Here is a 55,265-nt window from a genome sequence, read left to right as displayed (position 1 = left end):
AGGAACCAGCCGACCAGCGCATAACTGGCCAGCGCCGCCGGCAGACCGAACAGGCGCGTGTGGAAAAATTCGCGGGTCAGCTGATCCAGCTCCGCCGACGGCTGCATGAAGTGAAGCGCGACCCCGCTCAACGGCACACCCAGTGTTCCCAGGACAATGGCCAGGCCCATGGCCAACAACAAGCCCTGCAGCAAGATCTGCCGCAAGGCCGCGCCGTCCCCACGCCCGGCAGCCTGTGCGGCGAACCCGGTAGTGCCCATGCGCAGAAAACCCATGGCCCAGGCGAGAAAGGTATACAGGCTGGCCCCGACCGCGACCGCGCCCAACTGATGGGCGTGGGGCAAGTGACCGATGACAGTACTGTCGACCAGCGCCACCAGCGGAACGGAAATGTTCGAGAGAATCATCGGCGCGGCGAGCGCCCACACTCGACGATGGGTAGGGCGGTCGCGCCAGTCGGCGATCAGGTTGGGCATGCAGGCTCCTTGGGGGAGCGGGCATTGTAGCGGTAGATGTCGATCAGAGAACCCATGTGGGAGCGAGCCTGCTCGCGAAGACGGCAGCACATCTGACAATGATGTGACTGACAAACCGCTTTCGCGAGCAGGCTCGCTCCCACAGGGGGCAGTGGTGTCAGTGGATTATCCAGCTCAACAACCACAACCCCAGCAGCAACCAGATAATCCCCATGATGATCGACGCATTCATGAACGCCCGAATCGCCGACCACAACAGCATCAATCCCAAAATCAGCGCAATGATGCTGATGATCGACGCGTCCATGCCCAGCGCACGGGAAAGCCCTTCGACAAAGTTGCTGCCGGCGTGGCTCAACAGATTGAACAAGCCGCTGAGGCCGTCAACGATGAAGCGAATTACCGAACCGAGTGCCTGGCCGAGCCATTCGAAAAAACTTTCTACCTGCATGTTGTAAGCGTCCTTGATGAAAGTGGTGGCGTGGTTGCCGGACTTGAGCCTTGGGCTATCGAGCAGGGTGCCGAGTTCCCAAGGAGCTGCCGCAGGCTGCGATCTTTTGATTATGGTGTAAAGATCCGCGTCACACCGCGACGCTTGCCTTCCCCCGTCATCCCCCCGAAGCTATACGCCTTCAGGAGAGCCCGATGAACCTTGTTGAACTGACCGAACGCCTGCACGCCATCCGTGACCGCAATGACTGGCGGCAATTTCACAGCCCGAAAAACCTGGCCATGGCCGCGAGCGTGGAAATGTCCGAGCTGGTGGAGATTTTCCAGTGGCTGACCGAAGACCAGTCGCGCCAGTTGCCGACGGACAAGCTCGCCCATGCCGGGCAGGAAATCGGCGACATCGTGCTCTATCTACTGTTGCTGTGCAGCGAGTTGGGGTTGGACATGAATGAAGTGGTGCGCAGCAAACTCGCGGACAGCGAACGGAGGTTCAGCTGATGAGCGACCGTCATTTCGATCAACTGGCAACCCGCTTCGCCGAAAAAATCTACGGCGGTGCCAAAGGCGCGATCCGTCTGGCGGTGCTTCAGGCCGACCTGGCCGACACCCTGCCGGACCGACCTTTGCGCGTACTGGATATCGGCGCTGGTCTGGGCCACATGTCGTTGTGGCTGGCCCAGCGTGGTCATGAGGTCACGCTGGCCGAGCCCGCCGAGCCCATGCTCGAAGGCGCACGCCAGCGCTTTGCCGACGCCGGGCAAACAGCGACGTTCATTCAGGCGCCGTGGCAGGATCTGCTCGGCCAACTCACCGAACCCTACGACCTGGTGCTGTGCCACGCGGTGCTGGAATGGCTGGCCGAACCTCACGCGATCCTGCCGGTGCTGCATCAATTGACCAAGCCAGATGGCTGGTTGTCCCTGGCCTTCTACAACCGCGATGCGTTGATCTATCGCAACCTGCTCAAAGGCCACTTCCGCAAGATGCGCAAGAACGACATGGCCGGCGAAAAGCAAAGCCTCACTCCGCAGCAGCCGCTTGATCCACGCGAACTGGCGGCGCAACTTGAGGGAATGTGGCAGGTCGAAACCCAGAGTGGGGTGCGGGTTTTTCACGACTACATGCCGGTGGAATTCCACGCCCGCGTCGAACTGGCGGATTTGCTGGAAATGGAACTGGCCCACCGTCGTCACCCAAGCTTTGCCGGGCTTGGGCGCTACTTGCACTGGATCTGTCGGCCGGTCTGATCGGAGCGCGAAATGAACAGTCGTTCGGGGTTATTGGTGATCTGTCTCGGGTTGGCGGCCTGTCAGGGCAGCAACCCTTATGTGGCGTCATCCAATCCCTTGCCACCCGCGCCGCCCCAGGCGGCCAACACTTTTGACCGCAGCGCCTACCCGGCCGCGCCGCGCGACTACGGGCGTTACCGCAGCTGGGCCTGGCTCAACGGGCAACTGCCGCCGGGCAGCGCCTGGGCGGATTCGGCGCAGGTCGCCGAAGCCGTCAGCAATGCGCTCGATCAACGTGGCTTGCGCCCGCTGCACGATAACCGCCCGGCCGACCTGTTTGTCAGCGCCGACCTGCACCTGGAAACCCGCCTGCGTCAGGTTCGGGACGACTATGGTTATTACGGCGGCGGCTATGGCGGCTACAACCGCTACGGCAGCAGTTACGGCATGTACAACACCGTGCCGATCGTGCGGACTTATCAGGAACAGGTCGTGGTAGTGCGGGTTGAATTGTTTGACGCTCAGAGCGGTCAACCGGTATGGAGTGCCAGCGCCGAAACCAGCAGTCGCGGCAGCCAGAGCGAGCGCGCCGATGCGATACGGGAGGCTGTAGAAAAGGCGATGTCGGCGTATCCTCCTAATTAGCTTCTGTAGGTAAGAAGCATTGCGCAGGTTCATGTCTTCAACCGGAGAAATATCATGTTCCGCCGTCTCGCTTTACTGGCTGTGGCCGTGCTGCTCACTGCCTGCGCCGGCAGCCAGGTCAATCATGACTTCGATGCCAGCCGCGACTTCGCCGCCTATCGCAGTTGGAACTGGAAAGAACCCGCCCTGCAATATCGGCCCGATGATCCACGGATCAAGAGCGACCTGACTGAGCAACGCATCCGCCAATCGGTGAGCGATCAACTGGATCAGCGTGGCCTGCGCCCGGTTGCGGGTGGTCAAAAGGGCGATTTGAGCGTGCAGACCTATCTGATCGTCGAACAGCGCCAGCAACAAGTGACCACCAACTACGGCGGCGCTTGGGGCAATCCATGGAACGGCTACTGGGGCGGGCCGATGTACAACGAAACCCGTAACGTCAGCTACAAAGTGGCGATCATCCAGATCGACCTGCTCGACGGCAAGGACGGCAAACTGGTGTGGCGCGGCAGTGACGAGCAGATACTCAGCCGCACAACGAACCCGTCGGATCGCAGCACGGCGATACGCGAAACGGTCGGGCGAATTCTCGCCAATTACCCACCGCGCTAAACACCACCCAACCCTGTAGGAGCACGGCTTGCCGGCGATGGCGTCCTTGAGATCGCCAACGCCGGCAAGCCGTGCTCCTACAGGGTTTTTTGTTGTCTTGGCTGGCATGTTGCCAGCAGTCCAGCCAAGTCTTGACTACACTGCTGTTCACCCAAGGAGGTAGCCCTCAGCTGTGCACCGGCAAAGGAGTGTGCGATGTCTCCCCGTTTGCAGTTTCGCAGCCCGTCCCGGCAACGGGGGGCGATCGGTTTGATGGCGGCGCTGACATTGGGCATGGCCCTGATGTTCTTGCTGGTCGTGGTCGACAGCGGTCGTTTGTACCTGAAAAAACGTGACCTGCAGCGCGTAGCGGACATGGCCGCACTTGAAGCGTCCACCCGAGGGGGTGATTGCGCCGCTGGCAACACTGCCACCGTTTATGCCACCGCCAGCGCAAACCGTAACGGCTTCACCCTTCCTGACCCCACTCACACTCTGCTGGTCGCTTGCGGCGCCTTGACCCTGGATGCCAATAACCTTCGGGTATTTGGCGCCGACCCGAGCAAGAGCGAAGCCATTCGGGTGATCGCCAGCCATTCGGTCCCGCAGAGTGTCGCCGGCGGTGTTGGCGCCCTGTTCGGTGGGGCTCCTCGTGGGGCAACCATCAATCTGACGGCCAGCGCTGTCGCCGCATTACCGCCACCGCAGGCTTCGCTGACCATCCGAAGTACGACGCTGAGCGTCGACACCAGCAAATCGGCCACGCTCAACGCGCTGTTCGGTGGTTTGCTCGGGGGCAACCTGAACATCAGCGTTGCGGGCTGGAACGGACTGGTGAACACCAACATCAGCCTGCTCGGCTACCTCAATCGATTGAAGGTCGACCTTAACCTCAGCGCGGCCGGGTATGACCAGGTATTGGGCAATACGATTGCCGTCAGCCAACTGATCCAGACCGCCGTCAATGTGCTGGACCCCGGCGGCACACTCGGCGCGACCGCAACCATTGTGAGTCTTCAAGCGCTGAAGGTCGCGGCAGGCTCAACCACCGTCGTACTCGGCAACGTGCTGCACGTCGAGGCTGGCAGCACCGTGACGGCGCTGGGGACCAACCTGAAAGTGTTCGACCTGATGGAAGCGGTCGTGCAACTGGCCAACAAAAAAAACGGCCTGGTGGCGACCCTGCCAATCAACCTTGCGGGGCTGGCGCAAATCACCGCTCGGGTGCAGATACTGGAGCCGCCACAGCTCTCGGCCATCGGCAATCCGAAAAATGCCGCGCTGGCGCCTTTGGGGCCCAACCGGATCTATGTGAAAACCGCTCAGGTGCGTACATTGCTGTCGCTCGACTTGCCGGTGCTCAATTCCATCGTGGCGCTGATCAATGCGGCGGCTGATCTGGCAGGCCCGTTGACCAACACACTCAACGCCTTGCTCAATCTCAATCTGGTGGGAGTGCTCAATTCACTGACCTGTGCCTTGCTCGTGCCCTGTCAGACTCCTGACATCATCGTGCTACCGCCACCAATACGTATCGACGTGGCGCTGGACGTTGCCAGCGCCAACAGCTATGTCACTGCCTACAGTTGCGTCAGTACCACCAACAAAACCCTGACCACCAACACCAGCACTTCGCTGGTAAACCTGAAGATCGGCAAGATCGATCCAGCCACCGCTTTCGGCAGCAACACCACGCCACCGGCGGTAGTGGTGCAGCCGTTGAAGGTGATCGATATCGGGGTGAAAACCTGTATGAGGATTCTGTTCCTGCCCATCTCCTGCGACCCACGGATTCCGGGCGTCGGCGGCGGCATCAGTATCATGGCCGACACCACCGTGGCACAGAGCGCCAACATGCCGCACGTCTATTCCGCACCGCCGGCCACCAGCCTGCCGGAGATCAACCAGCCACCGTTCTACTATTCCTATTCCACCAGCAATATCGTCAGCAGCCTTACCGACACGGCGACCAATATCAAGGTCGACATGTACGGCCCGACGGGCAGTCTGGTCGGTGGTCTGGGGGCGATCCTAAACACGGTCACAACATTGTTGGTCAACACGATCAACAGCGTGCTCAGCCCGTTACTCGACACCTTGATCAACACACTATTGCTTAGCCTGGGGATCGACCTGAACAAGGTCGATGTCGGCGCCAACCTCAGTTGTCACTCAGGACGAGCCACGCTGGTGATCTGATCGTCGGTGGCAATCGGCAGCTCGATACAAAACCGTGCGCCCTCGACCGAGTTTCTGACGCTCAGTTTTCCGCCCATGTTCTCAACGATGCCGTAACTCACCGACAACCCGAGCCCGGTGCCGACACCCACGGGTTTGGTGGTGAAGAACGGCTCGAAAATCCGCTCCAGCAACCGCGGATCGATACCGCCGCCGTTGTCCTCGACCCACAGTCGCACCGAATACTCATCACGTTCGGCGTACACCGAGATCCACGGTTTGAACTCACGGTCGGCCTCGCGTTTGCCGAGCAACGCATCCCGCGCGTTGACCATCAGATTGATCAACACCTGTTCGAGCTGATCGACGTAACCGCGCACTTGCACTTCAAACCCGGTCTCGTTGACCCGCAGATCGACCCCTTTGCCGCGCATCCCTTCGGCCAGCAGCGACAGCGTGCCTTCGATAGCTTGTGCCGGGTTAAACGGATGTTGCTCTATCTCCGAGCGGCGGCCAAACACCCGCATGTGATCCACCACCCGCGCGGCGCGCTGGACCTGTGCATCGATGCGGTTGAGCTTGTCGGTCAGGTAGTCGATCTGCGCATCGCCGTTGCTCAGACGCTTGAGCACGTTGACGATGGCCATGCGCATCACATTCAACGGCTGATTGATTTCGTGGGCCAGCCCTGTGGCCATTTCACCGAGAGTAGCCATTTTTGCACTTTGGGTGAGCTGCTGCTGGGCGCGGCGGACCTCGGTGTTGTCGCGACCCACGGCCTGAATCTCCAGCAAATGGCCGTGCTCATCGAACACCCCGCGATCCGACCACACCCACCAGGCATGTTCCCGCCCCGGCAGTTGCAAGTTGATTTCCGCGGTGCTGACCGGGAATTCCGGGCTGAGTCGGCTGAGCCGCTGGAGAAACGCTTCGCGCTGTTCCTGCGACATCCAGCTGCCCAGATTCACCCCGGGCAGTTGCTCGGGCTGGCATTCCAGGTAAGTCGCCAGCGGGCGGTTGCCGAAGGTCAGGGTCAGGTCGGGGCGGTAGCGGCAGATCATCGCCGGAGAGTCTTCCACCAGGATCCTGTAGCGTTCTTCACTCTGTTTCACCTGTTCGGCGGCCAGGGTTGCTTCGGTGACGTCCAGCCACAGGCCGACGGCTTCCACCGGCAAGCCAAGGTCGTCGCGCAGTAGCTTGGCTTCATCGAGTAGCCAGTGGTATTCGCCGCGACTGTCGCGCAGCCGATAGCGGGCGCGCACCGAACCTTCACGCAGCAAATGTCGGGTACGTTCGAAGTACCGATCGCGGTCCTCCGGGTGCACCCTTTCAACCAAGGTCCCCGTCGCGCAATCAGCCAGTGTCCAGCCGAGCAGCGGCAGTAGGCTGTCACTGAAAAACGTCGGTTGCAGCGCACCTTCTACATAACGTTGCACGTAGATCACCGCCGGTGAGCTGGCGATCAGATTGTCCAGTCGGGCATGGGCCGCCGCGGCGTTTTGCTCCTGGTTTTTGATGTCGCTGATGTCGAGCATGAAGCCCACCAACCGCCGGTTTTTACCGATCCCCAGGACCTGGCCTTGCAGGCGATACCAGTTCGGCGTTTGTGCCAGACGCACGCACAGCAGCAGCGGGGTGCCGTCGTCTTGCAAGGCTTGCAGACGACTGCTCAGCTCTTCACGGTCGGCGGGGTGCACCCGATCAAGCCAGTCGTGCAGCGGCAAACGATCGATCGCAAGGTCCAGATTACTGGCCAGCGACGGCGCCAATTGCACCTCGCGACTGTCGCTGAACACCTCCCACCATCCGGTGCCGAGCAAGGCTTGCAGCGACTCCAGCCGTTCCAGTTGCAGCTGGTGCCGGTGCTCGCGCAAGCGTTCAAGCAACGGGCCTGCCAGCGCGGCGGTCAGTTGTAACCAATCGCGATCAATCAGGTCGGGTGCCTGTTGCTGCACCGGATAAAGGCCACACAGCAACCAGGCGACCACACCCTGAGCATCGTGATAGGGCACCGCGAACCCTTCGGCATTACCGAAGATGCCTTGCAAACGGGGATGTTCAGCGGGCGTCAGGCATTGCGGCGCAGAGCCGTTCAGGCTGTCGAGCACCTTGCCCAGGCGCTGAGCGTTTTGCCACAGGTGGGGCGCATCGAAGGCCGTGTAATGCTGGTGAATCTGCCAGCCTTCTTCCTGTTCATCGATTAACGCCACCGCAATGCATGGCATGTGGAAACGTTGGGCCAGGCCTTGCAGCTGTTCCGCCAACACCTCGGGCAGGCGCGTCAGGTTGCACCGGCGCAACTGTTCGCCGATCTGAGCTGCGAGTAATTGGCATTGCTCGCGGCTGCGTGATTGCCGGTGTTCGAGCAACAAGTCGCCGATGTCCAGCAACTGCAACAGCCAGGCATCAGCCAATGGCTGGACCCAGCCTCGCAGGTGCAGGGGTTGTCCGTTGAGGCGGTAAAAGTCCAGGTCCAGAGACTGTCCCTGCCAGTCAACGGGCGAGCCTTCAACGGCGAGGCAGCTGTGAGGCATGAGGAAATCGAGCAGGTGCGGTGCTTGCGCAGCGGGCGTCTGCTGGGCCAGCACATGCCGCAGTGGGCCGGTCAGGTGAATCACTCGACCTTCGGCATCCAGATGCATCTGTAAACCGACGCTTTGCACGCTCCGGGTGTCTGGCGTGTCCACTGGCTGAGGCGGATGGCGGTTAAGCAGGCGCCCGAAGAGTTTGTCTGCGGAACTCAAAATTGCAGGCTCGAACTGGCGGTGAGGTTTACCGGCAGATTGGGCACTTGGCCAATACCCGGCAAGGTCAGAAACGGGATGACCTGCTGCAGTTTGCTGGTGGGGTAGCTGATGCTGACTTTCAACACCCCGCCCACATAGGTGGCGCTGGCGTCGGTGGCGACATTGAAATTCAGTGCGGCAGGAATCCAGGCCAACTGTCGGCTCAATTCTGTCGTGGCAATGGTTTTTACCGCGGTGTCGTACCCAGGGGTGCTCGGATCCAGCGCCACGCTTCGGCGCACCGCTTCGGCGGTCGACTGGGTGAACGATTGCATCAGCAACAGCGGCAAGCTGTAAGTGACGATTCCATAAAACACGGCGAAAAAGATGAGAAACACCAAAGCGAACTCAATCGCTACAGCGCCTTTTTGCTTGCGGGGGAGGCCTATTTTCATGACTGCGTCTACCCTGATATTCACGACGTGATATCAGCATAGAATCATTCAGCCAAAACGGACGTTTTTTACCGGATGCAGAGCTTTGTATTACTGATCTGGCTGACGCTATGCGCAGCACAGGATGCTCGAGAACGACACATCGCCAATGGCCTGACCCTTGGCGCCGCGGTGTTGGCGCTGGCGTATCTCCTGTGGACGGGCACTACCTGGCTGGGGGCCGAGGCGGTGCAGGGCGGCTGGGCTTTTTTGCTGGCGCTGGCTTTTACCTTGCCCGGTTATGCGCTGAGACGCTTGGGCGCAGGCGATGTGAAACTGATGACCGGCCTGGGCCTGGCGACGGACGGCATGCACCTGCTCGGGGTGTTCATCGGTGCCGGATTGGCCAGCGTGCTGTGGCTGCTGCTGGCGCCAAGAGTCTGGCTTCATATGGGCCAAGGGCTTAGAAATCATCTTCGATATCTGGAGCCTGGAATGTCAAAGAAACAGCCCTTTGCCCCCTTCGTATTGGTGGGCCTGTTACTCACACTCGCCTGGTTTCACTAGTCGCCCGTTCTATGTACAGAGTCGGAAAGTACGTCTACTTTCAACTCAGTAGTTGTACAGCCTCTGGCTGGTAGAGGAATGGTCAACATTGACCTTGCAGGGAGTTGCATGTGAACAAGCTTTCTTCGGCAGTAAAAATCCTTGTGGTCGACGACCAGCCGTTGATTGCCGCTCAACTCTGTGAGTTTCTTGAAGGCAGCGGTTACCGTTGTGTTTCTTGCGAAACTGGCCAACAGGCCGTCGAGCGTTTCAATGAAGACGATGCGATCGGCCTGGTGCTTTGCGATTTGCACATGCCCGGTCTGGACGGGATCCAACTGGTTCAGGAGCTGCAACGGCTATCCGGCAAGCACCGTGTGTTTGAAGCGATCATGCTCACTGGGCGCGCGGACAAGCAGGATGTGATCAAGGCTTTGCGGGCCGGGTTTGCCGATTACTACCAAAAGCCGATCATTCCGGGTGAGTTGCTCGAAGGGATTGCGCGTCAGGCAGTGGTTTTGCAGGAACGACAGAAGAGTCTGCAGCTAGGGCATCTGGATCAGAAGCTGCAGTATCTTGCCGAGTCGATCGATGATCTGTATCAGGATCTGGATAAGGTTCGGCGTGGGCCGCGGTTATCGGTTTCCACTGATGAGGAAGCCATCGCTATGGATCGGGTTGAGATTCCGGCGGGCTTCAGTCAGCTGTCGCCAAGGCAGTTGGAGGTGGCGCGGTTGGTGGGGAAAGGACAGACGAATTATCAGATTGCCTGTGAGTTGGGGATTACCGAGAACACGGTGAAGCTGTATGTGTCGCAGGTTTTGCGGTTGACGCATATGCATAATCGGACGCAGTTGGCGCTGGCTTTGTTACCCCGTCATTCTGGATCGCGTCAGGGGGTGACTGCGCATTAGGTTTTTGTTGGTGTGCTTTCATAACGATCCCTCTAAGAACCAAAGGCATGAGACAGGGCGGTGAAGCCCGGGCCGGCCAGTACGATCAATAACGCCGGGAAGAGAAACAGCATCATCACGATGGACATTTTGGCGGACATCTTGGAGATGTATTCCTGCAAGCGTGTCAGGCGCCGGTCATCGAGCAATTGCTTGAGGGTCTGCAGGGATTTCATCGCACCACCCCCCTGATGGATCAACTGCTCAAGGATGACGCAAGTGTCGGTAAACTCGTCGACGGCCAGCAATCGGGTGGCTTTGTTCAGTTCTTCGCCCAGTTCCAGGCCGGAATCGACCCGGGCCAATACCAGACGCAATTCATGGGTCAGGGCCGGCAATAATTGTTTACCTTCATTGCTCAACACGCGCAACGACTGCTCCACCGCCATGCCCGATTCGAACAGGATGCGCAGCAGCGGAATGAAGGTGGAAATCTCGCTCGCCAGTTGTTTTTGCCGACGCTGCGCGGCAGCGGCCAGCAACCTTTTGGGCAATAGATAGCCGATGCAGGTGGCGAACACCGGGGCCATCCAGTGGTTGTCTGCATGAGGGAAGAACACGCCCTGGATCAGCAAGGTCAGGGCCAGTGCCAGCACCGGAACGCCTACCTGGAACGCCGCGAACAGTGAACGTCGTCGGGCGCTGCGCCAGCCGAGGCGGTTAAGTAATGCCTGGGTTTCGTTATCCAGGTTGACCGAGCGCTGACCGATCCGGCTGCTGCCCAGCAGCTGTAGCCACTGATTTACCCGGTTGTCGCTCGTCAGTTTTCCATCGAGTCGTTGCGCCACCTGGCGAGCCCGTCGACGCTGTTCCAGCAAACCGCTGAGCAGCAACAACGTTGCCCCCAGAAACAGCAATGCGCAGATCAGCAATGGCACTTTCATACGCTGCGCAACATGTGCCAGAGCGCCAGGCTGCCAACCACCTGCAAGCCGAACGCGGATGCAAGCATGATTTGCCCCGAATCGTCGTGCCACATGGCGAGCAAGTATTGAGGGTTGGTCGCGAGGAAATAGCCGGCCAGGCCAATCGGCAAACAGCCCAGGACCCACGCGGTCACTCGGGTTTCACCGGTCATGGCCCTGAGCTGGCGCGCAGCCTGCTCGCGCTCCCGGATCATCTTGATCAGGTTTTCCAGCAATTCGCTGGCATTACCGCCATAGCGGTGATTGACCTTCAAGCCGAGTGCGAACAGGCGAAGTTCGTCTTTCTCATACAGCTCGGCGAGGTCAGCCGCGGCATCCGGCAGACTGACCCCCAGCTGTACGTTGCGCTGAACCCGCCCCATGGCGTTTTTCAACGGGTCTTCAGCGACGTCGATGGCGCCCAGCACCGCATCGGCCAGGGTGCGCCCGGACTTCAGACTGCGCACGGTGTGATCAAGCATTTGTGGCAGTTGTTCGATCATGCGCTGGAGTCGGCGCTGATAACGCCAAGTGACATACAGGCGCAGCATCAGCGGCGGTAGCAGTAACAGAACCAGCAAGCCGACCCAGCCAGCGCTAGCAAATCCGAGCAAGATGCCAAAGGCCCAGAGCAGCAGCCATAGCCCCAGACGCTCGGTGGGACGCCCAAGGCCGGCTCGCAGAAAGGTCCGATCCAGACTGACCCAGGAGGTTTTCGCCAGCACCGGATGCGGTTGCCCCTGGGTCAGGCGTCCGAGTACCCGTTCGGTGCCGGTCTGGCGTAAGCCGCGATAAAACAGGCGGATCGACAGTCCGAGCAAGACCAGGCAAACGAGGATGAGCAGCACCGGTTTGAGCATGCCGTGGCCTTCAGTACGCTGAGGGAGAGAGCGCCAACTCACGGCGCAGTTTGTCGCCGGCGGGGTTGACCGCCTCGCGCATGAATCCGAAACCGTTGCGTCGGTCGAGCCGGAACAACGTGTTGGTGACATACACGTCATCACGCAAGCCGATCACCTCCACCACTTCGCTGACGCAGCGGCGGCCGTCGGGCATGCGCGTCAGCTGGATCACGACGTCCAGTGCGGCGCAGATCATTTGCCGCAAGGTACGTTCGGCGATGGTACGGCCCGTCAGCCCCACCAATGTCTCCAGGCGCAACAGCGCATCCTGGGCGTTGTTGGCGTGCACGGTGCTCATGGAACCGTCGTGGCCGGTGTTCATTGCGGTGAGTACGTCCACCACTTCGACGCCACGAATCTCGCCGAGGATGATTCGGTCCGGGCGCATCCGCAGGGCGTTGCGAATCAGGTCACTGGCCTTCACTTCGCCGTGGCCTTCGGCATTCGGCGGTCGGGTTTCCAGGCGCACCACGTGAGGGTGGCCCAGTTGCAGTTCGGCGACGTCTTCGATGGTGACGATTCGCTCGTGAGGGTTGATCAACTGGCTGAGAATGTTCAGCAGCGTGGTCTTGCCGGTGCCGGTGCCGCCGCTGATCAGGATGTTGCAGCGCTTGCTCACGGCCTCCTGAATAAAGTCGAAGATCGCCTGATCGATGGTTTGCATTGCCATCAGGTCCGAGCTTTTGAGCATGTCCTTGCGAAATTTACGTATCGACAGGCAGGGGCCATCAAGCGCAATCGGTGGAATGATCGCGTTGACCCGGCTACCGTCGGGCAGTCGTGCGTCGACCATTGGCGACGACTCATCGAGCCGTCGGCCGAGGGGCGCGAGGATCCGTTGCATGACCCGTTCGACGTGATGCGCATCGATGAAACGCAGGTCGCTTTGATGCAGTACGCCGTCGCGCTCAATGAACACCCGGTGCGGGCCGTTGACCAGGATCTCCGTCACCGCCGGGTCCCGCAACAGCACTTCCAAGGGGCCGAAACCCGTGAGTTCGTCGACGATTTCTTCGGCCAGACGCTCCATTTCATATCGGGAAATCGCCAGGTGCAGCCGGGCGATGTACTCGGCAACCTTGTCGATGACGAACTGCGAGAGCACCTGCCGTGAACCCTCCAGCAGGTTTGTGCCGGACTCCTCGATGGCGTCGATGATGTAGCGGTGCAGCACCAGTTTCAGACCTTCGTGGTCGGTGTTGCCAGTGGTGGTGCGCACAGGGGCACCGAAGAGTTTTTCACCGCTCATTGCGCACCCCTCAACCGGTTGAACCAGCCAGACTTGGGCTTGGCAATGCCCTCGGAGCGCTTGGCCAACCGCTCGCCGAGCGCGCGCAGGCTTTGAGTCAGGCCTTCGCGAGGGGCCAGATCAAACAGCGTCAAACCTTGGTTCTTGGCGTTAAGCCGAACTTCCGGGCTGTAGACCAAGGTCGCGATAATCTCCATGCCGAAGCTTTTGCTCAGGGTGTCGGAGTCCGGTGCGACGTTGCCCAGGTAGCGGTCCACCAGCAGCTTGGCGTGATCGAGCTTCATGCCTTTTTCACGCCACAGGTTGAGTACCGCCAGGTTGCGACGGCAGTCGAGTACGTTCTGATCGGTGTACCACAGCAACTTGTCGCAATGGGTGACGAAGGTGCGTAGCGCTTCGCTGTCCGGCTGACCCGTCAGGTTCACCACGATGTGCTGGAAGTGTTGGCGCAGGGCGCTGAGCAGCATGTACAACTCGGCGGTGCTGGTGTGTTCCAGCGGCTCATCGTGATGGGCGTAGGCGAGGATCCGCAACCCGGCGGCGCAGGTGGTGAACGCGCTGTCGATCAGCGTCGCGTCGAGGCGCCGCAAGTGCCGGAGTGCATCGCCGAAGTGGAACGAACTCTCCAGCCCGAGCAAGGCCAGGCTGTCACCGCGCGGCAGGCCCAGGTCCAGCAACAGCGTTTGCTGTCCGCTCTTTTGCACCACTTGCGCCATGTGCATGGCGAGCAGCGCGCCGTCGGCGTTGATTTGCACACCGTAGAGCACCGTCAGTCCACCCAGCTGGGTGTTCGGGGCCACGGGTGGCAGGCGTTTGCTCAGCCGTCGCACCAACCCCGCGACTTCACTGGAGCGCGATCCATAGGCCACGAAATCCCGTGCGCCGGCGCGCATGGCATTGAGCACGAGTTGGTTGTCCATGCCATCGCCCAACGCGACGATCGCCAGCATCGGTTTGGCTTCCAGGGCACCTTCGATCAATGCGCTTTGGGCCACCACGTGTTCGCGGTCCAGACCAATGAACACCAGGCTGGCGAAGGTCACGTCCACCAGCGCGAGCAATTCGTCGAGGCTGCCACCGCCGGCGCTGACCACCTGGCCCAACGGGGCGAGGGCGCCTTGCAGCCACTCGAGGTCGGTGCTGTTGCGAGTGATTGCGAGGAAGGTCTGGCTCAGGTTCTGGCTCTGGCTCATTGCGATAATCCGCTACGTTTATCGAAGTTGCAGTTTTCGAGGAAGTTCAGGTGATACCGGTTCGGGTCATAGTTACGCTTGAAACAGGGCATGGAACGACTGCGCATTTTGAGGCGTCCTTGCTCGGCTCAGGGGGTTTGTTGGGTGACTTCGTTGCCGCGGATGACTTCCACGCTCGACTTGCGCGGTGCTGTGTTGCTGTGGGTGACGACAGGTTTGGGTGGGGGCGTCATGGCCAGTTGGTTGAACTGGATCAACTCGCGTTTGGCACTGGCAAGGTTGGCCGATGAATCGCTTTCGCCGGCCCAGTAACGAGCCAGACGTTTTTCATCGGCGCTGCGCACGGCCAGACGCAACACGCCGGCCTGGGCCGCCAACATCAGGCGACTCAACAGTTGTTCGGGGACGGCAAGCAAGACGCTGCGGGCGCTGGCGCGCAATTGTTCCTGCCTGAGCTTTTCTTCGTTGCTGCGGACCGGGCTTGCGGGTTGACCGTCGTTGGTCAACCCCATCTGTTCACCCACCCCGAGCACCCGCAAGGCCGGTACCACCAGTTGCGCCGACGGCTGAAGGTTGTTGTTGTCCATGCGCAGAAACAGCAGCACATCGACATAGTCCCCCGGTGTCAGTTGCCCACCGGCATTGATCACTTCATCCACCGCGACAGCGAGGGCGCGTTCATCGGGACGAATCATCCGCGCCAGTCTGCCGCCGGCTTCAAAGCTTTCATCATTGAGCCAGGTACCGGCGCTGAGGGCGCGCCAGGGCGTTCGGCCAATGGCTTGATCGAGGCGGCTCAGGCTGCCGGCCGGGACGGTACGGAGTTGTTCCAGGGTCACGTCGGCGGCGCTGATCGGCACGAACGGTGGCACATCATGCAGCAGCACCACCACCGGATGGCGGGTGGGGTCGTCCACGGGGGGCGGTGTCTGGGCGATAGGCGCAGGCGTGACGATCCCGGGTTGCACGACAGGCTCGGGAGCGGGTTGGCGGCTTAGCGTGAGGCCCCAGTAACCGGCAATAATGGCGCCCACCAGAAACAAACCGGCCAGGCCCAGAGTGATACGACTGTTCATGACGGCTCTCCCTTTCCTGCTGCTTGAGACCTCGTCGCATCCAACGAGACAACTTCGCAATCAGGCAGCTATGAACATGGAACTATTTCGCTATTTGACGGTAGCTCAGCTAGAGCAAAAAGCCATTAAGGGCCTGAAAATAACTAACTAAAGTAAGTCGCCAGGGCGAAAACGTGACTTTTTTGGCGTCAACGAAGCGACTAATACTTTAGTGATAATTCGTTCTTACAGTTGTGGGTATGGGGAATGCCGACAATGCTGATGCTGGCAAAGGGGAACCATGTTGCGACCGTGCAACACCCGTCGTTGTCCAGGAGTACCGCCATGTCCTTCACGAAAATTGCTCAGAAGATCAAATCCGAAATCGCTTTTTACAAAGGCCTGGCCAAAGATACCGAAGGTGCTTCGGGTATCGAATACGCCATTATTGCGGGCATGGTGGCAGTCGCTTTAGCGGCGTTTGTGACGCCGATCTCCACGGCTGTTACCGCCATGTTTACCACTATCCGAGACGCGCTTTGACCTGCCTGCTATCAATGGTCAGCTACTTGCCAATCCCGCCAAGGGCTTCTAACGTCAGCGCTTAGTCCATTGCAGGTGTTGCCCATGAACGCTCCCTCGTTTCCACGCCAACAGCTACTTCTGGTCGATGATGAGGAGGATGCGTTGCTGGAGTTGGCGGAATTGCTGGAGGGCGAGGGCTTCAATTGCTTTACCGCCACCTCGGTCAAACTCGCGCTGCAACATCTGACGCGCCACCCTGATATTGCGTTGGTAATCACTGATCTGCGGATGCCGGAGGAGAGTGGCATGTCGTTGATCAAGCGGTTGCGCGAGCATACGTCCCGCCAGCATTTGCCGGTGATTGTGACGTCGGGGCATGCGGACATGGAGGATGTCAGTGACATGTTGCGGTTGCAGGTGCTCGACCTGTTTCGCAAGCCGATTTATCACGTGCGGTTGTTGGAGACGTTGAATAATTTGTTTCCGCAGCCTCAGGTTGGGTTGGCAAACTATCCACCGCACTGAGTCTCGAAGCCAACGGCTCTGCGTACTGTTTAAAATTGACGCCATCTATATGACATTTCGGTAGTGTCTAAATGATGGCTCATGTACATTCCCCGCGCCCGATTTCAGCAGCTCGCTGACGGGCCGGTAGGGATGCCTGGATGAATGCGCGTTTCCCGACCGAATGTGAATTCAGACGTTTGGAAGGGAATCTCAATTGAACACCTATTGCTTGCGCCGTTCATTGTTGGCGCTGTCTGTGACTGCTGCCGTTTTTAACACCCCGACGAGTTTTGCTGCCGATCTCAATTACGATTTGAGCGGTGGCCCACTCAGCAGCGCTCAACAGAACTGGCAAAGGGTCACGCTGACCGGCACTGCGAACATTGCTCCCGTTTCGGCACCAGGGCTTACGTATGCCGCGCAATTCAAGAGCCTGACGGCGCAGCTGGAACTGGTCAACACGGGTTCCATCACGATGGACGACGCTACCCACGGCATCGGAATCGATATCGGGCCCGGCCTCTCCGGCCCCTCAACATTTGGCTACAACATTCGCAACACCGGCTCGATCAAGATCGATGGTCTCGCCAGCATCGGTGACTCCAGAGGTATCGTGGACACCGGCAGCACGCTGGGCGGCTCCTTCATCAACACCGGTGACATTGAAGTCAGCGGCATGAATTCCAGTGGCGTCATTCTGCTGCACACGACGATGCAAGGCATTTCCAACGACGGCACGATCAGTGCGAGCGGTACCGACGCACTCGGTATGTTGCTTGATGGCGCGACGTTGACCGGCACTGTCTCGAACAACGGAACCCTGCGAGCATCGGGCACCGACGCCGAGGCGCTGACGTTCGAGGCTGTAACGTTCAACCATCCGACCGGGACTGGCAGGTATATGCTGATCAACGACGGCACGATTTCCGGCGAGTCTATTGGCGTCCATGTCAGTGACCAGCCAACCAACAGCCGACCGTTTACTATTTACCAGCTGTCCGGCTTGATCGAGGGCGGTAGCGCTGCAATTCAAGTCGATGACGGCGAAAGCTATTTCGATTGGTTTGGCGGGACGGTCAGGGGCGATATCCTGGGGATGTCTGGTGTACTCATCGACGGCGACGTGGTCTTCGATGGTTCGAACATCAACTCGGATTACGTCACGATCCAAAGCGGCAAGCTGACCCTGATGAAACCGCACACCACCCTCATCGGCGACTTCGACATGGAAGAATCCGACTCGGTGCTGGAGATGTATTTAGGTAATGACACCAACCCCAATCTCCCCGTCCTGAGAGTTACCGGCACCACCGATATCGCCCCGGGCGGACGCATTCACTTGCAGGCCCGCTCCAGCGATTTCCGCATCAATGCCGGTGGCACTCGCTACACCTTGATCAGCTCGGGCCAGTTGACCGGGGGTGAAAACCTTACGGTGACCTCGTCCTCCGCCTTGCTGGATGTCAAAAGCTTCGGCATCGAAGGTAATGACGTGAAGGCATTGGTCGCAGCGAAGTCGGAGGAAGTGCTCACACAAAACACCCTCCAGGCTGGAGGCACGCGCAACGCTGCCGGAGCACTAGGCCGTTTCTCTTCGTTTGTCATGCCTCAACTCAACGAACAGGATTCTGTGTTCCAGGCGTTCGCTAATGCCGATACCGATACCGAGCTTGCGAAGCTGGCCGAGAAGCTCAGCCCGGATGTGAGCCGTGGCGTCATTCACGCCGCCACCAACAGTCAGACCCTGGTCTCGAATGTGATCAGCGACCGTTCGAGCCGTAACCGAACGACTGGCTCGTCGACAGACAAAGGCGTGTGGCTGCAATCGTTGACCAGCGACGCCGATCAGGATGCCCGCAAAGGTATGGATGGCTTTGATGCCAACAGCCACGGCATCGCCGTAGGTGCTGACGGTCAATTGAACGTCGACACGGTCGTGGGTCTGGCCTACAGCTATATCAACACCGATGTGAAATCCGACGAAGGCAGCAAAACCGAAGTGACGGGTCATGCGCTGACGCTGTACGGCAACTGGACCCACGACAGCTGGTTCGTGGACTCATCGCTGATGTACGGCTGGAACGACAACGAGTCCAGACGTTACATCGTCGGCACGCGTGCCAAGGGTGACTACGACAGCGAAATCTTTGGCGTGAATGCGCTGGCCGGTTACAGCTTCCATCTCAATCCGGACGTCGTACTTGAGCCACAGGTCGGAGCCCGTTATGCCAACGTCGGAATGGACGCTTATCGCGAGAAAGGCAGTTCAGCGTCGTTGAATGTCGGCAGCCAGCGTTATGAAGTGGGCGAGATGGGCATCGGTGCTCGACTGGCCGCCGCGTTCGATGTCGGTCAGGGTAGTCTCGAACCTGAAGCCAAGGTCATGGCCTGGCACGATTTCATCGGTGACAAGACTGCTACCACGTCGTCTTTCGTGTTGGGTGGCGATTCGTTCACCACGCGTGGTATGACACCGGTGCGCGACAGCTATGAAGTGGGCCTGGGTGCAAACTATCGACTGGGCTCATGGAGCGTGGGCGGCTCCTACAACTACTTCACCAGCACCGACTTCAATGCCGATACGTTTACAGCGAAGGTGCGGTACGCGTTCTGATCGTGTTCATGACACCAAAGAGACAGTGTGGCGCAAGGAGGCAGGCTCCCTCGCCACAAGATGGGGCAATTGGCAGGTCAGGCAATCGGCCGCCAATGCCCCACCATATGCTCCAAATCCCCTTCGCCCACCAATCTCAAATCCCCACTGGATCCCGCCGCACTGGCCAGCAATGTCACCTCGCTGGGCAACCGCACCGGTTTCCTGAACTGCACCGCAATCTCGACATTCGCCGCCGGCAGATGCTCACTTAACGCTGCCAGCGTACGCGCCTTGTTCCACAACCCGTGGGCGATGGCCGTCGGGAAACCGAAGAGTTTGGCGCTGACGGTACTCAGGTGAATCGGGTTGTAGTCGCCGGACACTTTGGCGTACTGCCGCCCAATGTCCGACGACGCTTTCCAGCGGGCGACTTCCGACATTTCCAGTGTCGACGCCAACACGTCCTCGACGGGCTCGCCTGCGAGTTTGACCCCACGGCACAACATCTGGCTTTCAGCTTCCCACAACGCCCCCAACTGATCGTCGAGCGTGGTCACCAGATCGAACGTCGCGCCCTTTTCATGGGGCTGAAGGTTTTGCACCTGAACGCTGACCCGCACACGATTCACGCCGCCCATTGGGCGAAAGATGCGAACGCGGTTGCTCAGGTGAATCAACCCCAGCAGCGGGAACGGAAACTCTTTGGCCGTCAGCAATTGCATCTGCAAGGCGAACGCCAGGATGTGTGGGTAGGTGGGCGGCAACAAACCGTTCTCGGCAAAACCGCAGACCTTGCGATAGTCCGCCAGGCGCTTCGGATCGACATTGATCCAGCAGCGCAAACCCGACTCGGGCAGGGTGGTGCCGGTGATTTTGCGTCGCGTCGCGGCCCGCACGTACAGTCCTGACAGGCTTGGTTCGCGGTTGAGTATGTGCCAATCGATGATCATGCCTAAGCCCCCAAAACACTTTGTCCGCACACTCGCAGCGCTTGGCCGGTGAACGCGCCGGTGCCCGGTTGGGCCAGCCATGCCACCGCTTCGGCGACGTCTTGCGGCAGGCCGCCCTGGCCCAGCGAACTCATGCGCCGCCCGGCCTCACGCACGCCGAACGGCAGGTGCGCGGTCATCTGGGTTTCGATGAAACCGGGTGCTACCGCATTGATGCTGATGCCGCGCTCGTTCAGCAGTGGCGCCCAGGCTTGGGCCAGGCCAATCAACCCGGCCTTGCTCGCTGCGTAATTGGTTTGCCCGCGATTGCCAGCGATGCCGCTGATCGACGCCAGCAGGATCACCCGGCCGTTGTCGTGCAGGGTGCCGCTGTCGAGCAGCGCCTTGGTCAGCACTTGCGGCGCATTGAGGTTGACCGCCAGTACCGAGTCCCAGAATTCCGGGGTCATGTTGGCCAGGGTTTTATCCCGCGTGATGCCGGCGTTGTGGACCACGATGTCGATGCCGTCGGGCAGTTGCTCGACTAACTGCGCGGCGGCGTCTTCGGCGCAAATATCCAGGGTGATGCTGCGCCCGCCGAGGCGTGCGGCGAGGGCTTCGAGATCAGTCTTGGCCGGTGCTACATCGAGCAGGATCACGTCGGCTCCGTCACGGGCCAGGGTTTCGGCGATGGAGGCACCGATGCCGCGTGCAGCACCCGTGACCAGTGCCGTGCGGCCTGACAATGGGCGAGTCCAGTCCGTCACTTGCGTGTCGCAGGCATTCAAGCGAATCACCTGTCCGGAAACGAAAGCACTTTTGGGCGAGAGGAAAAACCTCAGCGGGCCTTCCAGTTGATCCTCCGCCCCTTCGCCGACATAAATCAGCTGCAAGGTGCCGCCGCTGCGCAGTTCCTTGGCCAGCGCACGGCTGAAGCCTTCCAGTGCTCGCTGGGCACTGGCGGCGAACGGATCGCTCAAGGTCTCCGGCGCGCGACCCAGAATCACCAGGTGCGCGCTGTGGTCGAGGTTTTTAATCAATGGCTGGAAGAACTCGCGCAGCTGTTTGAGTTGATCGGTCTGCACCAGGTCACTGGCGTCGAACACCACGGCTTTGAGTTTGGGGCCGTGGCCGGGAATCCACGCGGTGGCCAGCGAAGGCTCGGTGCCGTAGCTGTAAATCGCGTCGGTCAGGCGGTTGGCAAAGGTGCCGATTTTCTCCGTCAACGGGCCACCGCCTAACAACAGCGCCCCCTCGACAGGCCGCAGCCGGCCAGCTTGCCAGCGCTCCAGCCGAACCGGCGATGGCAGACCCAGAGCCCCGACCAAACGGTGGCCGACGGACGAATTGGCGAAGTCGATATAACGGTCAGACATGGAACGCGCTCCAGCAGCTGGGGTTCAAAGTGTGGACCATGATTGGCAATCAGTCGTTCGATCCACGAGATAAGGCCTACGCTTGGCTATTGTAGGAGCTGAGCTTGCTAGCGATGGCGGTGTATCTGTCGACATCAATGTAGCTGACACACCGCTATCGTCGGAACGCCGCCCGGACCAAGCTCGGCTCCTACAAGGGGGGTGGTTTTCAAATTGGATATTCATCAGGAGCTTTTCATGACTCAACTGCGCCGCGTTGCGATTATTGGTGGTAACCGTATCCCCTTCGCCCGTTCCAACGGGCCGTACACCACCGCCAGTAATCAGGCGATGCTCACCGCCGCGCTCGAAGGCCTGATCGAACGCTACAACCTGCACGGTTTGCGTCTGGGAGAAGTGGTGGCGGGGGCGGTGGCCAAGCACTCCCGGGATACGAGCCTGACCCGCGAATGTGTGCTCGGCTCGCGGCTGTCGCCAACCACCCCGGCCTACGACATTCAGCAGGCGTGCGGCACCGGTCTGGAAGCGACGCTGCTGGTGGCGAATAAAATCGCGCTGGGCCAGATCGAATGCGGAGTCGCCGGCGGCGTCGACACCGCCTCCGACGTGCCGATCGGCGTCAACGAAGGCCTGCGCAAAATCCTCCTGCAAGCCAACCGCGCCAAAACCACCGCCGACAAACTGAAAGCCTTCCTGCAATTGCGCCCCCGTCACCTGATCCCGGATCTGCCGCGCATCAACGAGCCACGCACTGGCCTGTCGATGGGTGACCACTGCGAGTCGATGGCCCAGGCCTGGAACATTCCGCGCGACGAACAGGATCAACTGGCCTTTGAAAGTCACCAGAAAATGGCTGCGTCCTACACCGAAGGCTGGCACAACGACTTGATGACGCCGTTCCTCGGCTTGACCCGCGACGACAACCTGCGCCCGGAGCTGACCCTGGAAAAACTCGCCTCACTGAAACCGGCCTTCGAGAAAAGCGCCAAGGGCACCCTGACAGCGGGCAACTCGACACCGCTCACCGATGGCGCATCGCTGGTGCTGATGGGCAGTGAAGAATGGGCCAAGGAGCGTGGCCTGCCGATCCTTGCCTATTTGCGCGATGGCGAGACGGCGGCGGTGGACTTCGTCAACGGTGCGGAAGGATTGTTGATGGCGCCGGTGTATGCGGTGCCGCGTTTGCTCGCGCGCAACGGCCTGACCTTGCAGGACTTCGATTACTACGAGATCCACGAAGCCTTCGCCGCGCAGGTGCTCTGCACGCTGAAGGCCTGGGAGGATCCGGAGTATTGCAAAACCCGCCTCGGTCTCGATGCGCCACTGGGCTCCATCGACCGCAGCCGCCTCAACGTCAAAGGCAGTTCACTGGCGGCGGGGCATCCGTTTGCCGCGACCGGCGCACGCATCGTCGCGAGCCTGGCGAAGTTGCTGGATGCGGCGGGCAAGGGCCGAGGGTTGATCTCGATCTGCGCCGCCGGTGGCCAGGGGATTACGGTGATTATCGAGCGCTGAGGGCTGGGGTGCTTTGTTGGGCCAACTGCCGGTTGCGGTTAGCGTAACGCTCGGCCATGACCGAGCAGACGATCAACTGCAACGGGTGGTAGATCATGATCGGCAGCAGGATCAGCCCAAGTCCTGGGTTGGCGCCGAAGATCAGCGTCGCCATCGGCGCAGGCCGAGTACAGCCAGGAATCGCGGCTGGTGAGTGTGCTGCTGGATCAGTTGGCGCATCTGCCGGAGGTTGGCTTCTCGCTGCCGTTACCGCGCCATGAAAGGTTGCTCGGGTTGTGCAACGAGCTGATCGAAAGCCCTGAGCGCAATGTGACCTTGCAGGCGTGGGCCGAGCGGTTGGGCACCTCGGAGAAGACCTTGATGCGGCTTTTTCAGCGTGAAACCGGGTTGAGTTTTCGAGGGCGGCGACAGCGGATGCAGTTGCTGTCGTCGTTGAGTTTGCTGGAGGAGGGGGGCAGCGTGACGAATGCCGCGCTGTCTTGCGGGCATGACTCGACTTCGGCGTTTATTGCGGCGTTCAAAAGCCTGTTCGGGTTTACTCCCGGAGAACTCTTCAAACAGTGACGGCCTCATCGCGGGCAAGCCTTGCTCCTACGGATTTGTGTGACACCGATATGGGGTACGACACAAATCCGTAGGAGCAAGGCTTGCCCGCGATTGGCCGCGCAGCGGCCACCGGAGTTCTGAATCAGGTTCTGAAGCGGCGCACCAACCCATCCAGCTCATTCGACAACCCCGCCAGACTCTGCGAATCCAGCCGCGCCGAGTTCGCCAGTTCCGCCACCAACTGCGCATCACCATGAATCTGGCTGATGTGCCGATTGATGTCTTCAGCCACCTGATGCTGTTCTTCCGCCGCGGTAGCGATCTGGGTGTTCATGTCGCGGATCACGTCCACCGATTCCCGAATCAGCCCGAAGCTGCTGCGTGCTTCACCGATCCGCGTCACCGATTGCTGGGACACTTCCAGGCTGGCGTGCATTTGCTGAGTCACCTGACTGGTACGTTTGGCGAGGTTGCCCAGCAAACCGTCGATTTCCGCCGTGGAATCGGCAGTCCGCTTGGCCAGTGCCCGAACTTCATCGGCGACCACTGCAAACCCACGACCCTGTTCACCGGCCCGCGCCGCTTCGATAGCGGCGTTCAGCGCCAGCAGGTTGGTCTGTTCGGCAATTGAGCGAATGGTCCCGAGAATTGACTGAATGTCGTTGCTGTCGCGCTCAAGTTGTTGCATCGACTGGGCCGACTGTTCGATTTCCTGGCTCAAGCGATCAACGCTGGTCACGGCCGCATCAATTTGCTGCTGACCTTCACGTGCCTGGCGCTGGCCGCTGTCGGCCGATTCTGCCGCCTGGCTGCAAGAGCGCGCGACTTCGTTGGCGGTGGCGACCATTTCGTGGAACGCCGTGGAAACCATGTCCACCGCTTCGCGCTGACGCCCGGCGGCTTCGGCCATGTCGCTGGAGACCTGGGTCGAACTCTTGGAGGTGGCGAGAATCTTGGTCGCGGCGCCGCCGATGCTCTGGATCAGGTTGCGAATCGCCGCCAAGAACTGGTTGAACCAGTTGGCCAGTTGCGCGGTTTCGTCGCTGCCACGGATTTGCAGGTTCTTGGTCAGGTCGCCTTCACCTTGGGCGATGCCTTCCAAACCGCTGGCCACGCTGCGGATCGGTCGCACGATGAGGCTGGCGAAACTGGCGCCGACGATGGCGAAGAACACGGCCAGCACGGCGGCGATGATCGCGATCAGCCAGGTCAGCTGAGTGGCCGAACTCATCACGTCGGTCCGCTTGATCAGGCCGATAAAGGTCCAGCCCAGCTGTTCCGACGGCCAGACGTTGGCCATGTAGCGTTCGCCGTTCAGTTCAACTTCCACCAGCCCTTTGCCGGCCTTGGCCAGTTGCGCGTAGCCGTCGCCGAGGCTGCTCAGCGCTTTAAAGTTGTGTTCCGGTCGCTTCGGATCGACCAGCACAGTGCCGTTGTTTTCCAGCAGCATCAGGTAGCCGGTTTCACCGAGCTTGATCTGTTTGACGATTTCGGTGAGCTGCTTGAGCGTCACGTCGATGCTGACCACGCCGCCATTGCTGCCCAATTTGTTGTCGATGGTGCGCACGGTACTGACGTAAGTCGCGTCGTCCTGGGCCCAGTAATAGGCCTCGGTGCGGAACGGTTTGCCCGGTTTGGCCTGGGCAGCCTTGTACCAGGGGCGTTGGCGCGGGTCGTAATTGTTCAGCTTGGCATCGTCCGGCCAGGACACATAACCGCCCGCCGCGGTGCCGAGGATGGCATAAGCGTAGGACGGATGACTGTTGCCCAGGTCCTGAAGGAGGCCGAAGACCTTCTTGTCCATCTCGCCTTGGGGAATGCTTTCGGCGTTGGCGCTCATGTACGTCTTGAGGCTGTCGTCGGAATTCTTGATCAGCGGTTGGGTCGCCAGGTAATCCACGTTCTGACTGATGCCGTCAAAGAACAGTTGCATGGCGTTGCTGACCTGACGAATCTCGCGACCACTGCCGTCGACGAAACTGTCCTTGGCATCACTGCGCAAGTTCAGCACCACCAGGGTAGCGACCAGCACCACCGGCAAGCAGGCGATGATTGCAAACGCCCAGGTCAACTTCTGTTTGATGTTCATCCGCGCTCCAGATTTTTCTTGTAGGCCCACGCAGTGCAGATGACTCGCGGATTATTGGCAGAACGATTGTCGGACAAATCACTTTGTCTCTGATGACTTCGGCTGGCCGAGGCGGAAATTGAGGCCTATAAAGAAAAATCCTACGAAGGGTATGAATCGAGATGTCAGCTTCTGTCGCAAATACCCGCTTAACCCTTCAGCAACAAGTGGTGCAGGGTCAGCTATGATCTGTGGCGGCCGATGACGACCGGCGGTTGCGGCCTGATTAAACCGGCACATTGTGTGCTTCTTGACGGTCACAGGAACGTTCATAGGTCGGCAACCCCTCCCCCGAATGAGTGGATTGCCGTATAACGAATGACTTTCGCGTGTTTGGTAATAAAGGACCCCCAATAAAAGCTGATGAAGACTCCAAAACGCATTGAACCCCTGATCGAGGACGGTCTGGTCGACGAGGTGCTGCGCCCACTCATGAGTGGTAAAGAAGCAGCTGTTTATGTGGTGCGCTGCGGCAACGAGTTACGTTGCGCGAAGGTCTACAAGGAGGCGAATAAACGCAGTTTCCGTCAGGCGGCCGAGTATCAGGAAGGCCGCAAGGTGCGCAACAGCCGTCAGGCTCGAGCGATGGCCAAGGGCTCCAAGTTCGGCAAGAAAGAAACCGAAGACGCCTGGCAGAATGCCGAAGTGGCGGCATTGTTCCGTCTGGCCGGTGCTGGCGTGCGGGTTCCTCAGCCTTACGACTTCCTTGAAGGCGTGCTGCTGATGGAGCTGGTGGCCGATGAGTACGGTGATGCCGCGCCGCGTCTGAATGACGTGGTGCTGGAACCGGATCAGGCGCGCGAGTATCACGCGTTCCTGATTTCGCAGATCGTGCTGATGTTGTGTACCGGTCTGGTGCATGGTGACCTGTCGGAGTTCAACGTACTGCTGACCCCGACCGGCCCGGTGATCATCGACCTGCCGCAAGCGGTCGACGCGGCGGGCAACAACCACGCGTTCAGCATGCTGGAACGGGATGTCGGCAACATGGCGTCCTACTTCGGGCGGTTTGCGCCGGAGTTGAAAAAGACCAAGTACGCCAAGGAAATGTGGGCCCTGTTCGAAGCCGGCACTTTGCACCCGGCCAGCGTCTTGACCGGCGAGTTCGATGAGCCGGAAGAGTTGGCCGATGTTGGCGGGATCATGCGCGAGATCGAGGCGGCACGCCTTGATGAAGAGCGCAAGCAAGCGGTGCGCGCGGCAGATGACGCGCCACCGGGCAAAACCGAAGAGCCGCCTCCGCCTTGGATGCAGTGATCGGTTAACGAAAAACCCGGCTGTTGGCCGGGTTTTTTGTGTTTGCTGGACTTTGGTGGTGTGTCATTTGGATCGACCCCTCACCCCAGCCCTCCCGAAACGTCGGACCGCCCCACAGGGGAGAGGGGGAAAGGGGGCAGATCTTCATGTTTTTCAAAGCCTGAGTTCGACTCGGAATCTCAGGTCGATGTAGCTCCAAGAGCACCTCGGTCAGTCCCCCGCCCCTCGGGGGAGAGGGCTGGTGTGAGGGGGCAGATCTTCATGTTTTTCAAAGCCTGAGTTCGACTCGGAATCTCAGGTCGATGTAGCTCCAAGAGCACCTCGGTCAGTCCCCCGCCACTCGGGGGAGAGGGCTGGTGTGAGGGGGCAGATCTTCATGTTTTTCAAAGCCTGAGTTCGACTCGGAATCTCAGGTCGATGTAGCTCCAAGAGCACCTCGGTCAGTCCCCTCGCCCCTCGGGGAGAGGGTTAGGGTGAGGGGGCGCTTTCAGATCCACCCAAATCCGTCTACCGTCCACCGCTCAAAACCACACTCAAGGACTGAATGTGAACACCACTCGCAACGCCCAACTGATCATCGCCGCCCGTCTGGTCTCGGACTTTGGCGCCTTCCTCAACATGGTCGCCCTGGCCACCTACGTCTACTTGCTCAGCAACAGCGCCATGAGCGTCGGCATCTTCCTCGCCAGCCGCGTGGCCGGTGGAATATTCGCCAGTCTGATGGGTACGACGTTTTATCGCCGTTGGGCCGGGCGCCTGCCGCTGATTGCCTTCGACCTGTTGCGCGCCGGGCTGCTGGGCCTGCTGCTTGTGCTACCTGTAACCCAGCAGATGCAGCTGTTACCGATGATCGCTTTCGGTCTGGGATTCGGTAACTCGATGTTCGCCATCGGCCTCAACAGCCAATTGCCACACTTGATCGAAAGCGAACACCTGCTCAAGACCAACGCCTGGATCACCTCGGCGTCGTCGGCCGCCATGGTCGGTGGAAGTCTGGTGTCGGGGCTTTTAGTGGCGGCATTCGGCTTTGAAACAGTGTTTGCATTAAACGTGGTCACTTATCTGCTGGCTGCGTTGTTCATCTTGCCGCTGCGCTTCTCAAAACCTGCGCCCGGTGACGAACCCAGCCACGAGCGTGGTGAGTGGGCGGCCCTGCTCCAGGGACTGCGCAGCACACCGGTGGTGGCGGCGATGCTCGCGGTGGCGATGGCTGACACCCTTGGCAGTGCCGCGCACAACGTGGGTTTTCCGATTATTTCCAGACTGCTGACACCCGAGTCGGCCAGCACCACGCTGGGCCTGATGCTGGCCGTCTGGGCCAGCGGCAAACTGATCGGCGCGCGCATCGCCAGCCGGCTGAAAGGCTCGGACAACGTGAACCTGGAGCGGCGATTCTTCTTTGGTGTGTTGCTGATGTCCTGCGGCTTCATCCTGATGTTTCAGCAACAGACCCTTTATGGGTTGCTGTTGTTTTCGCTGCCGGCGGGATTGGGCGACGGTTTCTCGGAAGTCGGCCTGATGTCGCGCCTGCAGCGTGAACCGGACAGCCTGCGCCTGCCGATTTTCAGCTTCCTGACGCTGTTGCAAATGACCGGGTTCGGCGTCGGCATGCTGATCGCCGCGCCGTTCTATTCGTGGTGGACGCCGGGTGCCGTGGTGCTGTTGTTCCACGGCATTCCTCTCGCCACCTTACTGGTGGTGAGGGGGCTGGCAATCAGGGGCGAGCGGGTTGTGCGCAACAGCCCGACTCCAGGTTCTTGAGGATCGGACAGTCGGGACGGTGATCACCGTGACAGTGTTCGACCAGATCCTCCAGCGTGTCGCGCAGTTGCCCGAGTTCGAGGATTTTCTGGTTCAGCTCGTCGATGTGCTGACGGGCCAGGGCCTTCACGTCGGCGCTGGCTCTTTGGCGGTCCTGCCAAAGGGTCAGCAGTTTGCCGACCTCGTCCAGTGAGAACCCCAGGTCCCGGGAGCGCTTGATGAATGCCAGGGTGTGCAGGTCGTCGTCGCCGTAAACCCGGTAACCGCTGTCGGTACGATGGGCGGCCTTGAGCAAGCCGATGGATTCGTAATAACGGATCATCTTCGCGCTCAGGCCGCTTTGGCGGGCTGCTTGGCCGATGTTCATCGGTTGTCCTCCAGGTCCTTGGGTTTCCAGGTTTTCAACAGTAACGCATTGCTCACCACGCTGACGCTCGACAACGCCATGGCCGCACCGGCCAGCACCGGATTGAGGAAACCGAAGGCTGCCAGCGGAATGCCGATCAGGTTGTAGACGAAGGCCCAGAACAGGTTCTGACGAATCTTCGCGTAGGTCTTGCGACTGATCTCCAGCGCCGCCGGCACCAGCCGTGGGTCGCCGCGCATCAGGGTAATCCCCGCCGCGTGCATCGCAACGTCTGTGCCGCCGCCCATGGCGATGCCGATGTCTGCGGCGGCCAGGGCGGGTGCGTCGTTGATGCCGTCGCCGACCATGGCCACGACGCCGGTTTTTTTCAGTTCGGCGACGGTGGCGGCTTTGTCCGCCGGCAGTACTTCGGCGTGGACATCCTTGATGCCCAGCGCCTCGGCAACCACTTTGGCGCTGCCGCGATTGTCGCCGGTCAGCAGGTGGCTGCTGATGTTGCGTGCGTTGAGTTGTTGCACGGCTTGCAGCGCGCCGGGTTTGAGGGTGTCGCCGAAAGCGAACAAGCCCATTACTCGTTGCTCGGGACTTTGCTCGATCAGCCAGGACAGGGTCCGGCCTTCGGTTTCCCACGCGGTGGCGGAGTCGGCCCATGCACCGGCGCTCAAGCCGCTTTCTTCCAACAAACGACGATTGCCCAGCGCCAATCGACGACCGTCGAGAGTGCCCGCGATGCCTCGGCCAGTCAGGGACTGGCTGTCGGTGACATCGGCCACGGTCAAACCGCGTTCGGCGCAAGCGTCCAAAACCGCCTTGGCCAGTGGATGTTCACTGCCGCGTTGCAGGGCGCCGGCCATTTGCAGCATCGCCGCTTCGTCATGGTTGATTGCGCTCAAATGAGCGATTCGTGGAGTACCCGAAGTCAGCGTGCCAGTCTTGTCGAACACCACCGCACTGACTTCATGGGCTCGCTCCAACGCTTCGGCGTCCTTGATCAGAATCCCGTGGCGCGCCGCCACGCCGGTGCCGGCCATGATTGCCGTTGGCGTGGCCAGCCCGAGCGCGCATGGGCAAGCGATCACCAATACCGCCACGGCATTGATCAGCGCCGTTTCCATCGGCGCGCCGTACAACCACCAGCCGATCAAGGTGGCCAACGCAATCAGCAGGACCGTTGGCACGAACACCTGACTGACTTTATCCACCAGTTTCTGGATCGGCGCTTTCGCCGCTTGAGCGTCTTCGACCAGGCGGATGATGCGCGCCAGCACCGTTTCCGCGCCCAAGGCCAGGGTGCGAACGAGCAACCGGCCTTCGCCATTGATCGCGCCGCCGGTGACCTTGTCGCCGGGTTGTTTGGGCACCGGCAGGCTTTCGCCGCTGATCAGCGCTTCGTCGGCGTGGCTCTGACCTTCAACCACTTCACCGTCCACCGGAAAGCGTTCGCCGGGTTTGACCATCACCAGATCATTCAGACGCAAGGCGCTGATGGCGACGTCCTGCTCGCGGCCGTCGATCACCTGAATCGCCCGTTCCGGGCGCAAGGCTTCGAGGGCGCGAATGGCGCTGGCGGTCTGGCGTTTGGCGCGGCTTTCCAGGTATTTGCCCAGCAGCACCAAGGCAATCACCACCGCCGAGGCTTCGAAATACAGGTGCGGCATGCGCCCGGCGGCGGTGGCCCATTCATAAAGACTCAAGCCATAACCGGCGCTGGTGCCCAACGCGACCAGTAAATCCATATTGCCGGCACCGGCGCGCACGGCTTTCCAGGCCGCGACGTAAAAGCGCGCACCGAAGATGAATTGCACCGGCGTGGCCAACGCGAATTGCACCCAGGCCGGGAGCATCCAGTGCACGCCGAACGGTTGCAGCAACATCGGTAGCACCAGCGGCGCGGCGAGGATGATCGCCATGATCAAGGCCCAACGCTCGCGGTGCAGGCGCTGTTGTTGATGATCGGTTTGTGGGTGTTCGACTTCCCAGACACTGGCGCTGTAGCCAGCCTTGGTGACTGCGTCGATCAGGGTTTGCGGATCGATCTGACCGAGCAACTCGAGGTGAGCGCGCTCATTGGCCAGGTTGACGCTGACGCTCCTGACCCCCTGCACCTTGGCCAGCGCTCGTTCGACCCGGCCGACGCAGGAGGCGCAGGTCATGCCGTCAATGCTCAATTCCAGACTCTGCTGCGGCACGCTGTAACCGGCCTGCTGCACCGCGTTCATCAAGGCCGGCAGGCTGTCGCTGGGCGCTTGAACCCGAGCCTGTTCGGTGGCCAGGTTGACACTGACGGCAGAGGCGCCGATGACTTTGCTCAAGGCACGCTCGACACGCCCGGCGCAACTGGCACAGGTCATGCCGGCAATCGGCAGATCGAAAGTGGTGGATTCGGACATCGGTCACGCTCCCTGTAGAAGATGACTACAGGATCAACCTTGCCATGCGGGCAAGGTCAAGCGCCATGTCTCAGATCAAAAGATCGCCTCAATACTCGAGAGCGGCAGGTTTCAGGTACATCCCTTCCTGCGTCATCGCAATCCGGAATTTCAGCACGTCACCGGCCTTGAGCGTGATGTTCTGCGAACCCGGTGCGAGCATGCCCGGGTTGCAACCCGGCGCCTGGCCCGGCAGCAACTTCAGGCGCAAGGACACATTGCCCGGTGGCAGATTGAACGAGGTGCTTTGTTCCTGGAACAACCGCGCCGATAGCTGATCGTGAATGTACACGCCAATCTCGCAGGAGGTCGCGACTTCCAGGCGCTCGCGGGAAATGATCAGTACGCCATAGTCCTCCCCGGCAGCTTGGACTGAAGGTGTCGCGGCAAATAGGCTGAGAAAGCCAAACAGGCTGAGAGCTGACCAGCGCATGGCTGAATCTCCTGAGGTCGAGTCATTGATGGACGCAGCTTGGCCGAGCGAGACGCTGATTGCCAGCCCGGCAGCTCACTTCAGAACTTGACCTTGCCATGATGGCAAGCTCGAGACTGCTCGCAACCTCACTCAAGGAGTCATCCCATGCAAGTGTTCAACGTTCAAGGCATGTCCTGCGGTCACTGCGTCAAAGCCATCACCCAAGCGCTGCAAGCCAAGGATCCTGCGGCCAGCGTGCGTATCGATCTGGCCGCGAAAGAAGTCGGCGTCGAGAGTGCCTTGTCGGCGGATCAGGTGATCGCGGTGATCACCGAAGAAGGCTACGAGGCCAAGGTTGCCTGAGTCCATCTTTGTAGGAGCCGAGCTTGCTCGCGATAGCGAACTGACAGACAACACAAGACGTAAAGCCGCCATCGTCGGAACGCCGCCCGGAGCAAGCTCAGCTCCTACAGGGTTTTTAATAGTTAGCGACCTAACGGAATGTTCAAGGCGTTCATGCGCGGCTAGACTGTGGGGCTGCCGACCCTGTCCAACTGGATGCCTGATGAATTTCCGTAGCATTTTGATTCTTGGCGCCTTGAGCGCCTTCGGTCCACTGGCGATCGATTTCTATCTGCCGGCCTTCCCGGCGATGGCGCTCGCTTTCGCCACCGATGAAAAACACGTCCAGTTGACCCTGGCGGCGTATTTCCTTGGTTTGTCCATCGGTCAACTGGCTTACGGCCCGGTGGCGGATCGTTTTGGGCGGCGCATTCCCTTGCTGACCGGTGTCGGGCTGTTCACCGCAGCCTCCCTGGCCTGCGCCTATGCGCCGAACCTCGAATGGCTGATCGGCGCACGTTTCGTTCAGGCATTGGGCGGGTGCGCGGGGATGGTGATCGCGCGGGCAATTGTCAGCGATAAATGCGATGCGGTGGGTTCGGCGAAAGTCTTTTCGCAGCTGATGCTGGTGATGGGCCTGGCGCCAATTCTTGCGCCGATGCTGGGTGGGCTGCTGGTCAACACCACCGGCTGGCAGTCGATCTTTCTCGTGCTGACCGGTTTCAGTGCGCTGGCAGGGTTGGCCGTGGCGCTGGGGCTGCCGGAAAGTCTGCCGGCCCATGTGCCGCGTCAACCGTTGTCCGGGGCGTTGCGTCAGTACGGTCGACTGTTGTCGGACCGGGTGTTCCTCGGCCACGCCTTGACCGGTGGCATCGCCATCGCCGGGATGTTTGCCTACATCGCCGGTTCACCGTTCGTCTTCATCAAGCTGTATGGCGTGCCGCCCGAGCATTTCGGCTGGCTGTTCGGCACCAACGCGGCGGGCTTCATTCTGGTCGCGCAGCTCAACGCGCGACTGCTGGCCAAGCGTGGCCCGGCGTTTCTGCTGTCGCGCACTGTGTGGATCTACGTCGGCGCGGGCCTGGCGCTGCTGGCCGTCAGTTCGCTGCACACCGCGCAGCTATGGCCGTTGCTGATTCCGCTGTTTGTCTGCATCGCCAGCCTCGGTTGCATCCTCCCCAACGCCTCGGCCTGCGCCATGAACGGGCAGGGCGCTCGCGCAGGCAGTGCGTCGGCGATGCTCGGTTGCCTGCAATTCAGCGTCGCCGCCGGGGCAGCAGCACTGGTAGGCGTTTTACACGACGGCAGCGCCATGCCGATGGCCATGGTCATCAGCCTGTGCGGAATTCTGGTGGTGAGCGTGGCGATGCTCACCCGGCGTTTGCAAAAAGCCCGGGCGCTGGCGCAAGCCCAGGTCTGAGGACGGACTCAGCCAGCGGCACGTTGCTGCTGGTCGGGAAATTGATGAGGGGCGTGCAGGCGCGCTTCAAGGGTTCGGGTGAAGGCGCGGGCTTCGGCTTCGCTACGGAACGTCACAGCATGTTGGTCCAGGCGGACCTGCCACTGGGATTTAGCCACTTCTTTTATCAGGATCTTCATTGCTGACCTCCTTATGTAAAAGATTGCATCGCAGAGGTCTCGATTGTAGACCCGAATACGATCGCAATTATGACAACGGTCAACTCTCTGACTGACGGTGTCGTCCTTTACCGGACGACACGTCTGCCAATGTGTTTCAGAATCCTTCAAGCACAATCTTGCCCTTGGACTTGCCACTTTCCAGCAACTCATGGGCACGGCGCAGGTTCGCCGCGTTGATGGTCCCGAAGTGCTCGCCGACCGTGGTCTTCAGCGTCCCGGCGTCGATCAGCTCAGCCACGCGGTTGAGCAATTTGTGTTGCTCAATCATGTCCGCGGTTTCAAACAGCGAGCGGGTGTACATGAACTCCCAGTGCAGCGACAGGCTCTTGCGCTTGAGCTTGGTCACGTCCAGCGCTTTCGGATCATCGATCAGGGCCAGTTTGCCTTGCGGCGCCAAAGCTTCGACCAACTGATCCAGGTGGTGATCGGTCTGGGTCAGGCTGGCGACGTGAGTCACCTGATCGACACCTGCGCGTTTGAGTTCTTCGCTCAACGGCTGGCTGTGATCGATCACCAGGTCGGCACCCAGCTCACGAACCCAGCTCTGGGTTTGCGGGCGGGAAGCCGTGCCGATCACTTTCAGCCCGGTGAGCTGACTGGCCAGTTGCGTGAGGATCGACCCCACACCGCCAGCGGCACCGACGATCAACAGGCTCTGGCCTTCATCGGTTTTGCCTTCACGCACTTGCAGACGCTCGAAGAGCAATTCCCACGCGGTGATTGCGGTCAGCGGCAGCGCGGCGGCTTCGGCAAAACCGAGGGTTTTCGGCATATGTCCGACGATCCGTTCGTCGACCACGTGCAGTTCACTGTTACCTCCCGCGCGGGCGATGGAGCCGGCGTAGAACACGTTGTCGCCGGCCTTGAACAGCGTGACTTCACTGCCGACAGCCTTGACCACCCCCGCCACGTCCCAGCCCAGCACTTTCGGCGTGCCCGCTTCAGGCTGGACGTTCTGGCGGACCTTGGTGTCCACCGGGTTGACCGAGATGGCTTTGACTTCCACCAACAGGTCGCGCGGGCCGGCAACCGGCTCTGGCAGTTCAATGTCTTGCAGAGAATTTCCGTCGCTGATTGGCAACGAGGCGTAGTAGGCAATGGCTTTCATGCGGGCCCCTGAGACGTAATAAAGAAGGAAGAAATCAGACGATGGAACGCAGGCGCTTGAGCTCGAAATGTTCAAGAAAGTCGCCAGCCTTGGCGCGAAAGTTCTGGATATGCGCGCTGGCGTCATGGGCTTGCAGGGCTTCGTCACTGCTCCATTTTTCGATCATGTAGAAGGCATGAGGATTGGCGAGGTCCTGGTGCAAGTCGTATTGACCGCAACCGGCCTCGGCGCGAGTCGGTTCCAGCAGCGCTCGCAGATGCTGTTCGAGGGCGTCTTGCTGCCCGGTTTTGGCGATGAGGGTGGCGATAGCGGTAAAAGGCTGGGACATGGTCGGCTCCGGGAACGGGATGAATTCGATGGGACGGATGATTGGCTATTTCTCTGCAAGATAAAACCCGCTAAAAGAGCAGTCTCTTTCAATATTTTTTTGATAATCAAGGCTGAACAATGTTGCGTTTCGATGACTTGCAGTTGTTTGTCCGGGCGGCGGACCTGGGCAGTCTGTCAGCAGCGGCACGCGGGATGGACATGTCGGCCGCGGTGGCCAGTGCGGCATTGAAGCGCATCGAACAGCAGCTCGGCGCCCGGTTGCTCGCCCGTTCTACCCGTAGCCTGCGGCTGACCGCTGAAGGTGAGGGATTTCTCGAATACGCTCGGGCCGCCTTGAGCAATCTCGATGAGGGCCGCCGTTTATTGGCCAGCGGCCAGGACCAGGTCAGCGGGATTTTGCAGCTGTCGGCGCCTTCGGACTTTGGCCGCAACCTGCTGCTGCCCTGGCTGGACGAGTTTCAGCGAGAGCATCCGAAGCTTACGGTGCGTTTGCTGTTGGGCGACCGCATCGCCGACCTGTTCCGCCAACCGGTGGACATCGCCTTGCGGTACGGCGAGCCGGAAGACTCAAGCCTGGTGGCGCTGCCCATCGCCCCGCAGAACCGCCGCGTGCTCTGCGCTGCCCCGAGTTACCTGGCCCGGCATGGCGAGCCACGGCAACTGGAGCAACTGGCTCAGCACAACTGCCTGCTGTTCATGCTCGGCAGCCGGGTCCACGATCATTGGAGTTTCCACGACGGCAAACGCGAGGTCAGCCTGACCGTCAGCGGCGATCGTTTCAGCGATGATGCCGATGTCGTGCGGCTGTGGGCCGTGGCGGGTGCCGGGATCGCCTACAAATCCTGGCTCGATGTCGCGGCCGATGTGCTGGCCGGTCGATTGAAAGTGCTCATGCCGGAACTGCTCTGTGAGCGCGCACCGCTGAATTTGCTGTGCGCCCATCGCGCACAATTGAGTAAGCCGGTGAACCTTTTGCGGGAAATGCTCGCCAGCCGATGCGCCCGGTTGAGTAGTCAATTTCCGACGTTATCGGGCGCCGATCATTAGTCGCAGGCAAATAGCGAAATTTCACTCAGGAACTATCACCACCAACGGTTTCCCAAGGGCAGGAACCGGCGGTTAACCCGCATATACTAGCGCTCGCCTCATGTACGCACCGTCGATCTCGCAATGGCGAGTCCACGTCCGAGTCAGCCAGGCCCCATGGTCAATCGCCGCGGCTTTGCGAAACCTGCGAAGCAATGGCCTGTGCGATTGACGGCTTTGCCCGGGTTATGGCGGTTTCCACGCCTTGGCCGACGACACATTACTGGTCAAGATGTCTCTGAGCAGTAGACGAAACGATTCAACAGGGAGTGAATACATGGAACATGCACCTTGCATCAGCCAGATCGCCACGTTGCTGGCTGACCCAAAGCGCAGCGCAATGATGTGGGCCTTGATGGACGGCTCGGCGCGGCAAACCGAAGAGCTGGCCTTGTTGGCCGGCCTGTCACCGTCTTCGGCCAGTGCGCATCTGGGGCGTTTGTCCGCCGGAGGTCTGTTGAAAGTCGAATTTCGCGGCCGCAAGCGGTTCTTTCGTCTTGCCGCGCCTGAAGTGGGGGCCGCGATAGAGGCACTGGCCAGCGCCACCCTGGCCAGCACGCCTCGGGAAGTCCCGGACGTTTTCAAGCGCACGCCCCCCCTCGCCAAACCTCAGGCGGCGCCTTCGTCACTCTTGCGCGCCAGGCTTTGCGACGACCATTTGGGCGGCACCCTTGCCGCCGATCTTTACCAGCGTTTGCTGGATGCGGGCTGGATCGAACAGTTCGATCAGCGGGTCATGATCACCCACAAGGGCGCCACGCAGTTGGCGACACGGGGTGTGTTCATCCAGGCGCTGGCTCATCGCAACAGCCGAGTCGCCTGCGCTTGCCCGGACTGGAGCGAAAGACGCCCGCACATGGGCGGATCACTGGGGGCGGCGTTGCTGCAATTGTTCATGCAGTCCGGTTGGTTGAGCCTGCCCAACGATTCGCGAGCCTTGCAGATCACCGCTGCGGGGCAGCGTGAAATCCATCGATTCGCCAAGGAGACCGAGCTGGAAATGGCGTTGTAGACGCATCGAGATCGACGTCCGAAGCTTCGGGCGTCGCTCAGAGCTGCGAACAGGTCGCATCCAGCAGTAACCCCCAGCCGCTATCGCGCACACTCGTCCGGGGACTTTCGGATTGGGGGAATGTGACATGGAAACACGAGGCTTCAGCGCGGCAGAACGACTGGAACGGCTGCCCATCAGCGGCTATCACCGAATCATTTTCATCATCATTGCCCTGGCGTTTTTCTTCGACTCCATGGACCTGGCGATGATGACGTTCCTGCTCGGCTCGATCAAAGCCGAGTTCGGCCTGAGTACGGCGCAGGCCGGTTTGCTGGCCAGTTCGAGCTTTTTCGGCATGGTCGTGGGGGCGTCGCTGTCCGGCATGCTGGCCGACCGTTTCGGGCGCAAACCGGTGTTTCAGTGGAGCATCGTGTTGTGGGGGATCGCCAGCTACCTGTGCTCCACGGCGCAGAACGTCGAAACGCTGACGTTGTTCCGTATCCTGTTGGGGATCGGCATGGGCATGGAATTTCCCATCGCTCAGTCGATGCTCTCGGAGCTGATTCCTGCCAAACGGCGCGGGCGCTACATCGCCTTGATGGACGGTTTCTGGCCATTGGGCTTCGTCGCCGCCGGCGTACTGTCGTACTTCCTGCTGCCGATAATTGGCTGGCGGGACATCTTCCTGGTGTTGGCGGTGCCGGCGGTGTTTGTCCTGGCGATTCGCTTTTTCATTCCTGAATCACCGCGCTGGCTGGAACAGGCCGGGCACCATGACGTGGCAGACAAGGTCTTGCTGCGCATCGAAGATCGGGTCCGGGCATCTCTGGGACGTTCGGATCTGCCTGAGCCGATCCGCCTGCCGAGAGTGGTGAGTACGCCGGGCCATTTCTTTTCCGCGTTGCGGAAGATCTGGTCGCCGCTGTATCGCCAGCGCACGATGATGATCTGGAGCGTCTGGTTCTTCGCCTTGCTGGGGTTCTATGGCCTGACGTCCTGGCTCAGTGCCTTGCTGCAGCAGTCGGGTTTTGCCGTGACCCAGTCGGTGTATTACACGGTGTTGATTTCCCTTGGCGGGATTCCCGGTTTCCTGATGGCCGCCTGGCTGGTGGAGCGTTGGGGGCGTAAACTGGTGTGCGTGGTGACATTGCTCGGCGGCGGGGTGATGGCGTTTCTGTATGGTCAGAGCGCAGTGTTTGGCGGCAATGTCAGCCTGTTGATTGCGTCGGGGCTGTTGATGCAATTTTTCCTGTTCGGCATGTGGGCGGTGCTTTACACCTACACGCCGGAGTTGTACCCGACATCGGCGCGGGCCACGGGCTCGGGTTTTGCGTCGGCGATTGGCCGCGTGGGTTCATTGCTCGGGCCAATGGTGACCGGGCTGGTGTTCCCGATGACCGGGCAGGGCGGGGTGTTTGCGCTGGGGGCGATGTGTTTTGCGATTGCGGCGGGGGTGGTGTGGGTGTTCGGGATGGAGACCCGGGGCAAGACGTTGGAGGAGTTGAGCGAGCCGGTGATCGTTAATTAATCACCGAATCTGTGGGAGTGAGCCGGCTCCGGGCGGCGTTCCGACGATAGCGGACTGACATTCAACATCGATGTTGAATGTGATGGCCTCATCGCGAGCAGGCTCGCTCCCACATTGGTTAAGCGGTGTTACTTATGGCTTGATCAACCGTGCATCCAGGCTGTTCTGCGCCAATCGCTTGGCCTGGTCCTGGGTCATGCCCAAATGGGTGTACAACGCGTGGAAGTTCTCGGTGACATAACCGCCGAAGTACGCCGGGTCATCCGAGTTCACGGTCACTTTCACGCCACGCTCGAGCATGTCGAGAATGTTGTGCTGAGACATGTGATCGAACACACAGAGTTTGGTGTTCGACAACGGGCACACGGTCAACGGGATTTGCTCGTCGATGATCCGCTGCATCAAGCGCTCATCTTCGATGGCGCGCACGCCATGGTCGATGCGCTGGACTTTCAGCAAGTCGAGGGCTTCCCAGATGTACTCGGGCGGACCTTCTTCACCGGCGTGGGCGACGGTCAGGAAGCCTTCGTGACGGGCACGATCAAACACGCGCTGGAACTTGCTTGGCGGGTGACCCATTTCCGAACTGTCCAGGCCTACGGCGACAAACGCGTCACGGAACGGCAGCGCCTGAGTAAGGGTTTTCTCGGCTTCTTCTTCGCTCAAGTGACGCAGGAAGCTCAGGATCAAACCGCTGGTGATGCCCAGTTGTTGCTCGCCATCCTTCAACGCGGCGGCGATGCCGTTGAGCACCACTTCGAACGGCACGCCACGGTCGGTGTGGGTCTGCGGGTCGAAGAACGGTTCGGTGTGAATCACGTTCTGTGCCTTGCAACGCAACAGGTAGGCCCAGGTCAGGTCGTAGAAATCCTGAGAGGTGCGCAACACGTCGGCGCCCTGGTAATACAGGTCAAGAAACTCTTGCAGGTTGTTGAAGGCGTAGGCCTTGCGCAGGGTTTCGACGTCGCTCCACGGCAGGGCGATCTTGTTGCGTTCGGCCAGGGCGAACAGCAGCTCAGGCTCCAGCGAACCCTCAAGGTGCAGGTGCAGTTCTGCCTTGGGCAGGGCGTTCAGCCAGTCGTACATAGTCTTTTCTCATCAGGTGCAGATGGCGAGCATTCTACAGATGCCCGTGGAAACAATTAGCAAAACCTGACCAGGCGGTTCATCACAGCGCTTCCTGTTCCCGTCGATAAGCGTAGGTATCGGCGAAGCGCGAGAGCAGGAATTCGGCGCAGGTGGTGGCCGGATACTGTGCCGGGTGCCGTTCATCCCGACAGCCGGGCAGGCATTCGATCACCGTGTCGGGGTGCGGCTCGGCAAAGAACGGCATCGAGTAACGGTCCACGCCCAGCGGGCTGATCACCCGGTGCGGCGTCGACAGATAACGGTCGTTGCTCCAGCGCGCCATCATATCGCCGAGGTTGACCACAAACGTGCCGTCGATTGGTGGTGCGTCGATCCATTCGCCTTTGACGTTTCGCACTTGCAGGCCGCCGGCGGCATCTTGATACAGCAGGGTGATGCAGCCGTAATCGGTGTGGGCACCGGCGCCTTGCTGCTCTTCGGAGCTGGCGGTGTGGCGCGGTGGGTAATGAATCATCCGCAGCACGCTGACCGGCTCAACGAAACGGGTGTCGAAAAAGTCGCGCTCGATGCCCAGCGCCATGGTCATGGCCCGTAACAGGGTTTGTGCCAAGGCCTGCATGTCGGCGTAGTGCTGCTCCATCAGCGATTGCCAGCCCGGCATCGACGGATGACGGTTGGGGCCGCGCAGCGGTTTTTCCGGCAACACTTCAGGGTGATCGGCCGGCAGGTGCAGGCCCATGTCGAAGGTTTCTTTCAGGTCGCTGGGTTTGTCCGGGTCGAGTTGTTCGGTGGCGATGGCGCCGTAACCGCGGTGGTGGCGGGTTTGGGTGATGTCGATCTTGAGTTTTTCGGCGACGGGCAGGGCGAAGAAACGTTGGGCGCTGTCGAGTAGAGCGTCGATGCGCGCAGCAGGGATTGGGTGACCCTTGATATAGAAGAAGCCCCACTCGCGGCAGGCGTGGTCGATTTGCGTGGCGATGGATTGCCAGGCCAATTGGTCATCGTTGTAGAGCGGGCTGATGTCGATGATGGGAAGTTGGTTCATGCGCCATTCTCAAGAGCGTTGAAAATTCATTGTGGGAGTGAGCCTGCTCGCGATAGCGGACTATCAGTCAACATAGTTGTTGCATGTTATGCCCTCATCGCGAGCAGGCTCGCTCCCACAGGGGATTTGTGTTCGCCTTGGGAGTTACTTCGGAATGTCGGCCTTCATGCCTTCAACGTAGTAGTTCATTGATGCCAGCTCTGCATTGCTCGCCGTCGCGCCTGCCGCAATTTTCTCGACGCCTGCCTGATCCTTGATCGGTCCGGTGTACGGGTGGAATGCCCCGCTCTTGATGTCGGCAATGATCTGCTCTGCCTCGGCTTTCACCGGCGCTGGCACCAGGTCGCTGATCGGCAACTCAACCGTGCCTTCCTTCAATCCACCCCAGTAATCCTGCGACTTCCACATGTGGTCGAGCACGCTTTGGGTCGCCTGAATGTAGTGCGGACCCCAGTCGTTGACGATGGACGTCAGCACCGCTTTCGGCCCGAAGTGCGCCATGTCCGAAGCGTAGCCCACGGCATACACGCCGCGCCGTTCAGCCGCCTGGATCGGCGCCGGGCTGTCGGTGTGCTGGAACACCACGTCCACGCCCTGATCGATCAACGCGTTGGCGGCATCGGCCTCTTTGCCCGGATCGAACCACGAGTTGACCCACACAACCTTGATCTCGGTGCCGGGGTTGTACTTGTTCAGGGCCAGTTGAATGGCGTTGATGTCGCGGATCACTTCCGGGATCGGGAAGGACGCGACGTAACCGATCTTCTTGGTCCTGGTCATCTTCGCCGCGAGAAAACCGCCGACGTAGCGACCTTCATAGGTGCGCGCCAGGTAGGTGCCGAGGTTCTTGTCCTGCTTGTAGCCGGTGGCGTGTTCGAAGGTCACCTTGGAAAATTGTCTGGCGACTTTCAGGGTCGGGTTCATGTAGCCGAAGGACGTGGTGAAGATCAGGTCGTACTTGTCCTTGGCCATGTTGCGGATCACCCGCTCGGCATCGGCGCCTTCAGCAACGTTTTCTACATAGTTGGTGGTGATCTGGTTACCGAGTTTTTCCGCCAGCGCCTTGCGCCCTTGTTCATGCTGATACGTCCAGCCGTGGTCGCCAATCGGACCGATGTAGACGAAGCCGACTTTCAGCGGGTCGGCGGCACTGGCGGTCAGGCTGGCGCTCAGACCGATGGCTGCGGCGACGACGCAAAGCAGCTTCTTCAACGGACGTTTGTGCATGAATTCGAACTCCATGTTGTTGTGAGGTTGGCAAGGCCAATGCAAATGACTGACCAACAGGACAACAAATGGCTCGAGATCGCGTAACGGCCTTCGCGAGCAGGCTCGCTCCCACAGGGGAACGCATTCCAATGTGGGAGTGAGCCTGCTCGCGATGAGGCCCTTGAGGCCGATAAAAGTGCATGGCCTGACACGGCTGCCATTCACTGGTGCGCTAAGGTGTAACGAAACATTAGCGCCGCCCCACAGTCAGTAGCTCATCACCCTGGTTTCGCTTCACACGGCAAAAAGGCCCGCAATGCTCACACTCCTCAAGCAAGAAAAGTTTCTGCTGCTGGCCGTGATTGCCGCCGCCGTCGCCTATCCGCTGGAACACTGGATGCTGCACAGCGGCCAACCCATTGCGCTCACTGCCGGCCTGGTGTTGATCGCGTTCATCGTCGTTGCCTCCATGCGCGTCGCCCATCACGCCGAACTGCTCGCGGAAAAAGTCGGCGACCCTTACGGCACGATGATCCTGACCCTGGCCGCCGTGCTGGTGGAAGTGGTGATCCTGGCGATCATGATGAGCAACGAAGCCTCGCCGACCCTGGTACGCGACACGATTTATTCGGCGGTGATGCTCGACATCAACGGCATCCTCGGCCTCGCTGCGTTGATGGGCGGGCTCAAGCATGGCGAACAGTCCTACAACGATGACTCGGCCCGTAGCTACAGCGTGATGATTCTCACCGCCATGGGCGTGTCCATGGTGGTGCCGGAGTTCATTCCCGAGGCCAGCTGGAAACTCTATTCGGCGTTCACCATTGGTGCGATGGTCGTGCTTTACACCCTGTTCCTGCGCATGCAGGTCGGGCCGCACAGTTATTTCTTCAGCTACAGCTACCCGGAAAAACGCCGCAAGAAAGTCACGGAGGAAGAACCGGAACCGGTCAATCTGGTGCTGAGTATCGGCACGTTGGTGTTTGGCGTGGTGGTGATCGGCGCATTGGCCGAAGTGATGTCCAAGACCCTCGACCTGGGCCTGGAAGGGACGGGCGCACCGCCGGTGATCACGGCGATCCTGGTGGCGGCAATCTCGGCGGCGCCGGAAATTCTGACCGCGTTGCGGGCGGCATTGGCCAACCGCATGCAGTCGGTGGTCAACATCGCCATGGGCGCGTCGTTGTCGACGGTCATCCTGACGGTACCGGTGATGGAAGCGATGGCGCTCTACACCGGCCAGCCGTTTCAAATGGCGATGACCCCGGTGCAGACCGTGATGATCTTCCTCACGCTGATCGTCAGCGCGATCAACCTCAACGATGGCGAAACCAATGCCATCGAAGGCATGACCCACTTTGTGCTGTTTGCGACGTTCATCATGTTGTCGTTGTTGGGCCTTTAAAAGCATCGCGGGCAAGCCATGCTCCTACAGGTTTTTCGTCAGTCATGAGAATGACACCGTACCTGTAGGAGCAAGGCTTGCCCGCGATGGCGTCCTATCAGACGCCCGCGATCAGCTGCCGAGCCGCCTGGCTGTGATCCGCAATCAACCCTTTCAGATCCAGCCCTTCAACCTGCCCATCGATCACTCGCCACTTGCCGCCGACCATCACCCGATCCGCCCGATCCGCGCCGCACAGCAACAACGCCGACACCGGATCATGACTGCCGGAGAACCGCAGCTCATCGAGCTTGAACAGCGCTAGATCCGCCTGCTTGCCCACCGCCAGCTCGCCGATATCGGTACGCCCGAGCAAACTCGCCGATCCCTTGGTCGCCCACCCCAGAACCAGTTCCGGGGTGATCTTCTCGGCGCCATAACGCAGCCGCTGAATGTACAGCGCCTGACGGGTTTCCAGCATCATGTTCGACGCATCGTTGGACGCCGAACCATCCACGCCCAAGCCCAGCAACGCGCCCGCAGCGGTCAGGTCCAGGGTCGGACATATGCCGGAAGCCAGGCGCATGTTCGAACTCGGGCAATGGCAAATCCCGGTGCCGGCGGCGCCGAGGCGAGCGATTTCATCCGGGTTGAAGTGAATGCCGTGAGCCAGCCAGGTGCGCGGGCCGAGCCAGCCGACGCTGTCCAGGTAATCCACAGTGCGCAAGCCGAAGCGTTGCAGACAGAAGTCTTCTTCGTCGAGGGTTTCGGCCAGATGGGTGTGCAGGCGCACGTCGAGTTTGTTCGCCAGTTCGGCGCTGGCGGACATGATTTCAGGGGTCACCGAGAACGGCGAGCAGGGCGCCAGGGCGATCTGGATTTGCGCACCGTCGCCACGCTCGTGGTACTCGGCGATCAAGCGTTGGCTGTCGGCGAGGATGACTTCGCCTTCCTGCACGGTCTGCTGCGGCGGCAGGCCGCCGTCCTTCTCGCCGAGGCTCATGGAGCCGCGCGTCAGCATGGCGCGCATGCCCAGTTCGCGAACACTTTCGACTTGCACGTCGATCGCATTTTCCAGGCCTTGCGGAAACAGGTAATGGTGATCGGCCGCGGTGGTGCAGCCAGACAGCAGCAATTCGGCCAACGCGACTTTGCTGGCGAGGGCGAGTTTTTCAGGGGTGAGGCGGGCCCAGACCGGGTAAAGGGTTTTCAGCCACGGGAACAACGGCTGATTGACCACCGGTGCCCAGGCGCGGGTCAGCGTTTGATAGAAGTGGTGATGGGTGTTGATCAGTCCCGGCAGGATCACATGCTCGCGGGCATCGAACACTTGTCCACAAGGCGCGGACGGTTGCTGGCCGGCGGCGAGCACTTCGACGATCAAACCGTCTTGCAGCACCAGGCCGCCACGGGCATCGAGGCCATTGGCAGTGAAGATCGCGAGGGGATTTTTTAACCAGGTACGGGTCGCAGGCATGTTGGCCGGCTCCTCTGAAAGTTGGGTTCAGGTTAGCCAGCTCAGTGATTACCCTGTCTGCTGATCCAGGGTCGTCGCGGGGACGAGGTGCGGAGTTTCAAACAAAACCGCTCGGCAGGCAAGCCTCGCCCGACAGGACAACACAAATCCCTGTAGGAGCCGAGCTTGCTCGCGATAGCGGATTGACATTCAACATCGATGCTGAATGTTATGGCCCCATCGCGAGCAAGCTCAGCTCCTACAAACGCAGGGCCGCGGAGGTGTTACCAGGGAATGGTTTCACCCCGGTAATTCACAAAATGATGCCCGCCCTTGCCGGTATACGCATTCACCTGATCGACCAACCCACGTGTGCTGGTTTCCACATCAATGTCAGCGCCTTCACCGCCCATGTCGGTCTTCACCCAGCCCGGATGCAGCGACAGCACGGTGAGTTTCTGCTCGCCCAACTGAGTGACGAAGCTGCTGGTCATCGAGTTCAGCGCCGCTTTACTGGCCTTGTACAACGCCAGCTCGGGCGCATCCGGCATGGTCACGCTGCCCAGCACCGAACTCATGAACGCCAGCACGCCGCTGTCCGGACGGATCTGCCCGACGAAACGCTGGGCCAGATTGATCGGCGCCACGGCATTGGTGAAAAACAGTTGCCCGACTTCGGCCAGGGTCGCGCCGCCCGGCGTTTGAACTTCCGGGCCTTTGACCCCGGCGTTCACGAACAACAGGTCGAACACTTCGTCCTTAAGCTGCTGACTCAGAGCGATGACCGCTTGCTGATCGTCCATGTCGAGTTTTTCGATCCGCACTTTTCCCAAGGCCTGCAAGGCTTCGGCGTTCTGCGGGTTGCGCACGGTGGCGGTGACTTGCCAGCCGTCCGCCAGCAGGGTTTTCACCAGGCCGAGGCCCAAGCCTCGGGAGGCGCCGATGATGAGTGCGGTTTTTGCCGTAGACATAAGTGGCTTCCTTGATAAATGAGGATCACGGATTTAATGGACAACGTTGACCGAGTCGTTGCTGCAACTCCTGACGCAGCGCGCCGAGTTCTTCCATTCGGGTTTCGATCAGTTTGAGTTTGTCTTGCAGCAATTGCGTGACGGCGCTGTCCGGATCGGGCGACTGCCATATCGCGGCGACGCTGTTGCCGATCTCGCCGAGGGTAAAGCCCAATCGCTGAGCGGTCTTGATGTACTGCACCAGTTGCACCATGTCCGCCGGATAGTCGCGATAACCGTTGGCGCTGCGTTGCGCCGCAATCAACCCGCGTTGCTCGTAGAAACGCAGGGTGTCGCGGCTGACGGCGCTGGCCTGGGCTAATTCACCGATGCGCATCATGACGTCTCGAGAGGGCTTGACCCTGGAGCATACTCCAGGCTTTAGCCTTGTTGCTCCCTGAATTTATGGAGCAATGCCGATGTGGACTTCAACGCAATATCGCCAGTTGGTGAAGGGTAGCGCCTGGTATGACTTGATCGTCATGGTGGCGTTTGTCACGCCGTGGAGTTTTGCGGCGTTGCATGGAGTTTTGTTGAGTGTGAGTCAGGCGTTCAACTTGCCTGGCGAGTTGCCGCCGTTTGAGGCGATGCACATGCTGATGGCTAATTTGCTGGGGTCGATTGTCTGCGTGTGGGCGGTGCTGCGGATTCGTGATCCGCAGCAGGTGTATGGGCGGTATGACGCGGTCGGTAGATTTCTGTTTTCGGCTTGGCAGCTGTATGCCTTGCTCCATGGCGGGAGTTCGCTATTGGTGATTTTCCTGTTCTTTGAATTGGCGTGGGGCGTAGCTCAGATGTTGCCTGTACGGACGCCATCGCGAGCAAGCTCGCTCCCACAGTGACCGAGTTGCCCGCAGGATTATTGGTCGCCGCAGAACCCTGTGGGAGCGAGCTTGCTCGCGATGGGGCCCGCCCGGCCAGCCTCTAATGCCCGGCCTGCCACGGTTTCCCCAACGACACCGGCGCATATAACCGCGTACGCAGCGCATCCCGCGACAACAGCACCAACACCACAATGGTCGCGACATACGGCAGCATCGCGAGCAGACTCGACGGAATCGCCAGCCCCAACCCCTGCGCCACCAAATGCAGGATGCTGGCGAGCCCGAACAGATACGCCCCCAGCAGCAATCGCCATACCCTCCAACTGGCAAATACCACCAGTGCCAGGGCTATCCAGCCACGCCCGGCGCTCATGTTCTCCGCCCACATTGGCGTGTAAGCCAGCGACAAATAAGCCCCGGCCAATCCAGCCATCGCCCCACCAAACAGCACCGCCCACGTGCGCACGCCCAACACCGGTAAACCCATGGCGCTGGCTGCATCCGGGTTTTCCCCGACTGCCTGAATGATCAGCCCGACGCGACTTTTCACAATCACCCAGGCCACCAGCGCAAACAGCGCGAACGACAGGTACACCAACAGATCCTGCGCAAACAGCATCCGCCCGATCAGCGGGATTTCACTCAAATAAGGAATCGCCACCGGCTCGAAACCTGCCAGCGGTTTACCGACCCACGTCGCGCCGACAAAGGTCGACAGGCCCACGCCGAAGATTGTCAGCGCCAACCCGGTGGCCACCTGATTGGCGTTGAACACCAGCGCCACCAGCGCAAATAACGACGACAACAGCATCCCGGCGAGCATCGCCAGCAACACGCCGAGCCACAGGTTGCCGCTGCTCAACGCGACGATAAAACCGATCACCGCACCAAACAGCATCATGCCTTCCTGGCCGAGGTTAAGGACGCCGCTCTTCTCGCAGACCAATTCACCCAAAGCCACCAACAACAGCGGCGTACCGCAGCGGACCATGGCGTAGAAAATATTGCTCAGCAGATCGATATCCATCACAGCGCTCCTGCTTGTACAGCGGTGGCTTGTGCACGACGGGACCAGCGCAGGTTCAAGCGCGGTCGGTAGAGAATCAGCACGTCACTGGCCAGCAGGAAAAACAGCATCATTCCCTGGAACAATTGGGTGATTGCCTGGGGCAGATTCATGCTCATCTGCGCGCTCTCGCCGCCGATGTACAACAGCGCCATCAGCAGACTGGAAAACAGAATGCCGATGGGATTGAGTCGCCCGAGAAACGCCACGGTGATTGCCGCATAGCCGTAACCCGGCGAGACCTGCGGCACCAATTGGCCGATCGGCCCGGTGACTTCACACACCCCGGCCAGCCCCGCCAATCCTCCGCTGATCAATAGCGCCAGCCAGATCAGCCGCTTCTCGCGAAAGCCGACGAACCCCGCTGCACGCTTATCCAGCCCGAGCACTTTGATCTGGAACCCGATAAAGCTTTTCTGCAGTAGCACCCACACCGCCACCAACGCGAGCAAGGCGAAATACACGCCTGCGTGAACCCGACCGTCCTCCATCAACAAAGGCAAACGACTGGCATCACCGAACATCGCTGACTCCGGAAAGTTGAACCCCGCCGGATCCTTCAGCGGCCCATGCACGCAGAACAGCAGCAGGTTCAGGGCGATGTAATTGAGCATGATGCTGGTGAGGATTTCATTGGCATTGAAACGCGTACGCAACCACGCCGTCAGCCCGGCCCACGCGGCACCGGCCAGGGTGCCGACGAGCAGGATCAACACCAGCGCCCAGCGACTCTGCATGCCGATAATGTTCACAGCGAGCGCACTGCCGGCCAGCGCGCCAAGCAGCAACTGACCTTCGGCACCGATGTTCCAGATTCGTGCTTGGTACGCCACTGCCAGACCGAGCGCGCAGAGCAAAATCGGCAGCGCTTTGACCAGCAGTTCGGAGACGCCATACAGGTCGCTGACCGGGGCGATCAGCAAGGTGTACAACGTCAGCAATGGGTCATGGCCCAGTGCGATAAACAGCAGCGAGCCACAGCCCAACGTCAGGACAGCCGCCAGCAATGGCGAGCACCACAACATCAGGCGCGATTGCTGGCCACGGGGTTCGAGAGAAAGCAGCATGTGAAACTCCGTTAAAGCGTTGCGAGTGCGGGTGATTGCGGGGCGTCGAATTGGCCGGCCATCCAGCCGCCCACATCGATCAGGCGGGTGTCGACCGTGGGCTTGAGCGGTGACAACCGACCACTGCACAAAGCGCCGAGGCGGTCGCTGATCTGGAACAGTTCGTCGAGGTCTTCGCAGATCACCAGGATCGCCGCGCCAGCGTCGCGCAAGGCAATCAGCGCCCGGTGAATGGTCGCGGCAGCGCCGACGTCCACGCCCGAGGTCGGGTGTGCGGCCACCAGCAGCTTCGGTTGCTGCAGGATTTCCCGGCCGAGGATGAATTTCTGCAAGTTGCCGCCGGACAGGCTGCGGGCCGGTGTCTGGGTGTCGGGCGTCTTCACCCCGAAGCGACGGATGATTTCTTCGGCCAGCGCTTCGACCTTGCCGCGCTGGATCAGGCCGTTGCTGACCAGCCCTTGCTGAAAGGCGGTGAGCAGAGCGTTGTCCGCCAGGCTCAACTCCGGCACCGCGCCATGGCCCAAACGTTCAGCGGGGACGAAGGCCAGGCCCAGTTTGCGCCGTGCATCCGGCCGCAAGTGCGCCACCGGTTGCCCGGCGAAACTGATCGTTGCGCCGTTGTTGCGGCTGAGCGGTTCTTCGCCACTGAGCAGGGCCAGCAACTCATCCTGACCATTGCCCGCGACCCCGGCGATGCCGACGATTTCACCGCTGCGCACTTGCAGGTAAATATCATTCAGCGAGCAGCCGAACGGGTCCGGGTTGTGCCAGGACAATCCGCGCACACTCAAGAAGACATCACTGCCGATCACCTTCGGATAATCGGTAATCAACTCGGCGACTTCGCCGACCATCAACTGCGCCAGTTGCCGATCCGAACACTCGGCCGGCACGCAATGCCCGGCCACCCGACCGCCGCGCAACACCGTGGCGCTGTGACACAACGCGCGAACTTCACCGAGTTTGTGGCTGATAAACAGAATGCTGCAGCCCTCGGCTGCCAGTCGGCGCAAGGTGATGAACAATTCGTCGGCCTCTTGCGGAGTCAGCACCGAGGTCGGCTCATCGAGAATCAGCAGACGAATGTCCTGCATCAGGCAACGAATGATTTCCACCCGCTGGCGTTCGCCGATCGACAGGCTGTGGACAAGTCGTTCCGGCTCCAGCGCCATGCCGTAGCGACGGGAGACTTCACGAATCTTTGGCTCAAGCTGCTTCGGTGTGCCAGCCGCCGCGCCCATCGCCAAGGCAATGTTCTGCGCCACGCTCAGCGTCTCGAACAGCGAGAAATGCTGGAACACCATGCCGATCCCGAGGCTACGAGCCTGGGCCGGGTTGCGCAGGGTCACGCGTTGTCCTTGCCAGATCATCTCTCCCGAGTCCGCGTGGGTGACGCCGTAGATGATCTTCATCAGCGTACTTTTTCCCGCGCCGTTTTCGCCAAGCAGGGCATGGATTTCGCCAGGTGCAATGCTCAGGTCGATAGCATCGTTGGCCAGGCAACCGGGGTAGCGCTTGCTTATTCTGCGCAGTTGCAGGCGAGGTGTTGGATCGGGGATCGGCACGGGGTTGGGCATGACAGGCTCGGGTCGATTGAGGTGATGCCTGTGGACAAAGCAATTTTCTGGCCATTGAGTCAGGAAAACTCAAAAGCATTAAAGGCAAAGGCTTAGAAGACGACGCCTTGCCCTATGTCGATCCCGAACCAGGCACTACTTGAGGGCAACGCCGTTGATCAGGCTCCGGTTTTGCTCAGGGTGTTTGATCAAAAAACGAACAACCGACGACAAGCCACGCCGGACATGGGGCGGCGACAGCCATGAACGGGTTATCCACAGATTGCTCCACAGTATTTGTGCGCAAGCCCGATGCTCGGGCATAAGCACTGTGTGGCTTTCTTCTAAAGGTGATAAACCGCTCTAACTGATTGTTTTTAGGTGGATTTAGCTTTTTTGATGGCGGATTGGACGAAAAGTGAGCAAAGCCCGCAAAGCCGCATGACAGAAGGGTTACAGCCGGGTGTGCTCAGGTTATCCACAGCCGGGTGCACAGTAGATGTGGGCAAATGCACCGGTTCGACGAAAGCGCTGTGAACGTTGTTGGTGCGATTAGTGCTGCAACAAAATGCGCCCGCGACTCAGGTCCGCCAGCTGCGTTTGCAGAGTATCGATCTGGCTTTCGCCGATCGCCAATCGCAGCTCCACGCCGTTGGCCGTGAACGTTTCTTCCACAACCAATCCACCCAGTTCCGCCACCCGAAGCTTCACCAGCGGCAACTCTGCAAAAGCACAGGCACAACTCACCGGCACCCGACTGATCAGCTCAACCTTCGCCGCCGCTTGCAGGCACTTGTTGGCGCCGCCGCCATACGCCCGGGCGAGGCCGCCGGTGCCGAGTTGAATGCCGCCATACCAACGAATCACCAGCACCACGACCTGATCGCAATCCTGCGCGTCGATCGCCGCCAAAATCGGCCGGCCGGCGGTGCCGCCGGGCTCGCCATCGTCAGTGCTGCGGTATTGGTCGCCAAGCTTCCACGCCCAGCAATTGTGCGAGGCATTCAAATCGCTGTGCCGTTCGATGAACGCCTGGGCTTCAGCAGGGCTGCTGATCGGCGCGGCGAAAGTGATGAAGCGGCTTTTGCGAATCTCTTCGCGGTACTCGCAAAAGCCGCTGAGGGTAAAAGGCATAAGTGTCTTAGATCGTAGGCGTCAGGCCGCAGCCCTTGAGAATGATGCGGATCAGGTTGTTGCCGGCGTCTTCCATGTCCTGCTTGGTCAACTTGGTGCGCCCGCTGACACGGCAGATCTGTGTGGCGAAATCGGCGTAATGCTGAGTGCTGCCCCACAACAGGAAGATCAGGTTCACCGGGTCGACCGGGTCCATTTTTCCGGCGTCGATCCACGCCTGGAACACGGCGGCCCGGCCCTGGAACCAGGCGCGATAATCCTGGTTGAAGTACTCGGTCAGGCATTCGCCGCCGCTGATCACTTCCATCGCGAAGATCCGCGAGGCTTGCGGCTGGCGACGGGAGAATTCCATCTTGGCGCGGATGTACCGCGTCAGCGCTTCGGCCGGATCATCTTCAGCGGTCAGGGTGTTGAAGGTGCTGTCCCACAACTGGAGGATGTTGCTCAACACCGCCACGTACAAACCGAGTTTGTTGGTGAAGTAGTAATGCAGGTTCGCCTTGGGCAATCCGGCGTTCAGGGCGATGGTGTTCATGCTGGTGCCTTTGAACCCGTGACGGGCGAACTCGTCTTCGGCGGCTTTGATGATGGTCTCTTCGTTCTTCTGACGAATGCGGCTGGCAGGTTTGCCGCCGTGAGCGGGGACTTCAAAGGTCATAGGCACTTCCGAACAAATGGGTGGGTGCAACCAGTGCGTTGATAGCGCACCCACAGGCATCAGACAAGTCCTGACGCAATAAAACCTGAACACCACAACCCCTGTAGGAGCAGAGCTTGCTCGCGATGGCTGCCTTACATTCAGCATTGATGGTGACTGACCTGACGAGATCGCGAGCAAGCTCGGCTCCTACAGTTATGGTTCAGCGTGTCGCAGCCAGGCTCTCCAAAAAGCTTTCCAGCACCAAATGCGGGCGACGGCCCTTGCGCGTGACTGATGCGAGGCTCAGGTCATAAAAACGCACCTTTGGTTTCAGCGCACGCAATCGGCCTTGCTGAACCCAGAGGCTGGCGTAGTGGTCCGGCAGGTAGCCGATGTAGCGTCCGGTGAGGATCAGGAACGCCATGCCTTCACGGTCCGAGGCACTGGCGGTGCAATTGAGCGCCTGGTAGTGGGCCTGGATTTCCGCGGGCAAACGGAAAGTCGGCGCGATGGCGTCCTGGCTATTGAGGCGCTCGTCATCCAGTTGTTTATCGTCGACATAAAACAATGGATGACCGACCGCGCAATACAGTAGTGAGCGTTCGCTATAGAGCGGCTGATATTCCAGCCCCGACAGCGCGCTGGCCTGCGGCACCACGCCGACATGCAATCGACCGTCGAGCACGCCTTGTTCGACTTCATTGGGCGCGATCATGCGGATCTGAATCTGCACGTCCGGACCGCGCTCCTTCAATTGTGCCAAGGCGTGGGTGATGCGCATGTGGGGCAGGGTGACCAGGTTGTCGGTCAGGCCGATGGTCAACTCCCCGCGCAAATGTTGGTGCAGGCCGTTGACCTCAGTGCGAAAACTTTCCAGCGCGCTCAATAGCTGCAACGCCGATTGATAGACCTCGCGACCTTCTTCGGTCAGGGAAAACCCGGCGCGACCGCGTTGGCATAAACGCAGACCGAGGCGCTGTTCCAGATCGCTCATTTGTTGGCTGATGGCCGAGCGGCCGATCCCCAGCACCGACTCCGCCGCCGAGAAGCCGCCGCACTCCACCACACTGCGAAAAATCCGAAGCAGGCGAATATCAAAGTCACTGACTTGCGCCAGCGGATCGGGACGACGACTGCTCATAGTTTAGTGATGACCTGACTGAACGTTAGAAGAGTTGGATTTCACCGACTTTATCCTCGTGGCAATTTAGCTGCAAGAACGCTTTTGATCTCTATGCCGCTTATTGCCCTGCGAGGTTTTGCCCATGAACTTGCCTGAAACCAACCCGACTTCCCTGGCCAGCCAGCTCAAGCTCGATGCTCACTGGATGCCCTACACCGCCAACCGTAATTTCCAGCGCGATCCGCGACTGATCGTGGCGGCTGAAGGCAGTTGGCTGATCGATGACAAGGGCCGCAAGGTTTACGACTCGCTCTCTGGTCTGTGGACCTGCGGCGCCGGGCATACCCGCAAGGAAATTCAGGAAGCGGTCGCCAAGCAATTGGGCACCCTCGATTACTCGCCAGGCTTTCAGTACGGCCATCCGCTGTCGTTCCAGCTGGCTGAGAAAATCACCGACCTGACCCCGGGCAATCTGAATCATGTGTTCTTCACTGACTCGGGCTCCGAGTGCGCTGACACGGCGGTGAAGATGGTGCGTGCTTACTGGCGTCTGAAAGGCCAGGCCACCAAGACCAAGATGATCGGCCGTGCACGTGGTTATCACGGCGTTAACATCGCCGGCACCAGCCTCGGCGGCGTGAACGGCAACCGCAAAATGTTCGGTCAGGCGATGATGGATGTCGATCACCTGCCGCACACCTTGCTGGCGAGCAATGCTTATTCCCGTGGCATGCCGAAAGAGGGCGGTATCGCCCTGGCGGATGAACTGCTCAAGTTGATCGAGCTGCATGACGCTTCGAATATCGCTGCGGTGTTCGTCGAGCCAATGGCCGGTTCCGCCGGTGTATTGGTGCCGCCGCAGGGTTACCTGAAGCGCCTGCGTGAGATCTGCGATCAGCACAACATCCTGCTGGTGTTCGACGAAGTGATCACCGGTTTCGGCCGTACCGGTTCGATGTTCGGCGCCGACAGCTTCGGCGTGACCCCGGACCTGATGTGCATCGCCAAGCAAGTCACTAACGGCGCGATTCCGATGGGCGCGGTGATTGCCAGCTCCGAGATCTACCAGACCTTCATGAACCAGGCGACGCCGGAGTACGCGGTGGAATTCCCGCACGGCTACACCTATTCCGCGCACCCGGTGGCTTGCGCTGCTGGCCTGGCAGCACTCGACCTGCTGCAAAAGGAAAACCTGGTGCAGAGCGTGGCCGAAGTCGCGCCGCATTTCGAAAATGCGCTGCACGGTTTGAAGGGGTCGAAAAACATTATCGACATTCGTAACTACGGCCTGGCCGGTGCGATTCAGATCGCACCGCGTGACGGCGACGCCATCGTGCGTCCGTTCGAAGCGGGCATGGCGTTGTGGAAAGCCGGGTTCTACGTGCGCTTCGGCGGCGACACCCTGCAGTTCGGCCCAACCTTCAACAGCAAGCCGCAAGACCTCGATCGTCTGTTCGACGCGGTCGGCGAAGTGCTGAACAAGATCGACTGATCTCTCCCCTCTACTCTTTATATATGTAAAGACGGGCGCCCCTTGAAGGGCGCCTGTGGACAACTTTTCAGGAGCCCCGCATGAGCCTTATCCCGCATTTGATCAATGGCGAACTGGTGACCGAAGACGGTCGCACCGCTGACGTGTTCAACCCGTCTACCGGCCAGGCGATCCACAAGCTGCCGTTGGCCAGCCGCGAAACCATTCAAAAAGCCATCGACTCGGCCAAGGCTGCGTTCCCGGCTTGGCGCAATACTC

52 protein-coding genes and 3 pseudogenes (2 of these 55 cut by a window edge) are annotated in these 55,265 nt (G+C 60.2%); 23 read left to right on the top strand and 32 right to left on the bottom strand.

The window, feature by feature from the left end; genetic code table 11:
* On the bottom strand, window positions 1-476 hold the beginning of the coding sequence (locus ACYZUA_RS28490; protein WP_461961493.1) for an MATE family efflux transporter. It extends 874 nt beyond the left edge of the window; only the first 476 of its 1,350 coding nucleotides appear in the window; it begins with the start codon at window positions 474-476; its stop codon lies beyond the left edge, outside the window.
* A gap of 157 nt (window positions 477-633) precedes the next feature.
* Window positions 634-927 carry a hypothetical protein gene (locus ACYZUA_RS28485; RefSeq protein ID WP_033059560.1) on the bottom strand — a complete coding sequence of 98 codons (294 nt, stop codon included), beginning with the start codon at window positions 925-927 and terminating at the stop codon, window positions 634-636.
* 194 nt (window positions 928-1,121) lie between these two features.
* Between ACYZUA_RS28485 and ACYZUA_RS28480 the strand changes: the two genes are divergently transcribed.
* From ACYZUA_RS28480 to ACYZUA_RS28460, 5 genes are all read left to right on the top strand, one after another.
* Window positions 1,122-1,424 (top strand): MazG-like family protein, encoded by a 303-nt coding sequence (locus ACYZUA_RS28480; protein ID WP_033059559.1) that lies wholly within the window; start codon window positions 1,122-1,124, stop codon window positions 1,422-1,424.
* A complete protein-coding gene (locus ACYZUA_RS28475; RefSeq protein ID WP_461961492.1) occupies window positions 1,424-2,173 on the top strand; it encodes a methyltransferase in 750 nt (249 codons plus the stop codon). The genes ACYZUA_RS28480 and ACYZUA_RS28475 overlap by 1 nt, the downstream gene beginning before the upstream one ends.
* A 12-nt stretch (window positions 2,174-2,185) precedes the next feature.
* Window positions 2,186-2,800: a DUF4136 domain-containing protein gene (locus ACYZUA_RS28470; RefSeq protein WP_461961491.1), complete on the top strand. Its 615-nt coding sequence runs from the start codon at window positions 2,186-2,188 to the stop codon at window positions 2,798-2,800.
* A 54-nt stretch (window positions 2,801-2,854) separates the two neighbouring features.
* Window positions 2,855-3,412, top strand: a complete 558-nt coding sequence (locus tag ACYZUA_RS28465; RefSeq protein ID WP_461961490.1) for a DUF4136 domain-containing protein — start codon at window positions 2,855-2,857, stop codon at window positions 3,410-3,412.
* A gap of 195 nt (window positions 3,413-3,607) precedes the next feature.
* Window positions 3,608-5,590 carry a pilus assembly protein TadG-related protein gene (locus ACYZUA_RS28460; RefSeq protein ID WP_461961489.1) on the top strand — a complete coding sequence of 661 codons (1,983 nt, stop codon included), beginning with the start codon at window positions 3,608-3,610 and terminating at the stop codon, window positions 5,588-5,590.
* Here the strand turns inward: ACYZUA_RS28460 and ACYZUA_RS28455 are convergent.
* Together ACYZUA_RS28455 and ACYZUA_RS28450 are read right to left on the bottom strand one after the other, a co-directional pair.
* Window positions 5,560-8,313 (bottom strand): ATP-binding protein, encoded by a 2,754-nt coding sequence (locus ACYZUA_RS28455; protein WP_461961488.1) that lies wholly within the window; start codon window positions 8,311-8,313, stop codon window positions 5,560-5,562. The two genes, ACYZUA_RS28460 and ACYZUA_RS28455, sit on opposite strands and share 31 nt — an antisense overlap.
* A complete protein-coding gene (locus ACYZUA_RS28450; protein WP_461961487.1) occupies window positions 8,310-8,750 on the bottom strand; it encodes a TadE/TadG family type IV pilus assembly protein in 441 nt (146 codons plus the stop codon). The genes ACYZUA_RS28455 and ACYZUA_RS28450 overlap by 4 nt, the downstream gene beginning before the upstream one ends.
* Window positions 8,751-8,825: 75 nt before the next feature.
* On the opposite strand from ACYZUA_RS28450, the gene ACYZUA_RS28445 reads away from it, so the two are divergent.
* Together ACYZUA_RS28445 and ACYZUA_RS28440 are read left to right on the top strand one after the other, a co-directional pair.
* Window positions 8,826-9,296 carry a prepilin peptidase gene (locus tag ACYZUA_RS28445; protein WP_074873476.1) on the top strand — a complete coding sequence of 157 codons (471 nt, stop codon included), beginning with the start codon at window positions 8,826-8,828 and terminating at the stop codon, window positions 9,294-9,296.
* Window positions 9,297-9,406: 110 nt separating this feature from the next.
* Window positions 9,407-10,189: a response regulator gene (locus ACYZUA_RS28440; RefSeq protein ID WP_461961486.1), complete on the top strand. Its 783-nt coding sequence runs from the start codon at window positions 9,407-9,409 to the stop codon at window positions 10,187-10,189.
* 32 nt (window positions 10,190-10,221) lie between these two features.
* On the opposite strand, the gene ACYZUA_RS28435 is transcribed toward ACYZUA_RS28440, so the two are convergent.
* The 5 genes from ACYZUA_RS28435 to cpaB form a co-directional block, all read right to left on the bottom strand.
* Window positions 10,222-11,112 (bottom strand): type II secretion system F family protein, encoded by an 891-nt coding sequence (locus ACYZUA_RS28435; protein ID WP_461961485.1) that lies wholly within the window; start codon window positions 11,110-11,112, stop codon window positions 10,222-10,224.
* Complete coding sequence (locus ACYZUA_RS28430; protein WP_461964150.1) at window positions 11,109-11,993, bottom strand: type II secretion system F family protein; 885 nt, start codon at window positions 11,991-11,993, stop codon at window positions 11,109-11,111. Before ACYZUA_RS28430 ends, ACYZUA_RS28435 begins: the two co-directional genes overlap by 4 nt.
* A 10-nt stretch (window positions 11,994-12,003) precedes the next feature.
* A complete protein-coding gene (locus ACYZUA_RS28425) occupies window positions 12,004-13,284 on the bottom strand; it encodes a CpaF family protein (RefSeq protein WP_461961484.1) in 1,281 nt (426 codons plus the stop codon).
* On the bottom strand, window positions 13,281-14,477 hold the full coding sequence (locus ACYZUA_RS28420; RefSeq protein ID WP_461961483.1) for an AAA family ATPase: 1,197 nt from the start codon (window positions 14,475-14,477) through the stop codon (window positions 13,281-13,283). The genes ACYZUA_RS28425 and ACYZUA_RS28420 overlap by 4 nt, the downstream gene beginning before the upstream one ends.
* A 128-nt stretch (window positions 14,478-14,605) precedes the next feature.
* The gene (cpaB, locus tag ACYZUA_RS28415) at window positions 14,606-15,553 is read right to left on the bottom strand and encodes a Flp pilus assembly protein CpaB (protein WP_461961482.1); all 948 of its coding nucleotides are present in this window, start codon (window positions 15,551-15,553) and stop codon (window positions 14,606-14,608) included.
* Window positions 15,554-15,877: 324 nt separating this feature from the next.
* On the opposite strand from cpaB, the gene ACYZUA_RS28410 reads away from it, so the two are divergent.
* The 3 genes from ACYZUA_RS28410 (at window position 15,878) to ACYZUA_RS28400 (ending at window position 19,178) form a co-directional block, all read left to right on the top strand.
* The gene (locus tag ACYZUA_RS28410) at window positions 15,878-16,075 is read left to right on the top strand and encodes a Flp family type IVb pilin (protein WP_283182816.1); all 198 of its coding nucleotides are present in this window, start codon (window positions 15,878-15,880) and stop codon (window positions 16,073-16,075) included.
* Window positions 16,076-16,159: 84 nt separating this feature from the next.
* Complete coding sequence (locus ACYZUA_RS28405; protein ID WP_461961481.1) at window positions 16,160-16,582, top strand: response regulator; 423 nt, start codon at window positions 16,160-16,162, stop codon at window positions 16,580-16,582.
* Between the two features lie 238 nt (window positions 16,583-16,820).
* Window positions 16,821-19,178 (top strand): autotransporter family protein, encoded by a 2,358-nt coding sequence (locus ACYZUA_RS28400; RefSeq protein ID WP_461961480.1) that lies wholly within the window; start codon window positions 16,821-16,823, stop codon window positions 19,176-19,178.
* Window positions 19,179-19,255: 77 nt separating this feature from the next.
* Here ACYZUA_RS28400 and ACYZUA_RS28395 read toward each other — a convergent pair whose 3' ends face one another.
* Window positions 19,256-20,110 carry a MaoC family dehydratase gene (locus tag ACYZUA_RS28395; RefSeq protein WP_461961479.1) on the bottom strand — a complete coding sequence of 285 codons (855 nt, stop codon included), beginning with the start codon at window positions 20,108-20,110 and terminating at the stop codon, window positions 19,256-19,258.
* Window positions 20,111-20,112: 2 nt separating this feature from the next.
* The gene (locus ACYZUA_RS28390; RefSeq protein WP_461961478.1) at window positions 20,113-21,465 is read right to left on the bottom strand and encodes a 3-oxoacyl-ACP reductase; all 1,353 of its coding nucleotides are present in this window, start codon (window positions 21,463-21,465) and stop codon (window positions 20,113-20,115) included.
* Between the two features lie 237 nt (window positions 21,466-21,702).
* Between ACYZUA_RS28390 and ACYZUA_RS28385 the strand changes: the two genes are divergently transcribed.
* The gene (locus tag ACYZUA_RS28385; protein WP_461961477.1) at window positions 21,703-22,980 is read left to right on the top strand and encodes an acetyl-CoA C-acetyltransferase; all 1,278 of its coding nucleotides are present in this window, start codon (window positions 21,703-21,705) and stop codon (window positions 22,978-22,980) included.
* Here ACYZUA_RS28385 and ACYZUA_RS28380 read toward each other — a convergent pair.
* A pseudogene (locus ACYZUA_RS28380) lies at window positions 22,967-23,140 on the bottom strand (bile acid:sodium symporter); the annotation flags it as partial. The gene ACYZUA_RS28385 and the pseudogene ACYZUA_RS28380 sit on opposite strands and share 14 nt — an antisense overlap.
* A gap of 11 nt (window positions 23,141-23,151) precedes the next feature.
* Between ACYZUA_RS28380 and ACYZUA_RS28375 the strand changes: the two are divergent.
* Window positions 23,152-23,544: pseudogene (locus ACYZUA_RS28375) on the top strand (helix-turn-helix transcriptional regulator); the annotation flags it as partial.
* A gap of 124 nt (window positions 23,545-23,668) precedes the next feature.
* On the opposite strand, the gene ACYZUA_RS28370 reads toward ACYZUA_RS28375, so the two are convergent.
* Entirely contained in the window at window positions 23,669-24,373 is a 705-nt protein-coding gene (locus ACYZUA_RS28370; protein ID WP_415760826.1) for a methyl-accepting chemotaxis protein, read from the bottom strand.
* A gap of 201 nt (window positions 24,374-24,574) precedes the next feature.
* A pseudogene (locus tag ACYZUA_RS28365) lies at window positions 24,575-25,459 on the bottom strand (cache domain-containing protein); the annotation flags it as partial.
* A 558-nt stretch (window positions 25,460-26,017) separates the two neighbouring features.
* On the opposite strand from ACYZUA_RS28365, the gene ACYZUA_RS28360 reads away from it, so the two are divergent.
* Together ACYZUA_RS28360 and ACYZUA_RS28355 are read left to right on the top strand one after the other, a co-directional pair.
* The gene (locus ACYZUA_RS28360) at window positions 26,018-26,911 is read left to right on the top strand and encodes a PA4780 family RIO1-like protein kinase (RefSeq protein WP_123369234.1); all 894 of its coding nucleotides are present in this window, start codon (window positions 26,018-26,020) and stop codon (window positions 26,909-26,911) included.
* A 546-nt stretch (window positions 26,912-27,457) separates the two neighbouring features.
* Window positions 27,458-28,672 carry an MFS transporter gene (locus tag ACYZUA_RS28355; protein ID WP_461961476.1) on the top strand — a complete coding sequence of 405 codons (1,215 nt, stop codon included), beginning with the start codon at window positions 27,458-27,460 and terminating at the stop codon, window positions 28,670-28,672.
* On the opposite strand, the gene cueR is transcribed toward ACYZUA_RS28355, so the two are convergent.
* The 3 genes from cueR to ACYZUA_RS28340 all read right to left on the bottom strand — a co-directional run bounded on the left by cueR (window position 28,626) and on the right by ACYZUA_RS28340 (window position 31,901).
* Window positions 28,626-29,039 carry a Cu(I)-responsive transcriptional regulator gene (cueR, locus tag ACYZUA_RS28350; RefSeq protein WP_461961475.1) on the bottom strand — a complete coding sequence of 138 codons (414 nt, stop codon included), beginning with the start codon at window positions 29,037-29,039 and terminating at the stop codon, window positions 28,626-28,628. The two genes, ACYZUA_RS28355 and cueR, sit on opposite strands and share 47 nt — an antisense overlap.
* Window positions 29,036-31,429 (bottom strand): heavy metal translocating P-type ATPase, encoded by a 2,394-nt coding sequence (locus tag ACYZUA_RS28345; RefSeq protein ID WP_461961474.1) that lies wholly within the window; start codon window positions 31,427-31,429, stop codon window positions 29,036-29,038. The genes cueR and ACYZUA_RS28345 overlap by 4 nt, the downstream gene beginning before the upstream one ends.
* 88 nt (window positions 31,430-31,517) lie before the next feature.
* Window positions 31,518-31,901, bottom strand: a complete 384-nt coding sequence (locus ACYZUA_RS28340; RefSeq protein ID WP_046044720.1) for a hypothetical protein — start codon at window positions 31,899-31,901, stop codon at window positions 31,518-31,520.
* Window positions 31,902-32,048: 147 nt separating this feature from the next.
* Between ACYZUA_RS28340 and ACYZUA_RS28335 the strand changes: the two genes are divergently transcribed.
* Together ACYZUA_RS28335 and ACYZUA_RS28330 are read left to right on the top strand one after the other, a co-directional pair.
* Window positions 32,049-32,246, top strand: a complete 198-nt coding sequence (locus ACYZUA_RS28335) for a heavy-metal-associated domain-containing protein (RefSeq protein WP_046044719.1) — start codon at window positions 32,049-32,051, stop codon at window positions 32,244-32,246.
* A gap of 202 nt (window positions 32,247-32,448) precedes the next feature.
* Window positions 32,449-33,645 (top strand): multidrug effflux MFS transporter, encoded by a 1,197-nt coding sequence (locus ACYZUA_RS28330; RefSeq protein ID WP_461961473.1) that lies wholly within the window; start codon window positions 32,449-32,451, stop codon window positions 33,643-33,645.
* An 8-nt stretch (window positions 33,646-33,653) separates the two neighbouring features.
* On the opposite strand, the gene ACYZUA_RS28325 is transcribed toward ACYZUA_RS28330, so the two are convergent.
* The 3 genes from ACYZUA_RS28325 to ACYZUA_RS28315 form a co-directional block, all read right to left on the bottom strand.
* On the bottom strand, window positions 33,654-33,824 hold the full coding sequence (locus ACYZUA_RS28325; RefSeq protein ID WP_176471512.1) for a hypothetical protein: 171 nt from the start codon (window positions 33,822-33,824) through the stop codon (window positions 33,654-33,656).
* 136 nt (window positions 33,825-33,960) lie between these two features.
* Window positions 33,961-34,974, bottom strand: coding sequence for a zinc-binding alcohol dehydrogenase family protein (locus ACYZUA_RS28320; protein WP_461961472.1), 1,014 nt, complete (start codon window positions 34,972-34,974; stop codon window positions 33,961-33,963).
* A 34-nt stretch (window positions 34,975-35,008) separates the two neighbouring features.
* Window positions 35,009-35,302, bottom strand: coding sequence for a putative quinol monooxygenase (locus ACYZUA_RS28315; RefSeq protein ID WP_461961471.1), 294 nt, complete (start codon window positions 35,300-35,302; stop codon window positions 35,009-35,011).
* A gap of 119 nt (window positions 35,303-35,421) precedes the next feature.
* Between ACYZUA_RS28315 and ACYZUA_RS28310 the strand changes: the two genes are divergently transcribed.
* The 3 genes from ACYZUA_RS28310 to ACYZUA_RS28300 all read left to right on the top strand — a co-directional run bounded on the left by ACYZUA_RS28310 (window position 35,422) and on the right by ACYZUA_RS28300 (window position 38,912).
* The gene (locus tag ACYZUA_RS28310) at window positions 35,422-36,351 is read left to right on the top strand and encodes a LysR family transcriptional regulator (RefSeq protein WP_008156521.1); all 930 of its coding nucleotides are present in this window, start codon (window positions 35,422-35,424) and stop codon (window positions 36,349-36,351) included.
* A 316-nt stretch (window positions 36,352-36,667) separates the two neighbouring features.
* A complete protein-coding gene (locus ACYZUA_RS28305; RefSeq protein WP_150656527.1) occupies window positions 36,668-37,402 on the top strand; it encodes an ArsR/SmtB family transcription factor in 735 nt (244 codons plus the stop codon).
* A 127-nt stretch (window positions 37,403-37,529) separates the two neighbouring features.
* Window positions 37,530-38,912: an MFS transporter gene (locus tag ACYZUA_RS28300; RefSeq protein WP_461961470.1), complete on the top strand. Its 1,383-nt coding sequence runs from the start codon at window positions 37,530-37,532 to the stop codon at window positions 38,910-38,912.
* A gap of 132 nt (window positions 38,913-39,044) precedes the next feature.
* Here the strand turns inward: ACYZUA_RS28300 and ACYZUA_RS28295 are convergent, their stop codons facing one another.
* The 3 genes from ACYZUA_RS28295 to ACYZUA_RS28285 all read right to left on the bottom strand — a co-directional run bounded on the left by ACYZUA_RS28295 (window position 39,045) and on the right by ACYZUA_RS28285 (window position 42,273).
* On the bottom strand, window positions 39,045-39,998 hold the full coding sequence (locus tag ACYZUA_RS28295) for an adenosine deaminase (protein ID WP_461961469.1): 954 nt from the start codon (window positions 39,996-39,998) through the stop codon (window positions 39,045-39,047).
* A gap of 82 nt (window positions 39,999-40,080) precedes the next feature.
* A complete protein-coding gene (locus ACYZUA_RS28290) occupies window positions 40,081-41,046 on the bottom strand; it encodes a 2-oxoglutarate and iron-dependent oxygenase domain-containing protein (RefSeq protein WP_461961468.1) in 966 nt (321 codons plus the stop codon).
* A 144-nt stretch (window positions 41,047-41,190) separates the two neighbouring features.
* Window positions 41,191-42,273, bottom strand: a complete 1,083-nt coding sequence (locus ACYZUA_RS28285) for a BMP family ABC transporter substrate-binding protein (protein WP_461961467.1) — start codon at window positions 42,271-42,273, stop codon at window positions 41,191-41,193.
* 298 nt (window positions 42,274-42,571) lie between these two features.
* Between ACYZUA_RS28285 and ACYZUA_RS28280 the strand changes: the two genes are divergently transcribed.
* Window positions 42,572-43,660: a calcium:cation antiporter gene (locus ACYZUA_RS28280; RefSeq protein WP_461961466.1), complete on the top strand. Its 1,089-nt coding sequence runs from the start codon at window positions 42,572-42,574 to the stop codon at window positions 43,658-43,660.
* 97 nt (window positions 43,661-43,757) lie between these two features.
* Here the strand turns inward: ACYZUA_RS28280 and ACYZUA_RS28275 are convergent, their stop codons facing one another.
* From ACYZUA_RS28275 to ACYZUA_RS28265, 3 genes are all read right to left on the bottom strand, one after another.
* A complete protein-coding gene (locus ACYZUA_RS28275) occupies window positions 43,758-45,116 on the bottom strand; it encodes an 8-oxoguanine deaminase (RefSeq protein ID WP_461961465.1) in 1,359 nt (452 codons plus the stop codon).
* 263 nt (window positions 45,117-45,379) lie between these two features.
* On the bottom strand, window positions 45,380-46,066 hold the full coding sequence (locus tag ACYZUA_RS28270; protein WP_461961464.1) for an SDR family oxidoreductase: 687 nt from the start codon (window positions 46,064-46,066) through the stop codon (window positions 45,380-45,382).
* Window positions 46,067-46,091: 25 nt separating this feature from the next.
* Window positions 46,092-46,442 (bottom strand): MerR family transcriptional regulator, encoded by a 351-nt coding sequence (locus ACYZUA_RS28265; RefSeq protein WP_150656923.1) that lies wholly within the window; start codon window positions 46,440-46,442, stop codon window positions 46,092-46,094.
* An 82-nt stretch (window positions 46,443-46,524) separates the two neighbouring features.
* On the opposite strand from ACYZUA_RS28265, the gene ACYZUA_RS28260 reads away from it, so the two are divergent.
* Complete coding sequence (locus ACYZUA_RS28260) at window positions 46,525-46,947, top strand: hypothetical protein (RefSeq protein WP_461961463.1); 423 nt, start codon at window positions 46,525-46,527, stop codon at window positions 46,945-46,947.
* 82 nt (window positions 46,948-47,029) lie between these two features.
* On the opposite strand, the gene ACYZUA_RS28255 is transcribed toward ACYZUA_RS28260, so the two are convergent.
* From ACYZUA_RS28255 to ACYZUA_RS28230, 6 genes are all read right to left on the bottom strand, one after another.
* Window positions 47,030-47,956 carry an ABC transporter permease gene (locus ACYZUA_RS28255; protein ID WP_461961462.1) on the bottom strand — a complete coding sequence of 309 codons (927 nt, stop codon included), beginning with the start codon at window positions 47,954-47,956 and terminating at the stop codon, window positions 47,030-47,032.
* Window positions 47,956-49,062: an ABC transporter permease gene (locus ACYZUA_RS28250; RefSeq protein ID WP_461961461.1), complete on the bottom strand. Its 1,107-nt coding sequence runs from the start codon at window positions 49,060-49,062 to the stop codon at window positions 47,956-47,958. Before ACYZUA_RS28250 ends, ACYZUA_RS28255 begins: the two co-directional genes overlap by 1 nt.
* An 11-nt stretch (window positions 49,063-49,073) precedes the next feature.
* Window positions 49,074-50,639, bottom strand: coding sequence for an ABC transporter ATP-binding protein (locus tag ACYZUA_RS28245; protein ID WP_461961460.1), 1,566 nt, complete (start codon window positions 50,637-50,639; stop codon window positions 49,074-49,076).
* A 531-nt stretch (window positions 50,640-51,170) separates the two neighbouring features.
* Complete coding sequence (locus ACYZUA_RS28240; protein ID WP_461961459.1) at window positions 51,171-51,752, bottom strand: IMPACT family protein; 582 nt, start codon at window positions 51,750-51,752, stop codon at window positions 51,171-51,173.
* A gap of 7 nt (window positions 51,753-51,759) precedes the next feature.
* Window positions 51,760-52,410: a TetR/AcrR family transcriptional regulator gene (locus ACYZUA_RS28235; protein WP_461961458.1), complete on the bottom strand. Its 651-nt coding sequence runs from the start codon at window positions 52,408-52,410 to the stop codon at window positions 51,760-51,762.
* A 202-nt stretch (window positions 52,411-52,612) separates the two neighbouring features.
* A complete protein-coding gene (locus tag ACYZUA_RS28230) occupies window positions 52,613-53,533 on the bottom strand; it encodes a LysR family transcriptional regulator (RefSeq protein WP_046044702.1) in 921 nt (306 codons plus the stop codon).
* A gap of 124 nt (window positions 53,534-53,657) precedes the next feature.
* Here ACYZUA_RS28230 and aptA point away from each other — a divergent pair, with 124 nt between their 5' ends.
* Together aptA and ACYZUA_RS28220 are read left to right on the top strand one after the other, a co-directional pair.
* A complete protein-coding gene (aptA, locus tag ACYZUA_RS28225) occupies window positions 53,658-55,007 on the top strand; it encodes an omega-aminotransferase AptA (RefSeq protein WP_461961457.1) in 1,350 nt (449 codons plus the stop codon).
* 80 nt (window positions 55,008-55,087) lie between these two features.
* Window positions 55,088-55,265 carry the 5' portion of a CoA-acylating methylmalonate-semialdehyde dehydrogenase gene (locus ACYZUA_RS28220; protein ID WP_461961456.1) on the top strand. It continues 1,316 nt past the right edge of the window, so only the first 178 of its 1,494 coding nucleotides appear in the window; the start codon lies at window positions 55,088-55,090; the stop codon falls past the right edge of the window.

The organism is Pseudomonas sp. LS2P72, assembly GCF_054897865.1.
Note: the sequence above shows the minus strand (reverse complement) of the source record. Positions and strands in the feature narration are given on the sequence as shown.

What these genes read in the sequence shown, in the direction of transcription:
- ACYZUA_RS28300 (WP_461961470.1), top strand. Translation starts at nt 37,530, where the DNA reads ATGGAAACACGAGGCTTCAGCGCGGCAGAACGACTGGAACGGCTGCCC.
- ACYZUA_RS28315 (WP_461961471.1), bottom strand. Translation starts at nt 35,302, where the DNA reads ATGTCCCAGCCTTTTACCGCTATCGCCACCCTCATCGCCAAAACCGGG.
- ACYZUA_RS28475 (WP_461961492.1), top strand. Translation starts at nt 1,424, where the DNA reads ATGAGCGACCGTCATTTCGATCAACTGGCAACCCGCTTCGCCGAAAAA.
- ACYZUA_RS28290 (WP_461961468.1), bottom strand. Translation starts at nt 41,046, where the DNA reads ATGAACCAACTTCCCATCATCGACATCAGCCCGCTCTACAACGATGAC.
- ACYZUA_RS28250 (WP_461961461.1), bottom strand. Translation starts at nt 49,062, where the DNA reads ATGCTGCTTTCTCTCGAACCCCGTGGCCAGCAATCGCGCCTGATGTTG.
- ACYZUA_RS28275 (WP_461961465.1), bottom strand. Translation starts at nt 45,116, where the DNA reads ATGCCTGCGACCCGTACCTGGTTAAAAAATCCCCTCGCGATCTTCACT.
- ACYZUA_RS28335 (WP_046044719.1), top strand. Translation starts at nt 32,049, where the DNA reads ATGCAAGTGTTCAACGTTCAAGGCATGTCCTGCGGTCACTGCGTCAAA.
- ACYZUA_RS28330 (WP_461961473.1), top strand. Translation starts at nt 32,449, where the DNA reads ATGAATTTCCGTAGCATTTTGATTCTTGGCGCCTTGAGCGCCTTCGGT.
- ACYZUA_RS28445 (WP_074873476.1), top strand. Translation starts at nt 8,826, where the DNA reads ATGCAGAGCTTTGTATTACTGATCTGGCTGACGCTATGCGCAGCACAG.
- cpaB (WP_461961482.1), bottom strand. Translation starts at nt 15,553, where the DNA reads ATGAACAGTCGTATCACTCTGGGCCTGGCCGGTTTGTTTCTGGTGGGC.
- ACYZUA_RS28320 (WP_461961472.1), bottom strand. Translation starts at nt 34,974, where the DNA reads ATGAAAGCCATTGCCTACTACGCCTCGTTGCCAATCAGCGACGGAAAT.
- ACYZUA_RS28385 (WP_461961477.1), top strand. Translation starts at nt 21,703, where the DNA reads ATGACTCAACTGCGCCGCGTTGCGATTATTGGTGGTAACCGTATCCCC.
- ACYZUA_RS28310 (WP_008156521.1), top strand. Translation starts at nt 35,422, where the DNA reads ATGTTGCGTTTCGATGACTTGCAGTTGTTTGTCCGGGCGGCGGACCTG.
- ACYZUA_RS28390 (WP_461961478.1), bottom strand. Translation starts at nt 21,465, where the DNA reads ATGTCTGACCGTTATATCGACTTCGCCAATTCGTCCGTCGGCCACCGT.
- ACYZUA_RS28395 (WP_461961479.1), bottom strand. Translation starts at nt 20,110, where the DNA reads ATGATCATCGATTGGCACATACTCAACCGCGAACCAAGCCTGTCAGGA.
- ACYZUA_RS28295 (WP_461961469.1), bottom strand. Translation starts at nt 39,998, where the DNA reads ATGTACGACTGGCTGAACGCCCTGCCCAAGGCAGAACTGCACCTGCAC.
- ACYZUA_RS28345 (WP_461961474.1), bottom strand. Translation starts at nt 31,429, where the DNA reads ATGTCCGAATCCACCACTTTCGATCTGCCGATTGCCGGCATGACCTGT.
- ACYZUA_RS28270 (WP_461961464.1), bottom strand. Translation starts at nt 46,066, where the DNA reads ATGTCTACGGCAAAAACCGCACTCATCATCGGCGCCTCCCGAGGCTTG.
- ACYZUA_RS28360 (WP_123369234.1), top strand. Translation starts at nt 26,018, where the DNA reads ATGAAGACTCCAAAACGCATTGAACCCCTGATCGAGGACGGTCTGGTC.
- ACYZUA_RS28430 (WP_461964150.1), bottom strand. Translation starts at nt 11,993, where the DNA reads ATGCTCAAACCGGTGCTGCTCATCCTCGTTTGCCTGGTCTTGCTCGGA.
- ACYZUA_RS28465 (WP_461961490.1), top strand. Translation starts at nt 2,855, where the DNA reads ATGTTCCGCCGTCTCGCTTTACTGGCTGTGGCCGTGCTGCTCACTGCC.
- ACYZUA_RS28340 (WP_046044720.1), bottom strand. Translation starts at nt 31,901, where the DNA reads ATGCGCTGGTCAGCTCTCAGCCTGTTTGGCTTTCTCAGCCTATTTGCC.
- ACYZUA_RS28285 (WP_461961467.1), bottom strand. Translation starts at nt 42,273, where the DNA reads ATGCACAAACGTCCGTTGAAGAAGCTGCTTTGCGTCGTCGCCGCAGCC.
- ACYZUA_RS28255 (WP_461961462.1), bottom strand. Translation starts at nt 47,956, where the DNA reads ATGGATATCGATCTGCTGAGCAATATTTTCTACGCCATGGTCCGCTGC.
- ACYZUA_RS28450 (WP_461961487.1), bottom strand. Translation starts at nt 8,750, where the DNA reads ATGAAAATAGGCCTCCCCCGCAAGCAAAAAGGCGCTGTAGCGATTGAG.
- ACYZUA_RS28420 (WP_461961483.1), bottom strand. Translation starts at nt 14,477, where the DNA reads ATGAGCCAGAGCCAGAACCTGAGCCAGACCTTCCTCGCAATCACTCGC.
- ACYZUA_RS28405 (WP_461961481.1), top strand. Translation starts at nt 16,160, where the DNA reads ATGAACGCTCCCTCGTTTCCACGCCAACAGCTACTTCTGGTCGATGAT.
- aptA (WP_461961457.1), top strand. Translation starts at nt 53,658, where the DNA reads ATGAACTTGCCTGAAACCAACCCGACTTCCCTGGCCAGCCAGCTCAAG.
- ACYZUA_RS28265 (WP_150656923.1), bottom strand. Translation starts at nt 46,442, where the DNA reads ATGCGCATCGGTGAATTAGCCCAGGCCAGCGCCGTCAGCCGCGACACC.
- ACYZUA_RS28485 (WP_033059560.1), bottom strand. Translation starts at nt 927, where the DNA reads ATGCAGGTAGAAAGTTTTTTCGAATGGCTCGGCCAGGCACTCGGTTCG.
- ACYZUA_RS28240 (WP_461961459.1), bottom strand. Translation starts at nt 51,752, where the DNA reads ATGCCTTTTACCCTCAGCGGCTTTTGCGAGTACCGCGAAGAGATTCGC.
- ACYZUA_RS28470 (WP_461961491.1), top strand. Translation starts at nt 2,186, where the DNA reads ATGAACAGTCGTTCGGGGTTATTGGTGATCTGTCTCGGGTTGGCGGCC.
- ACYZUA_RS28230 (WP_046044702.1), bottom strand. Translation starts at nt 53,533, where the DNA reads ATGAGCAGTCGTCGTCCCGATCCGCTGGCGCAAGTCAGTGACTTTGAT.
- ACYZUA_RS28280 (WP_461961466.1), top strand. Translation starts at nt 42,572, where the DNA reads ATGCTCACACTCCTCAAGCAAGAAAAGTTTCTGCTGCTGGCCGTGATT.
- ACYZUA_RS28425 (WP_461961484.1), bottom strand. Translation starts at nt 13,284, where the DNA reads ATGAGCGGTGAAAAACTCTTCGGTGCCCCTGTGCGCACCACCACTGGC.
- ACYZUA_RS28325 (WP_176471512.1), bottom strand. Translation starts at nt 33,824, where the DNA reads ATGAAGATCCTGATAAAAGAAGTGGCTAAATCCCAGTGGCAGGTCCGC.
- ACYZUA_RS28410 (WP_283182816.1), top strand. Translation starts at nt 15,878, where the DNA reads ATGTCCTTCACGAAAATTGCTCAGAAGATCAAATCCGAAATCGCTTTT.
- ACYZUA_RS28460 (WP_461961489.1), top strand. Translation starts at nt 3,608, where the DNA reads ATGTCTCCCCGTTTGCAGTTTCGCAGCCCGTCCCGGCAACGGGGGGCG.
- ACYZUA_RS28370 (WP_415760826.1), bottom strand. Translation starts at nt 24,373, where the DNA reads ATGGTCGCCACCGCCAACGAAGTCGCGCGCTCTTGCAGCCAGGCGGCA.
- cueR (WP_461961475.1), bottom strand. Translation starts at nt 29,039, where the DNA reads ATGAACATCGGCCAAGCAGCCCGCCAAAGCGGCCTGAGCGCGAAGATG.
- ACYZUA_RS28435 (WP_461961485.1), bottom strand. Translation starts at nt 11,112, where the DNA reads ATGAAAGTGCCATTGCTGATCTGCGCATTGCTGTTTCTGGGGGCAACG.
- ACYZUA_RS28480 (WP_033059559.1), top strand. Translation starts at nt 1,122, where the DNA reads ATGAACCTTGTTGAACTGACCGAACGCCTGCACGCCATCCGTGACCGC.
- ACYZUA_RS28235 (WP_461961458.1), bottom strand. Translation starts at nt 52,410, where the DNA reads ATGACCTTTGAAGTCCCCGCTCACGGCGGCAAACCTGCCAGCCGCATT.
- ACYZUA_RS28245 (WP_461961460.1), bottom strand. Translation starts at nt 50,639, where the DNA reads ATGCCCAACCCCGTGCCGATCCCCGATCCAACACCTCGCCTGCAACTG.
- ACYZUA_RS28260 (WP_461961463.1), top strand. Translation starts at nt 46,525, where the DNA reads ATGTGGACTTCAACGCAATATCGCCAGTTGGTGAAGGGTAGCGCCTGG.
- ACYZUA_RS28305 (WP_150656527.1), top strand. Translation starts at nt 36,668, where the DNA reads ATGGAACATGCACCTTGCATCAGCCAGATCGCCACGTTGCTGGCTGAC.